Origin of the sequence: Jeotgalibaca porci, from assembly GCF_011299095.1 — a bacterium.
Classification (GTDB): Bacteria; Bacillota; Bacilli; order Lactobacillales; family Aerococcaceae; genus Jeotgalibaca; species Jeotgalibaca porci.
Genome location: NZ_CP049889.1, coordinates 637501 through 695171, shown reverse-complemented (window position 1 = coordinate 695171; position 57671 = coordinate 637501). Strand labels below are relative to the sequence as shown.

General features: G+C 40.6%; 51 protein-coding genes (1 of these 51 running past the window's edge). 41 read left to right on the top strand and 10 right to left on the bottom strand.

The window, feature by feature from the left end; translation table 11 throughout:
* The 14 genes from galE to G7058_RS03510 all read left to right on the top strand — a co-directional run.
* Window positions 1–176, top strand: partial view of a UDP-glucose 4-epimerase GalE gene (galE, locus tag G7058_RS03575; protein WP_166062266.1) — the end only. 838 nt of this gene lie to the left of the window's left edge; 176 of the gene's 1014 nt are visible here — the last part of the coding sequence; its start codon lies off the left edge, out of view; it ends in the stop codon at window positions 174–176.
* Between the two features lie 100 nt (window positions 177–276).
* Window positions 277–1158, top strand: coding sequence for a UTP--glucose-1-phosphate uridylyltransferase GalU (gene galU / locus G7058_RS03570; protein ID WP_166062265.1), 882 nt, complete (start codon window positions 277–279; stop codon window positions 1156–1158).
* 66 nt (window positions 1159–1224) lie between these two features.
* On the top strand, window positions 1225–2391 hold the full coding sequence (locus G7058_RS03565) for a nucleotide sugar dehydrogenase (protein ID WP_166062264.1): 1167 nt from the start codon (window positions 1225–1227) through the stop codon (window positions 2389–2391).
* 110 nt (window positions 2392–2501) lie between these two features.
* Entirely contained in the window at window positions 2502–3587 is a 1086-nt protein-coding gene (locus G7058_RS03560; RefSeq protein WP_166062263.1) for a glycosyltransferase, read from the top strand.
* Window positions 3588–3598: 11 nt separating this feature from the next.
* Window positions 3599–4372 (top strand): glycosyltransferase family A protein, encoded by a 774-nt coding sequence (locus G7058_RS03555; protein ID WP_166062262.1) that lies wholly within the window; start codon window positions 3599–3601, stop codon window positions 4370–4372.
* Window positions 4369–5724: an O-antigen ligase family protein gene (locus G7058_RS03550; RefSeq protein WP_227004487.1), complete on the top strand. Its 1356-nt coding sequence runs from the start codon at window positions 4369–4371 to the stop codon at window positions 5722–5724. Before G7058_RS03555 ends, G7058_RS03550 begins: the two co-directional genes overlap by 4 nt.
* Window positions 5717–6733, top strand: a complete 1017-nt coding sequence (locus tag G7058_RS03545; RefSeq protein ID WP_166062260.1) for a hypothetical protein — start codon at window positions 5717–5719, stop codon at window positions 6731–6733. The genes G7058_RS03550 and G7058_RS03545 overlap by 8 nt, the downstream gene beginning before the upstream one ends.
* Before the next feature lie 22 nt (window positions 6734–6755).
* Window positions 6756–7742, top strand: coding sequence for a glycosyltransferase family 2 protein (locus G7058_RS03540; RefSeq protein WP_166062259.1), 987 nt, complete (start codon window positions 6756–6758; stop codon window positions 7740–7742).
* 26 nt (window positions 7743–7768) lie between these two features.
* The gene (locus G7058_RS03535; protein ID WP_166062258.1) at window positions 7769–8692 is read left to right on the top strand and encodes a glycosyltransferase; all 924 of its coding nucleotides are present in this window, start codon (window positions 7769–7771) and stop codon (window positions 8690–8692) included.
* Between the two features lie 90 nt (window positions 8693–8782).
* Window positions 8783–10204, top strand: coding sequence for a lipopolysaccharide biosynthesis protein (locus G7058_RS03530; protein ID WP_166062257.1), 1422 nt, complete (start codon window positions 8783–8785; stop codon window positions 10202–10204).
* A gap of 123 nt (window positions 10205–10327) precedes the next feature.
* Window positions 10328–13024 carry an N-acetylmuramoyl-L-alanine amidase gene (locus G7058_RS03525; RefSeq protein WP_166062256.1) on the top strand — a complete coding sequence of 899 codons (2697 nt, stop codon included), beginning with the start codon at window positions 10328–10330 and terminating at the stop codon, window positions 13022–13024.
* 65 nt (window positions 13025–13089) lie between these two features.
* Window positions 13090–15060, top strand: coding sequence for a glucosaminidase domain-containing protein (locus tag G7058_RS03520; RefSeq protein ID WP_166062255.1), 1971 nt, complete (start codon window positions 13090–13092; stop codon window positions 15058–15060).
* Window positions 15061–15176: 116 nt separating this feature from the next.
* Window positions 15177–17003, top strand: coding sequence for an LTA synthase family protein (locus G7058_RS03515; protein WP_166062254.1), 1827 nt, complete (start codon window positions 15177–15179; stop codon window positions 17001–17003).
* Window positions 17004–17140: 137 nt separating this feature from the next.
* A complete protein-coding gene (locus G7058_RS03510) occupies window positions 17141–19441 on the top strand; it encodes an Ig-like domain-containing protein (protein WP_166062253.1) in 2301 nt (766 codons plus the stop codon).
* A 57-nt stretch (window positions 19442–19498) separates the two neighbouring features.
* On the opposite strand, the gene G7058_RS03505 is transcribed toward G7058_RS03510, so the two are convergent.
* Window positions 19499–20704 carry a sunset domain-containing protein gene (locus tag G7058_RS03505; protein ID WP_166062252.1) on the bottom strand — a complete coding sequence of 402 codons (1206 nt, stop codon included), beginning with the start codon at window positions 20702–20704 and terminating at the stop codon, window positions 19499–19501.
* Between the two features lie 264 nt (window positions 20705–20968).
* On the opposite strand from G7058_RS03505, the gene G7058_RS03500 reads away from it, so the two are divergent.
* The 9 genes from G7058_RS03500 to G7058_RS03460 all read left to right on the top strand — a co-directional run bounded on the left by G7058_RS03500 (window position 20969) and on the right by G7058_RS03460 (window position 29484).
* Window positions 20969–21871 carry a glycosyltransferase family 2 protein gene (locus G7058_RS03500; RefSeq protein WP_264372329.1) on the top strand — a complete coding sequence of 301 codons (903 nt, stop codon included), beginning with the start codon at window positions 20969–20971 and terminating at the stop codon, window positions 21869–21871.
* The gene (locus tag G7058_RS03495; RefSeq protein ID WP_166062250.1) at window positions 21864–22247 is read left to right on the top strand and encodes a GtrA family protein; all 384 of its coding nucleotides are present in this window, start codon (window positions 21864–21866) and stop codon (window positions 22245–22247) included. The genes G7058_RS03500 and G7058_RS03495 overlap by 8 nt, the downstream gene beginning before the upstream one ends.
* Before the next feature lie 70 nt (window positions 22248–22317).
* A complete protein-coding gene (locus G7058_RS03490; RefSeq protein ID WP_166062249.1) occupies window positions 22318–23187 on the top strand; it encodes a GtrA family protein in 870 nt (289 codons plus the stop codon).
* Window positions 23188–23262: 75 nt separating this feature from the next.
* Window positions 23263–24402, top strand: a complete 1140-nt coding sequence (locus G7058_RS03485) for an acyltransferase family protein (protein WP_166062248.1) — start codon at window positions 23263–23265, stop codon at window positions 24400–24402.
* 72 nt (window positions 24403–24474) lie between these two features.
* Window positions 24475–25323, top strand: coding sequence for a nuclease-related domain-containing protein (locus G7058_RS03480; RefSeq protein ID WP_166062247.1), 849 nt, complete (start codon window positions 24475–24477; stop codon window positions 25321–25323).
* Window positions 25324–25555: 232 nt separating this feature from the next.
* Window positions 25556–27352, top strand: a complete 1797-nt coding sequence (locus tag G7058_RS03475; RefSeq protein WP_166062246.1) for a glycoside hydrolase family 13 protein — start codon at window positions 25556–25558, stop codon at window positions 27350–27352.
* Between the two features lie 67 nt (window positions 27353–27419).
* Window positions 27420–28613, top strand: a complete 1194-nt coding sequence (locus tag G7058_RS03470; RefSeq protein WP_166062245.1) for an AAA family ATPase — start codon at window positions 27420–27422, stop codon at window positions 28611–28613.
* A complete protein-coding gene (locus tag G7058_RS03465) occupies window positions 28600–29211 on the top strand; it encodes an RloB family protein (protein ID WP_166062243.1) in 612 nt (203 codons plus the stop codon). Before G7058_RS03470 ends, G7058_RS03465 begins: the two co-directional genes overlap by 14 nt.
* A 21-nt stretch (window positions 29212–29232) precedes the next feature.
* Window positions 29233–29484 carry a hypothetical protein gene (locus G7058_RS03460; protein WP_166062242.1) on the top strand — a complete coding sequence of 84 codons (252 nt, stop codon included), beginning with the start codon at window positions 29233–29235 and terminating at the stop codon, window positions 29482–29484.
* A gap of 62 nt (window positions 29485–29546) precedes the next feature.
* Here the strand turns inward: G7058_RS03460 and G7058_RS03455 are convergent, their stop codons facing one another.
* The 5 genes from G7058_RS03455 to G7058_RS03435 form a co-directional block, all read right to left on the bottom strand.
* Window positions 29547–29720 carry a hypothetical protein gene (locus tag G7058_RS03455; RefSeq protein ID WP_166062241.1) on the bottom strand — a complete coding sequence of 58 codons (174 nt, stop codon included), beginning with the start codon at window positions 29718–29720 and terminating at the stop codon, window positions 29547–29549.
* Between the two features lie 90 nt (window positions 29721–29810).
* Window positions 29811–30461, bottom strand: coding sequence for a LysM peptidoglycan-binding domain-containing protein (locus G7058_RS03450; protein ID WP_166062240.1), 651 nt, complete (start codon window positions 30459–30461; stop codon window positions 29811–29813).
* A 66-nt stretch (window positions 30462–30527) separates the two neighbouring features.
* Entirely contained in the window at window positions 30528–30749 is a 222-nt protein-coding gene (locus G7058_RS03445; protein WP_166062239.1) for a DUF2922 domain-containing protein, read from the bottom strand.
* A gap of 23 nt (window positions 30750–30772) precedes the next feature.
* Window positions 30773–30973, bottom strand: coding sequence for a DUF1659 domain-containing protein (locus G7058_RS03440; protein WP_166062238.1), 201 nt, complete (start codon window positions 30971–30973; stop codon window positions 30773–30775).
* Window positions 30974–31042: 69 nt separating this feature from the next.
* The gene (locus G7058_RS03435; protein ID WP_166062237.1) at window positions 31043–31549 is read right to left on the bottom strand and encodes a sigma-70 family RNA polymerase sigma factor; all 507 of its coding nucleotides are present in this window, start codon (window positions 31547–31549) and stop codon (window positions 31043–31045) included.
* A 242-nt stretch (window positions 31550–31791) separates the two neighbouring features.
* On the opposite strand from G7058_RS03435, the gene G7058_RS03430 reads away from it, so the two are divergent.
* The 5 genes from G7058_RS03430 to ntdP all read left to right on the top strand — a co-directional run bounded on the left by G7058_RS03430 (window position 31792) and on the right by ntdP (window position 36114).
* Entirely contained in the window at window positions 31792–32682 is an 891-nt protein-coding gene (locus tag G7058_RS03430) for a competence protein ComK (protein ID WP_166062236.1), read from the top strand.
* A gap of 75 nt (window positions 32683–32757) precedes the next feature.
* Window positions 32758–33522, top strand: a complete 765-nt coding sequence (locus G7058_RS03425) for a general stress protein (RefSeq protein WP_166062235.1) — start codon at window positions 32758–32760, stop codon at window positions 33520–33522.
* Window positions 33523–33594: 72 nt separating this feature from the next.
* Window positions 33595–34398: a recombination regulator RecX gene (gene recX / locus G7058_RS03420; protein ID WP_166062234.1), complete on the top strand. Its 804-nt coding sequence runs from the start codon at window positions 33595–33597 to the stop codon at window positions 34396–34398.
* Entirely contained in the window at window positions 34388–35452 is a 1065-nt protein-coding gene (gene mutY / locus G7058_RS03415; RefSeq protein ID WP_227004486.1) for an A/G-specific adenine glycosylase, read from the top strand. The genes recX and mutY overlap by 11 nt, the downstream gene beginning before the upstream one ends.
* A 116-nt stretch (window positions 35453–35568) precedes the next feature.
* Window positions 35569–36114: a nucleoside tri-diphosphate phosphatase gene (gene ntdP, locus G7058_RS03410; protein ID WP_166062233.1), complete on the top strand. Its 546-nt coding sequence runs from the start codon at window positions 35569–35571 to the stop codon at window positions 36112–36114.
* Between the two features lie 219 nt (window positions 36115–36333).
* Here ntdP and G7058_RS03405 read toward each other — a convergent pair whose 3' ends face one another.
* Window positions 36334–37206, bottom strand: a complete 873-nt coding sequence (locus G7058_RS03405; RefSeq protein WP_166062232.1) for a nuclease-related domain-containing protein — start codon at window positions 37204–37206, stop codon at window positions 36334–36336.
* Window positions 37207–37353: 147 nt separating this feature from the next.
* Between G7058_RS03405 and G7058_RS03400 the strand changes: the two genes are divergently transcribed.
* The 4 genes from G7058_RS03400 (at window position 37354) to G7058_RS03385 (ending at window position 43175) form a co-directional block, all read left to right on the top strand.
* Entirely contained in the window at window positions 37354–38625 is a 1272-nt protein-coding gene (locus tag G7058_RS03400) for a hypothetical protein (protein WP_166062231.1), read from the top strand.
* A gap of 203 nt (window positions 38626–38828) precedes the next feature.
* A complete protein-coding gene (gene pulA / locus G7058_RS03395; protein ID WP_166062230.1) occupies window positions 38829–40784 on the top strand; it encodes a type I pullulanase in 1956 nt (651 codons plus the stop codon).
* A 20-nt stretch (window positions 40785–40804) separates the two neighbouring features.
* Window positions 40805–41653 carry a Cof-type HAD-IIB family hydrolase gene (locus G7058_RS03390; protein WP_227004485.1) on the top strand — a complete coding sequence of 283 codons (849 nt, stop codon included), beginning with the start codon at window positions 40805–40807 and terminating at the stop codon, window positions 41651–41653.
* A gap of 160 nt (window positions 41654–41813) precedes the next feature.
* Window positions 41814–43175 carry an ISL3 family transposase gene (locus tag G7058_RS03385; protein WP_166062228.1) on the top strand — a complete coding sequence of 454 codons (1362 nt, stop codon included), beginning with the start codon at window positions 41814–41816 and terminating at the stop codon, window positions 43173–43175.
* 187 nt (window positions 43176–43362) lie between these two features.
* On the opposite strand, the gene G7058_RS03380 is transcribed toward G7058_RS03385, so the two are convergent.
* Window positions 43363–44445 (bottom strand): FUSC family protein, encoded by a 1083-nt coding sequence (locus G7058_RS03380; protein ID WP_166062227.1) that lies wholly within the window; start codon window positions 44443–44445, stop codon window positions 43363–43365.
* A gap of 166 nt (window positions 44446–44611) precedes the next feature.
* On the opposite strand from G7058_RS03380, the gene G7058_RS03375 reads away from it, so the two are divergent.
* Together G7058_RS03375 and G7058_RS03370 are read left to right on the top strand one after the other, a co-directional pair.
* Window positions 44612–45046, top strand: a complete 435-nt coding sequence (locus G7058_RS03375; protein ID WP_166063695.1) for a Fur family transcriptional regulator — start codon at window positions 44612–44614, stop codon at window positions 45044–45046.
* A 73-nt stretch (window positions 45047–45119) separates the two neighbouring features.
* On the top strand, window positions 45120–46067 hold the full coding sequence (locus tag G7058_RS03370; RefSeq protein ID WP_166062226.1) for a LacI family DNA-binding transcriptional regulator: 948 nt from the start codon (window positions 45120–45122) through the stop codon (window positions 46065–46067).
* Here G7058_RS03370 and G7058_RS03365 read toward each other — a convergent pair.
* Window positions 45999–46637, bottom strand: a complete 639-nt coding sequence (locus G7058_RS03365) for a GNAT family N-acetyltransferase (RefSeq protein ID WP_166062225.1) — start codon at window positions 46635–46637, stop codon at window positions 45999–46001. The genes G7058_RS03370 and G7058_RS03365 overlap by 69 nt on opposite strands.
* A 102-nt stretch (window positions 46638–46739) precedes the next feature.
* Entirely contained in the window at window positions 46740–47546 is an 807-nt protein-coding gene (gene proC, locus G7058_RS03360) for a pyrroline-5-carboxylate reductase (protein WP_166062224.1), read from the bottom strand.
* Window positions 47547–47695: 149 nt separating this feature from the next.
* Between proC and G7058_RS03355 the strand changes: the two genes are divergently transcribed.
* From G7058_RS03355 to G7058_RS03325, 7 genes are all read left to right on the top strand, one after another.
* Entirely contained in the window at window positions 47696–49402 is a 1707-nt protein-coding gene (locus G7058_RS03355) for a glycoside hydrolase family 13 protein (protein WP_166062223.1), read from the top strand.
* 14 nt (window positions 49403–49416) lie between these two features.
* Window positions 49417–50727, top strand: a complete 1311-nt coding sequence (locus tag G7058_RS03350; RefSeq protein WP_166062222.1) for an alpha-amylase family glycosyl hydrolase — start codon at window positions 49417–49419, stop codon at window positions 50725–50727.
* Between the two features lie 114 nt (window positions 50728–50841).
* Window positions 50842–52146 (top strand): extracellular solute-binding protein, encoded by a 1305-nt coding sequence (locus tag G7058_RS03345; RefSeq protein WP_166062221.1) that lies wholly within the window; start codon window positions 50842–50844, stop codon window positions 52144–52146.
* Window positions 52147–52255: 109 nt separating this feature from the next.
* Complete coding sequence (locus G7058_RS03340) at window positions 52256–53587, top strand: sugar ABC transporter permease (protein WP_166062220.1); 1332 nt, start codon at window positions 52256–52258, stop codon at window positions 53585–53587.
* Window positions 53588–53590: 3 nt separating this feature from the next.
* Entirely contained in the window at window positions 53591–54454 is an 864-nt protein-coding gene (locus G7058_RS03335; protein WP_166062219.1) for a sugar ABC transporter permease, read from the top strand.
* Between the two features lie 81 nt (window positions 54455–54535).
* Window positions 54536–55327: a DUF1189 family protein gene (locus G7058_RS03330; RefSeq protein WP_166062218.1), complete on the top strand. Its 792-nt coding sequence runs from the start codon at window positions 54536–54538 to the stop codon at window positions 55325–55327.
* Window positions 55328–55360: 33 nt separating this feature from the next.
* Window positions 55361–57634 carry a glycoside hydrolase family 65 protein gene (locus G7058_RS03325; protein WP_166062217.1) on the top strand — a complete coding sequence of 758 codons (2274 nt, stop codon included), beginning with the start codon at window positions 55361–55363 and terminating at the stop codon, window positions 57632–57634.
* The last annotated feature ends 37 nt before the right edge of the window (window positions 57635–57671 follow it).

Sequence of the window (57671 nt, the reverse complement as noted above, 5' to 3'; positions counted from 1 at the left end):
ATATCGTCATTCCACATAAAATCGTCGATCGTCGTCCTGGAGACGTTGCAACGTGCTATTCAGACGCAACGAAAGCAAAAGAAATTCTAGGCTGGACGGCAGAGAAAGATTTAAAAGACATGTGCCGTGACTCTTGGAAATGGCAAAGTAATAATCCAAAAGGATATGACATCTAAAGATATGCACTAAGAAGCGAATTCGTTGCTTCTTAGTGCGTTTTTATTTGTATGAATGTTTGTTATAATAGATAAAAATGTGTTCGGAAGGAAGGGTCACATGCAGAAAGTTAGAAAGGCTGTCATTCCGGCTGCAGGTCTTGGAACAAGGTTCCTACCGGCGACGAAAGCAATGCCAAAAGAAATGATGCCCGTAGTAGATACACCAAGTATCCAATTTGTTGTTGAAGAAGCAATTAAAAGTGGCATTGAAGAGATTTTGATTATTACTGGAAAAGGTAAGAATGCCATTGAGGATCATTTTGATGCGAATATCACACTGGAAAATAACTTACTTGAAAAAGGTAAAGATGCTTTATTAGATACAGTGAAAGCTACTAATATTCCTACTATCCATTATGTGCGTCAAGCCTATCCACAAGGACTGGGAGATGCAATTCTTCAAGCCGCACCTTTTGTAGGGAACGAACCATTTGTGGTTTTGCTAGGTGATGATATTATGCCAAACGATGTACCATTGACTAAACAGCTGATTGATATTTATGAAAAGTATGACAAATGTTCTGTTGCGACGATTCGTATTCCAAAAGAACAAACCAATCGATTTGGAGTCATTGATGTTGATGGTGAGTTGGAAGAGAATCTTCATGTGATCAAACATTTAGTAGAAAAGCCTGCAGCTGATGAAGCTCCTAGCAATTTGGGGATTGTAGGCCGTTATTTATTACCCCCAGAAATATTTGATGTTTTACGGAATCAAGCACCTGATGCCGGAAGTGAAGTTCAGTTAACAGATGCTTTAGAAACACTAAACCAAACAGCGCCTTTAATCGCCTACGAATACACTGGCAAGCGTTATGATGTTGGCGACAAATATGGAATGTTGTTAGCTAATATCGAGTTCGGATTAAAGCACAGCGACACCTCTGGAAAAATGAAAGAATATATTCTTAAATTAGCACAAAATCTTAAAGAAATATAAAAACTTCACAAGGTTATATTATGATAAAATAGACCTAATAAAAAAAGAGAGCGAGTTGGCAAATACATGAACATTACAGTAGTAGGAACAGGTTATGTAGGGCTATCAAATGCAGTACTATTGGCGCAACATAACACAGTAATGGCTTTAGAAATTATTGAAGAAAAAGTAGAGTTAATTAATAAGAAAGTTTCACCAATCGCTGATAATGAAATTGAAGATTTCTTAGCGAATAAGGAACTAAACTTAACAGCAACAACTGATAAGGATGCAGCATATAAAGATGCTGAATTTGTGGTTATTGCCACACCAACGAACTATGACGATAAGTTAAACTTTTTCGATACATCTAGCGTGGAGTCTGTTATTGAAGATGTGATTAAGTTCCGTCCAGAAGCAACTATGATTATTAAATCAACAGTACCAGTCGGCTATACAGCAGAAATTCGTGCGAAGTATGGCGTTGATAACATTATCTTCTCACCAGAGTTTCTGCGTGAAGGCAAAGCGTTGTATGATAACTTGTACCCATCCCGTATTATCTTGGGTGAAGAGTCTGACCGCGCCACAACTTTTGCGAACCTTCTAGTGGAGGGTGCCGAAAAAGAAGATATCCCAGTCTTATTTATGGCATCGACTGAAGCTGAAGCAGTTAAGTTATTTGCGAATACCTATCTAGCAGTACGTGTGGCTTACTTTAATGAGTTGGATACATATGCGGAAGTTCGCGGCTTGGATACGAAATCAATTATTGAAGGTGTCGGTCTAGATCCACGTATTGGATCTCACTATAACAACCCGTCATTTGGTTACGGTGGGTACTGCTTGCCAAAAGATACAAAGCAACTCTTGGCAAATTATGACGATGTTCCAAATAACTTGATTCAAGCAGTTGTAGAATCAAACCGTACACGTAAAGATCATGTTTCAGATATGGTTCTAAAGAAAAATCCAAAAGTGGTTGGTATTTATCGTCTAACGATGAAATCGGGTTCGGATAATTTCCGTTCATCATCTATTCAAGGGATTATGAAACGGATTAAGGCTAAAGGAATCGAAGTTGTTGTATACGAACCTGTACTAGAAGATGAAACATTCTACAATTCACGTGTCATTCGTGATTTAGAAGAATTCAAACAAACTTCCGATGTAATTGTTTCCAACCGAAATGCGGAAGAATTAGAAGATGTTCAAGAAAAAATCTATACACGCGATTTATTCAACGAAAATTAAATATTTTAAAGGAGCTGTCTTGAGAAGGCGGCTCCTTCTCTGTTATAAAAGTGTAAATATAAGCGATATTTTGCTATAATTGCAAGGAAGTAAATATGCGAGGTATAAAAATGAAAATACTACATTATATTCCTGGTTTCAACACTGGTGGAATTGAATCAGTTTTTTTGAATTGGTATAAAAATTTAGAAAATTCTGATATAACATTTGAATTGTTGGTCAGAAATTATAATCCTGACTCACCTATGCTGAAAGAATACTTAAATATGGGCGGAATTTTGCACACATTAGATACACCAGCATTAAACCCAAAGACAATGTTTGCATTTAGAAAAAAAGTATCTCTTTTTTTTAAGACACATCGGGATTATGATTTTGTTCATATGCATGTTGCGGATGATCCTTTCATACTTAACAGTGCTCGAAAGAATGGGATTAAAGAAATAGGAGTCCATGCGCATACCACTGGATATAACGAAAGTTATAAACAGCAAGGGCTCAAAAAAATGATTAGAGATCATAACGTCAATAAAGCCAATCACTATTTCTCGTGTTCTCATGAAGCAGCGGAGTGGATGTTTCCACAGTACTTGAATCGTGTTCAAATCATTCATAATGGTATTGATACTGTCGAATATGAATTTGACCTTGAAAAACGGAATCAATACCGTGATATACTAAAAATTGGAAATGCACTCGTATTAGTACATGTGGGCAGATTTTCGGAAGTTAAAAATCATATCTTTCTGTTAGAAGTATTTGAAGAATTAAAGAAAAATATACCTAACGTAAAACTATTACTAGTAGGCGACGGAGACTTACTCCCAGAAATCGCTAGTAAATTTAATGATGAGAATATCCACTACTTAGGTGCACGACTGGATGTGCCAGAAATCCTACAGGCAGCCGATATATTTTTACTGCCTTCTAAATTTGAGGGCTTGGGGATGTCAGCAATCGAATCACAAGGAGCAGGGTTGCCCACACTCGTTTCAAACCGAGTACCACTAGAAGTAAAAGTAACGGATCTGGTTGAATTTATTTCTATTGACAATGGTGTAGAGCCTTGGGTAAATCAGATTATGGAATGTCAGAATTCGCTAGTAAGAGAAAGCACAACCCATGAGCTACTAACAGCTCATTATGATATTAAACAAACTACAAGAGACCTCTGCCAGTATTATAAAGACATTTAGGAAGTGATGAATTGAGCGTACAAGTATTGGTTGCAACGATGAATCAGCAGGACACAAAGCTAATTGAACGTATGAAATTACATTCTGATGCAATCATTATCAACCAGTGTGACAAAAATGAATACGAAGAAGTGAATAAAGATGGTAATAGCTATCAAATCTATTCATTTAATGAAAGAGGCGTCGGGCTAAGTCGGAATACTGCTTTAATGCGTTCCAAATCGGACTATGCGTTATTAGCGGACGATGACATGGTTTATTCCGATAACTACGCGAATACAGTTGAAGAACAATTCAGCCAACACGCTGACGCGGATTTAATTATATTTAACTTAGAAGAAGATAATCCTTCCCGCTACATTATTAAAGACACTTTTAAAGTATCAAAACTCAATTACATGCGATTTGGTGCGGCAAGGATAGCATTTAAACCAAGTAGTATTAAAGAAAAAGGGATTTCGTTTCACCTCTTGTTTGGTGGGGGGACACCGCATAGCAATGGCGAAGACACTATATTCTTGAGAGATTGTTTAGATAAAGGTTTGAAAATTGTCGCGGTTCCTGTGACGATTGCGAAATTAACAGAAGAAAGAGAGTCTACTTGGTTTAGTGGCTTCAATAAAAAATACTATCAGGATAGAGGCGCATTGTTCAAGGTGTTATCGCCAAAACTATACCCATTCCTAATCTTACAATTTGTAATTCGTAAGTTCAAAAAAGGGGCAGGGATGCCCAAACGGTTAGAACAAATTCAATATATGTTTGAAGGAGCAAGAAACCTTTGAGTGAAGGAGGAACTATGAAGAAACTTGTTTATTTAATGATATTAGCGGTCTTCTTTGGAACTCAAATATTAGCAATAAATGTGGGCTTTAAGCTATCCCTTTATCGCGTACTATTTTTGACGATTAGCTTTATCTTCTTGACTTTGGTCATAAACAATGATGAGCGTGTTCGTTTCTATCCAAATAAAATATCGAATCAGTACACGTTATTTTATTGTTGGTGGGTTGTATCTTCCTTACTCTCCGTGATTTGGGTAGAAAATATAGGAGGCTGGATAAGAGCAAATCTATTTATTACGATAGGTATTCTATCAATTATCTATATTCAATTATTTATTAAAGAGAAAAAAGACTTGATGAGTGTTTTCAAAATAATTGCATTGGGAACTAACATCCACATTCTTTTAGGTCTAACAGAATTAATAACGGGAAGATATCAATGGGCGTCTCAACACTTTATGACTAAGTATAGGCCAGGGAGCAACGGATTCTTTTCACGGATTCCTATCTCTATTTATCCAAATGAGAATGATTATGCGACGATGTTACTAATGGGATCGTTCTTTATACTTTTATTATTTAAATTATCAGACAAATTATACAAAAAAGCATTCCTGCTATTATCATGGCTGCTGGCAATTTTTTTAATGAACCAAACGAGTTCGCGTGCGAACGTCTTAGCATTACTCATGGGATTAGGAGTAATGTTCATGGCATATATAGCACCAATCATTAGTCGCCGCTTTGTTCAGGTTGTTACGGGTATTACTGGCGGTGCAGTGATTGCTTTATTGATCGGTATGCCAGCAATGAGGAGTAAAGTCTCAGCATTACTGTATTTATTTTCACCTGAAAAGGAATTCGCTGGAACATCAAACGAAATCAGAATAAATCTTCTTCGAAATGGCTTGACCTTTGTAAGAGAAACTTTTGGATTTGGTGTAGGTGCTGGGAACGTGGAGTATTGGATGGCTAACAAAGCAGCCTATCAGACTGGTGGCATGACAAACATGCACAACTGGTGGATGGAAATAATCACCGCATATGGATTGATAACATTCATTCTTTATTTATTTGTTTATTTTGGGATGATTTTAAAGTCTTATCATTATTATAGATACAGTAATGATTATTTTGTGCGACAGGTTTCACTAATAAATCTGGGCTATCTTGTGGCATTTACGATGTCATCCATATCGTCTGCAACAAACATTGTTAATGAATGGCAATGGCTCGTATTTGGTATAATGCTTGCTTTTTATTCATATTGCGAACGAATAAGTGTTAGAAATCAACTGAGCATACCCAAAGATAATTATAACTTTACATTTCTAGGAGGAAATCATGGATAGTCACACATTATTTTATGAGCTGAAACGCTTATTGAAAAGTAATAAAAAACAATATATGAGCTTTTTTATTGGAGTATTTGTTTTATTAGCAGGGATATTATTGTTGCCGAGTTTGTTAACGGACAATATGGAAAATACGAATCATAAGAACAATTCTAAACATCCGAAAGGAAACCCAGCGGTATTTGAACTATATATTGAATATGATACGGGAAATACCTTTACGAATACGCTCTTGTTAGAACAAGCCATGAAGACGGATGAACTCATCCAAAATGCTGAGGAACAAACGGGAGTAGAAATTAGTGAACTACTTGATTATGAAGAACAAACAGACTACCTGAAAACGGCAAAGGATCGTGGCGTTTTAGGAGCATCACGTGATTCGGACTCCAACATTTGGATTTTTAGTAGTGCGGTTGGAACTGAAAAAGAGAATCTGGCAGTTATAAATTATTACTATGAATTAATAGAAAATAATGAAATAGAATTACTTGAGAATAAATATCTGTACATGATGTCTAAACCACGTATCTTATCAGATGAAGATTTATCTTCACCTACAACACTTGTGGAACAATCTGCATCACAAGGATTCACGCTAAAAAACATTTTAATTTCTGTGGTACTTTCCTTTGTAGGGGCATTGGTCATTAGTTTTGTATTACTCATAATTAAGACGTTTTTCACAAAAAAAATCCAGTATGCTTTTAACTACAGTTGGAGTGAAGAGGATATTTTTACGATTTCTACAGAAACCAACCGTAAAACGGTACAACAAATGTTAAATCATAGACATTATGATAAAGTTCTCTATTTATCTCAAGAACCAAAGTTGCTTCCATTTGATGAATTAGAAGCTGTCGATACACTAGCAAAAGCTGAGAGTATCGAAGAGGTCGTATTGTTTGTACAACCACAAATTACGGATAAACAATGGTACAACCAACAAAAAGAACTATTAAAATTATTCCGTCTGCCAATTAAGATTGTTCAAATAAATAATTAAAGATTTATAGGAAGAGGCTTATATGAACGCAAAAATATCGATCATTATACCGGTATATAATGCTGCAGAATACTTGGATAAAAATATTCAGTCCATTTTGGGACAGAGTTATACCAACTTAGAACTGATTTTAGTAGATGATGGTTCGAAAGATACTTCTGCAGAAATTATGAGAAAGTATCAAGACTTAGATTCTCGTGTTATTGCATTATTTCAAAAGAACAGTGGCGCTCCTACCGCTCGCAACTATGGGCTGTCTATCGCAACAGGCGATTACATTCAGTTTGTAGACTCAGATGACTACATGGCTGAAGATGCTCTCATAAATATGGCTACAGCATTAAATAACAGTGATTGCGATGTTGTTATTAGCGCATATGATACAGTAGATGAAAATGAAAAAGCGATTAAGAAGATTGCAATGCCGCTTGAAGCCAATCATTATAGTGTTTCGGATCATAGAATGACACTTTCTTTGCTCCCACCTATGCCTGGTAACAAACTTTTTCGGGCAAGCGTTATTAGCGATAATGAATTAGAATTTGAGCCATCCTTAAGGCAAGCGCAAGATCTGAATTTTTATTTGAAAGTTCTACTCTTTAGTGAAAAAGTTGTCATTCTGGATACGATTACTTATCACTACCGCGTAAGAGCTGGTAGTATCAGCCATACATATACATTAGTTATTCTAGAAGTAATTAAGAGCATTCGAAACGTAAAAGATTTCTATCTTCAAAATGGGATGATTAATGAAAAGTTATTTTCTAATATCAAGTTCCATCACTATAACTTTCAAATTCAAAAAATTCCACAGATTCTAAATCTAGAAGATAGAAAAATAGCGATGCAAGCATTTAAGAAAGAATTTGAAACGATTAATCACAATGACTTGCTCCCAAATTATCGTGGAAAAAAATACTTCATTAATCGGTTGAAAATGTTTCTACAACCCGTTTACACAAGTAAAGTCTACACACGTTATCAAAATACGAAAGAACAAAGAAAATAATGAAGGTTAGAAAAAGGAAGAAAACTATGGAAATTGGGATAGTAATTCTGAATTACTTAAATTGGTTTGACACTGTAGAGTGCATTGATTCACTAGAGAAACAAACAAATCAATCTTTTAAGATTGTCATTGTCGACAATGCGTCGAATAATGAATCATTTGAAAAATTATCCGAACGCTATGGATATGAAGATGCTATCCACTTGCTACAAACTGAAGAAAACTTAGGTTTTGCTAAAGGGAATAATACGGGCATTATGTATTGTAAGAAGGAATTAGGACTGGAGAACATTTTAGTCATTAATAATGATGTGATTTTCACAGATGAGAACTATATTGAGAAATTAACGCATATGGAAATAGCGAAGGATATTGGTGTCATTGGTACGAAGATAATAGGAGCAGACGGCGAGAATCAGAATCCTGTTTATTTTACGCCTTCTAAAAAAGCTGTTTTTCGAGAATTTAGTATCCCTCTTTTAAGAAAATATCATTTAGCAGGTATTTTAGATATAGGTCGAATTTTGAAGAAAATGATTAAAAAGAATACTCAACCAAGCAGTACCACGTCAACTGGTAACAGACCCTACATCTTACATGGCTCAGTTATCTTCCTAACTCAGAACTACCTTTCGCAAGCGAACGGCTTGTATCCGGAGACGTTCTTGTATTATGAAGAAGAAATACTTGGACTCGTGTGTAAAAAGCTTCACCTTAAGATGATTTATTCAGACGAAATAGAAATTTATCATAAAGAGGATCAATCATCTAAATTGAGTTTTCAAAATCTCGAAGGAATCAAACAGAAATTCGCACGAAGAAGTGTACGGATAGGTTTGAAAGTAAGTGGAATGTCAGTGGGAAAAATATTAAAGGTTATGAATAACCAAACGTATAAATTTATTCGATTCAAACAAGGTAACGAAGTTGTATATACCTATCAAGCTTAGGCTTGGTAGGTATTTTAACGATTACTTAATGCCCAGAAGTCTTTTGGGATGTTAGAATGTACGTATTGATAAAAAGAACGAGGTGTAAAGATGGCAACCAATGAATTTAAGACGGGAATGTTTTTCAGTGCGCTAGGGAAATATTCTAACGTTATTATCCAACTATTAGTTAATGCGATATTATCTCGAATCTTAACACCAGCTGATTATGGTGTTGTCTCGATTGTACAAATTTTCATTGAATTTTTTAACTTGCTGGCAGACATGGGATTTGGACCTGCAATTATCCAAAATAAAACACTAACAGATGAAGATATCGGAAGTATTTTCAAGTTTTCAGTTTACTTAGCTATCGTATTATCAGTGGTGTTTATGGTACTTGGATACCCCGTAAGCATATTCTATGATAATCCAACTTATATTCCAATATTTGTAATCTTGGGATTTTCAGTGTTATTTTTTGCATTATTGGTGGTTCCTAAAGCTGTTATCCAAAAAAGAAAAGATTTTAAAACAGTAAATCAAATATTAGTTTTAACAGGGGTTATCAAAGGGATTGTATCAATAATCTTTGCTTTACTTGGATTCAAGTATTATGCAATTGTAATCGGAAGTCTCGTCCAAGCGATTATTAACTTTCTGTTTTATTATCGTAAAACAAAAATTTCAACAAGAATTAAAATGGACTTGGAACCAATTAAGAAAATATGGGCTTTTTCGAGAAATCAGTTTAGTTTTAACTTTATCAACTACTTCTCGCGGAATTTTGATAGTATCTTAATTGGTCGTGTCTTCAGTGCAGGAGCACTTGGATACTATAACAAGTCCTATCAATTATCACTCTATCCCAATCAAATTTTGGCTGGAATAATTACACCCGTTATTCAACCAATCATGTCAGAATTTGAAAATAATATTCAAGTTATTAAAAATACGTATTTAAAAATTACACGTATATTAGCGAATATTGGTGTTCCATTATCTGTCTTCTGTGTCTTTGTAGGACATGATATTATCATTTTTATTTTCGGAACTCAGTGGGAAGCAAGTGTGCTGTCCTTTCAAATTCTATCTGTTTCAATTTGGCTTCAAATGATTGCGAGCAGCACGGGAGCATTTTATCAATCGTCAAACCGCACGGATTTGTTGCTGTTTTCAGGCATACAGTCTATGATTTTAAATGTTTCCTCTATTGCAATTGGTGTTTATCTTGGTGGCATTGAAACAGTAGCGATGATGGTTACCATCTCTTTTTCGATTAACTTTTTGGTGAATAATTATTTGCTAATGTATCGTATATTCGAATCTGGTTATCTAGAATTGATAAAAGAACTTATAAAGCCATTTATCGCTGGAAGTTTGCAATTAATCGTATTCTTTTTATTGCCGGATATGCCGTTTAATGTCTTTTATAACTTGTTGATTAAAGGGATAATATTCGTATTTGTATTCATAATTGGACTGATAGTGACGGGCCAATTAAAAGAAACGATTAAAGTACTCAAGAAATAAGTGAACAAAATATTACAAAAGTCTACCTAATAAGTAGGCTTTTTTTGGAAATGCAACAAAAAATTGGGTATTTATGTTAAAGTGGCAATGACTATATTTAATCTATTGGAGGTACCCGTAAGAATGAAGATAAAGAAAGTTGCTACTCTTGTCAGTACAATGTTGTTGGTTTTTAGTGCTACTTTGCCTACATCTGTAGCCTTAGCAAGTGAATTGGATATGCAAACGGAGTATGTTGGGGAAATACAGAATACAGAAATTATTCCATATATGTCGCTACAATATGATGGTTCAGAACAAGTCGTTCACTTGTCAGAAGAAACAGAACTTCATTTATTAGGTTGGAAAGATGAAACCAAAAGTCAAATTATCGGTAAAGTCAAAATTATAGATGCGAATAGTCAGATGTTAGAAACAGAAATGTATATAGATGTAAATAACGAACGGAAAGAATACGTTATTAATGAAGAGCAATCTATATACTTATCAGCAAACCAAGCGGAAGTATTCGCATTTCAAGAATACGTTCCAACTGAAAATCCTATAGAAGAATATAAAACAATTGAAACAGATGAAAAAGGAAAAATGCGGCTACAACTTGTACTCGTTGATGAATTTGGAACAATTATTGAATGGCAAAATCATTACAAGTTTCTTGATGCGAGTGGCGAGGAAATTACTGAAGAACAGTATCTTCTGGTGGATGAAGAAATTGAGCAAGTAGAGATTATAGAGGAGACACCAGAAGTATTACAAGAAGATGAAGTTTCTGAAGAAATTATTGAAGAAGAAAAAACAGAAGAAGTGTCTGCCGAAGTAATAGAAGAAGTTGAAACATTTTCTATGGCCAGACAAGCAACACAGCAGCCATCCGTTGTCTATAGTACACATGTTCAATCTAAAGGCTGGTTACCGGATGTCAAGAATGGTTTAACCACGGGAACATCTGGAGAAAGCAAGCGAATTGAAGCTCTTAAAGTTCGTATAGATGGAATAAAAGATTTAGGAGTCAGTTATTCAACACACGTTCAATCATACGGATGGCTATCACCAGTATCCAATTATACTATGAGCGGAGTTGAAGGCGAATCGAAGCGAATCGAAGCCATTAAAATTAATTTAACAGGCGCACAAGCAAAGAATTACGATATTTACTACCGCGTTCATGCTGAAAAATTTGGTTGGCTTGATTGGGCTAAAAATGGCCAGTCGGCTGGAACAGAAGGTATGGCAAGACGGGTAGAAGCAATAGAAATTAAAGTGGTAGGAAAAGGTGGCGGAGCACCCACAAATACACAAAATCATTTTGTGGAAACCCCACATGTTGCTTACACTTCCTACGTCGGAAATACTGGTTGGCAGAATAATGTAACTAACGGAGCAATTAGTGGAACAGAGGGTGTCCAAAAAAGAATTGAAGCTATTAAATTGGGTATTACTACTAACTCGGGACTGTCAGTACGTTATTCCGCTCATTTACAAAAGAATGGCTGGATGAATTGGTCGCCTAATAATGTCATTAATGGATTGCCAGGTGAAGGGAAGCGTCTCGAAGCCTTGAAGCTAGAGCTGACAGGTGTAAATGCTGGATACTTCGATATTTATTACCGCGTTCATGCCCAAAAGTTCGGCTGGTTAGGATGGGCAAGAAATGGTGAACCAGCAGGAACTGAAGGTTATGGTTATAGACTGGAAGCCTATCAAGTAAAGGTTGTGCCAAAGGGTACTTGGTTTAACCGCGGAGATAAAGCTTTTGCGAAAAAAGATAAAACATCCGTTGTTTATAGTACGCATGTACAAAAATTAGGTTGGTTGGAACCATCAAAAGACGGTGCGATTAATGGGACACAGGAACGTTCATTGCGATTAGAAGCATTAACGATTGCATTAAATCATGATCGCTATAGTGGAGATATTACCTATTCGACTCATGTCCAAAAAAATGGTTGGATTAATCCAGTTTCTAATGGTGCAGTCAGTGGAACGACAGGAGAAGCAAAACGTTTAGAGGCACTAAAAATTAATCTCGATGGTGAGATTGCTCAATATTATGATGTCTATTATCGTACGTACGTTCAAACGTTTGGTTGGCTTGGATGGGCTAAAAACGGAATGCCTGCAGGATCTGAAGGCTTAGGTAAACGACTCGAAAGTGTCGAGATTAAACTGATTGAAAAAGGACATCCTGCTCCTAAAGTTTCTGCAGAAGAGTCATTTAAACATAGAAAAACTGTTTTTTTAGACATTGGACATGGTGGGGCTGATCCAGGTGCTCAGTACTATGGAACCAAAGAGAAGGATTTGAATTTACAAATCGGTCGTAGGATTCAAAGAGATTTAGAAAAAGCTGGATTTGCAGTTATTATGTCCAGAACGGCGGATACATATATGGATTTCAAAACAGAACGTTCACGCGTTGCTAATAACTCCGGAGCAGATATCTTTATAAGTCTGCACAATAATGCAATGCCAGGAAATGGTTATGTGAATGGGATTGAAACTTTCTATTATGAATACGACCCAGATTATGAACCAAAAATTAACAAAGAGATGCATAATGACCCAATGCGTATAGTTAAGAGTGGCGTTCTTGCGAAGGCAATTCATAATAATTTAATAGATTACACCGGGGCATACGATCGTGGTGTACGTCGCGAAACGTTTGCTGTTCTTAGAGAAACAGCTTTACCAGCTGTTCTTTTAGAGTTTGGTTTTATGAGTAACTTGAATGAGTTACAGAAGCTAAAAAGTGAAGCATATCAAAATAAATTGTCTCACGCTGTATCTAATGGTGTAAAGAGTTATTTCACAACATACTAATACAGAGTCTCCCTTTGATTGTTGAAGGGAGATTTTTATACAAAAATAAGGAGCATTACGTGTATATGTTAAATAAGAGAAAGTTATTTTTGTCGTCGAGTACCGTTTTCATTACTTGTAATTTATTACTATCTTCAATAGTACCCATTTTTGCAACAGAAGTTACTGAATCTGAGAGTATTCAAAGTTCCCAGGATGCGGAACTTCCTGAGGTTGTAAATGAAAGTGAGGAATTAGAGGCTGTAAGTGAGGATATCACTAATAGTGAATCTACTGAAACACAAGATGAATCATTGGAAGTAAGCGAAGAGACTGATACAGTTGAGTCAGTTGAAGAAATTGAGCCGGTTGAAGTGGCTGAGACAGATGAGAGTGAACCAGTGGTTAAAGCTGAGGAACTACCTGAAGTAGTAGAAGGTATGAATGGCTTCATCAATGACCCAGACATGACTGAAGAAACAGTTGGATTTGAAGGAGAATTCGGTACATTAGAAGAACACAATCGTGAAGACACCTATGATTTGGCGATGCAACTCATGTATATGGACCTAGAAGAAAAGGATATAGAACCAAAATTAGTTGCTTCAACATCGTATACAACTTCGAAATCGTCTTCAGGTATAACTTACGTAGATGATTTTATTAATACCATTGTTCCATACGCAATTGAAGATAGTATTCGATCAGGTATTTTACCATCCATTACAATTGCGCAAGGGGCACTCGAATCTGCATGGGGACTAAGTGGATTAACCAAGCAGGCCAATAACCTATTTGGGATAAAAGATTCTAATGATTGGACTGGAGCAATTTATAATGTTGTAACCGCTGAGTACGCGGATCCTCAAAAAGATTCCACCGGAAAAGTTATTAAAGAAGGCTATTGGTATGAAATCGTAGCATCTTTTCGAAAATATAGCTCTTGGCTAGGCAGCATTCGTGATCATGGTGATTTCTTTACGAGTACAGAGTGGCGAAAAAACAATTATCGCTTTGTAGTTGGTGAAAAAAATTATAAGAAAGCAGCGCAAGCACTACAAGATGCCGGATATGCAACTGATCCAACATATGCTAGAAAATTAATCTCAATCATTGAGAACTATGACTTATCTAAGTACGATCAAGTTCCAGTCCTGAGCGCTGATTACCATGTACAAAAATATGGCTGGCTAACAAAAGTAGGAACAGAATTATCATTGGGTCATGCTGGGGATGATTTACGTATTGAAGATTTTAACTTTACATTCCCTAATAATGCCAATATAGGAATTAATTACTCCGCCCATATTCAAAAACGTGGATGGATAAATAATATAACAACTGGAAATAATGCTGGTAATATTGGTAAATCAATGCGAATGGAAGCAGTAAAATTAAATCTAACCGGTGAAGCTTCAAAAAGTTTTGATATTTATTACCGTGTCTATTCTGATACAGTTGGTTGGTCAGGATGGGCTAAAAATGGTTCTCCAGCGGGAACAGAGGGCTATGCTAAAAAAATCCGTTCACTTGAAATAAAAATAGCATGGAAAGACGAGCCACCAGTATCGGTTGGTAATAATTCTTTTAAAATTTATAGTAAACCCAATGTCAATTATACATCTCATGTTCAATCTGTCGGATGGATGGACTGGGTTGATAATGGGAAACGATCAGGAACAATGGGAAGATCACTTCGATTAGAAGGACTAAAAGTTTATCTTTCGTCTCAACCTTATAGTGGTTCAATTACATATCAGACGCATGTACAAACATACGGATGGCTACCGAATGTTTCTGACGGTAGTCTAACAGGTACAGTGGGTGAAAAGAAGAGATTAGAAGCTGTCAAAATTAATTTAACAGGCACAATGGCTGAAGAGTTTGATGTCTATTACCGTACACATATCCAGACGTATGGGTGGACAGGTTGGGCCAAGAACGGTCAACCATCTGGTTCAGAGGGCTTAGCACGTCGACTTGAAGCAATGGAAATTAAACTCGTTGAAAAAGGTGGCAAGGCACCGGGGACTACAAATAGAAGTTTTTATAAATAGTAAATGAGCTCTCTCAATCATGGGAGAGCTTCTTTAGTGTCTTGGGGCGATTGACTTCGCTTCCAAGATGTGTAAAAATGTTTAACAGCATACCTTATGAAGGGTTTTGAAATAAGATGGAATTACAAAAAACATTAAAAAATAGTGCCATTACGATTATAGTAGGTGCTATTATTTCGATTTTATCAGTTTTTATCTTACAGTTTATCTATTTTGGTTATGACTTTGAAAGAACGATTGTATTTTTTGACTATCAAACACGTTTGAATTTACTACAATCAGCCGTAGTATTTGTCCTGTTTCTTTGGTTCTACTTCCTCACAACATCAAAATTAATTACTTCAGTACTAATTCTAATTACCTCGATAATAATTGGAATTGCGAATGAACAGAAGATATTATTTCGATCAGAACCTGTTTATCCATCAGATGTACATTTTATTAAAGATATACCTTTTTTATTTGAAATGGTAGATGTCAAAATAGGTGTGATATTTATCGGTCTGGCCTTCTTTATACTTAGTGTATTTATTGTTTACCTTAAAAAACGTAAAAAGAAATCACGAAATAAATTTCATTACATCTTCCGTATATCCGGCTTGGCATTAACTTCATTAGCATTGCTTTACGTGAACCAATTTAATCAGCCTGGAAATAAGGTAAAAGACATATTTAGTTCACACGCTCATTGGATATCCTATAGCCAACATAATAATTATCGTGATAACGGTGTAGTTTCGGGATTATTGTATAACCTAAAATCACCAGCTGTTGATAAACCAGTTACGTACAATAGAGAAACCATCGAAGAAATTTATGAAAAGTATGCCAAAGTCGCTGATTCAATTAACGAAGAACGAAGTGGCTTGCTCGAAGATTACAATCTGATTTTTGTAATGAATGAAACTTTTTCAGATCCGTTATTAATAGACGGAATCGAAATTTCGGAAGATCCTATTCCATTTTTTAGAGAAATGTCTGAACAACACTTAACCGGAATGTCATTATCGCAGGGGTATGGCGGAGGAACGGCCAATATCGAGTTTGAAGCATTAACAAGTATTTCACTTGAACCTTTAACCCCGACAATTACGACTCCTTTTATCCAATTAAGTAATCAGATATCTGAATTCCCTAAAATAACGGACGTAGCAAAGAAAAGTGGACATTTTTTGACTGCTATTCATCCTTATAACTCTTCCATGTATAAGAGAAAGGATAATTATAAAGCACTAGGATTTGAAAAGATAATATTCGAAGAAGATTTGAAAGCGATTGAACGCATTGATCAAAATAATTTTATTTCGGATAAAACTGCCTATACTGAAGTTTTAGAAACATTAACAGAAAGTAATCAAAAAGACTTTATACATGTAGTTACAATGAACAATCATAAGCCACATGTAAATAAATATGATCAGGTAGAATTTAAAGTAGAAGGAGCACCCTATAACCTAGAAGTTGCCCACTATGCAAAAGGTATTCAGCATAGTGACAAGGAATTTGCTGATTTTACAAAGGAATTAGATAAACATGATGAAAAAACAATCGTTGTATTTTGGGGGGATCACTTACCATCATTTTATGGAGAATATTTATTTAATCTGAACGGTCATTTAACGATGCATGAAACACCATTGCTTTTTTATACAAATTTTGAAGGAAATAAAAGCGATATTGGTACGATAAGTCCTATTTTCTTCATTAATCATATTCTTGAAATGACTAACTCCAAGGTTACGCCGTTTACAGCATTGTTAGGTCAACTTGAAAAAGTCTTGCCGGCATTTGAAAAAGGTATCTATCTAGAGAGGGAAACCTATCAAAAAACACTGCGTGAGGAACTCAGACCAAGTGTCCAACTGACACTTAAGGATTATGAGACAATCCTATACGATATTACAACTGGAAAAAACTATAGTAAAGAATTGGGCTTCTATTAAGGAGTCCTTTTTTTGTTCACATTACTATGTTGTAGCGCATAAATTAACGAATTAGATATGGACATTAAGCTATTGAATGTTAAACTTATTATAGTTTATAAAGTTATTCATGTTGATATATTTACAAGGAGGACACTATGAATAGAATAGGTAAGTATGTAGGTATTGCATTATTGTTATTCAATCATGTTTCACCATTGGCCGTTTGGGCATCAGAAACGGAGGATGAAGTGCAATCATCTACAAGTGAGGCTGTTGAAAGTTCAGTAGATACGGTTGAGGTTTTGTCTGAAAGTAGTGAAGAGATAAGTGCTGAAGTTGAATCGGAAATTGTAAGTATAGAAATTACGAATACTACTTCGCCCTTAAGCATTGGTGAGAAGTTCAAACTAGAATACACAGTTGAAACACAAGGTACGCCTGAAATGACATATGACTGGATTTCTAGCAATCCGGAGATTGTTTCCGTCGATAAAGAAGGTAATATTGAAGCGCTTGGGTCTGGGAAAGCGACAATTACTTTGAGTGTTGGCGATAAAGAGGCTAGTGTCTTACTTGTTGTTCAACCTGAAATAACTACTATTCAAATTAACGAGATAGATTTACAATTAAATGTAGCAGAGACTGGTCAACTCAGCTATGTGGTTTCCCCATCTACTGCTGCTGAAACAAAAGAGGCAGTATGGAGCAGTAGTCAATCAGACGTTGTATCAGTTGATGCAAATGGTTTGATTACAGCAGTAAAAGAAGGAGTCGCAACAGTAACCGTTACAATCGGAGCGTTTACTGATTCTGTTACGGTAACTGTTAATAACCCTTTACCTGTATTCGAAATACAAATGAATAAAGAAAAAGTTTTACTTGGAGCTAGTGAAACTGAGAAAGTTCACTTAGTTTATTCAAATCTAGATGAGCGTGTAAAAAGTTTACCGATTAGTTGGAGCAGCAGCGACAATAACGTTGCTACAATAGGTTCAGACGGAACAATTCGTGCACAATCAGTTGGAGAAACAACAATTATTGCAAAAGTTGAAGGTAAAACAGCAACAGTAAATGTAGTGGTGTCGGATCCGAGTGTCATCTATTCCACACATATTCAAAGTGTCGGATGGCAGGGTGAGAAAAAAGATGGCGAGTTAAGCGGAACTGAGGGTGAAGCCAAGCGACTAGAGGCCATCAAAGTTTCAATCGAGAATTTACCATTTAAAGGCGGAGTAGAGTATCAAACGCATGTCCAAAGCTTTGGCTGGATGAATTGGGAACAAAATGGACAGCTAAGTGGAACGGAAGGCCTGGCTAAACGTTTAGAAGGAATTCGAATTAAACTCACTGGAGAAGTATCTGAATACTATGATATTTACTACCGTGTACATGCACAAAGCTATGGGTGGTTAGATTGGGCCAAAAATGGTGAAGCTGCGGGAACAGAAGGTTTAGCGAAACGTCTTGAAGCAATTGAAATTCAGTTGGTTAAAAAGGGTGAAGTAGCTCCTGGAAGTACCGCTACGCCTTATGTTTACAGTAACCCGGTTGTAAGCTATACGACTCACGTTCAGAAACAAGGCTGGAAAAACTATGTAACCAATGGTGAAATGAGTGGTACAAGCGGAGAAGCCTTAAGATTAGAAGCAGTGAAATTGAATGTTTCTGATTTAGCTTATACAGGTGGGATTGAATATCGTACAAATATTCAATCGCAAGGATGGCAAGATTGGAAATCAAATAATGAATTGAGCGGAACAGAAGGTTTAGGATTGCGCTTAGAAGCAATAGGTATTCGATTAACGGGTAAACTTGCAGAAAACTATGATGTTTACTATCGTGTTCACTCACAAAAGTTTGGTTGGTTAGACTGGGCTAAAAACGGAGAATCTGCTGGTACGGTTGGATTAGATTTACGTTTAGAAAGCCTGGAAGTACTAGTTGTTAAAAAAGGAGATAAAGCCCCTGGGAATACGAAACGACCATATGTGTTTAGTAATCCGAGTGTGAACTATACAACCCATGTACAAAAAGTTGGTTGGCAACGAACAGTTTCCAATGGGCAAATGAGTGGTACCTCAGGACAAAGCTTGCGTCTGGAAGGAATTTTGATTAATACCTTCACTCAATCCCTGACTGGGAGTATTCAATACCGTACGCACGTCCAAAAAGAAGGTTGGCAAGATTGGAAAGAGAATTGGGAAATCAGTGGTACTCAAGGAAAAGCGCGACGCTTAGAAGCGGTAGAAATCCGTCTCACTGATGAAATGGCTCAGTTCTACGATGTTTACTACCGAGTTCACGCACAAAGCTATGGTTGGTTAGATTGGGCTAAGAATGGTGAATCTGCAGGGACTGAAGGCTTAGCCAAACGTCTAGAAGGTATCGAAATTAAACTAGTAAGAAAAGGTGAAAAAGCACCTGGAAGTACTATTAGAAGCTATGTGAAAAAATAGGATGTATAAAATGTAAGAAGCTCCAAACCAAAATGTGGTTTGGAGCTTCTTTTGCGTTTATTGTGGTGCTCGGTAGCCAGCTTTTATAGCTTCATCTACAGTCTTGAACCAGTATTGTACGTTCGTTGTTACGTTATAGTATTTGCTTTCAGGTACATGGTAGATATAGTTAACAGAGCCCTTAATCAAACCGTTACCATTTCCATCAACGTAAGTATTACCAGGACTTGGAGCAGGTGTGCTTGGTTTAGTATAAATTTGATATGCATTAGCGGTTGATCCAGGAGCAGCATTGCCTTTTGGAACAAGCTGGATATTGATGCCTTCTAAACGATAAGCGAATCCAGAAGTACCAGCCGGATCACCGTTTTTAGCCCATCCCATCCAACCAAATGATTGTGCATGAACGCGGTAGTAGACGTCAAAGTAGTTAGCTAATTCACCCGTCAAACGAATTCTTATAGCCTCTAGTCTTTTTGCTTGTCCAGAAGTTCCACTCATTACATTGCTAGATTTCCAGTCTTGCCAACCAATGCTTTGAATATGCGTTTGATATTCAATTCCACCGGAGTAGATTTGGTTAGCTAGATTAATTTTAATACCTTCTAATCTTTTTGCTTGTCCATAGGTACCGGATAGTTGACCATCACTTACGTAACTTTGCCATCCGTAACTTTGAATATGTGTGGAGTAATTTACTTTCATAGGTAATTGGGGTTTTGTATATTGAACGAAAGGTCTTGCAGTCGGACCAGGAGCAGCACTGCCCTTGGGTAAAACTTGAATCTCAATACCTTCTAATCTGTAAGCAAATCCAGCTGTTCCAGCAGATTGTCCGTTCTTAGCCCAATCTAACCATCCAAACTTTTGAGCATGAACACGATAGTAAATATCATGTGTTTGTTCAAGACTACCAGTTAGCTTTAATTCGATTGCTTCCAATCTTTTTGCTTCACCAGTTGTTCCACTTTCCATTCCATCGGTTACCCAATCGATCCATCCGTACGTTTGAACGTGGGTGCGATAAGTAACACCACCATTTTGAGTGTTTGGTATTGAGATGTCAATTGATTCTAATCTCCTAGCTTTCCCTTGGGTACCACTCATAGCTCCGTTAGATACGTGATTCTGCCAACCTTCTTTTTCTACATGCGTGCGATATATAACATCTAAATTTTCTGCTGCATCAACAGTTGATTGAGTGGCGAACATGAAAGTAAAAAGAAAACTGACGAATGATAGGGACCTCATTATTTTCTTCATTTTTGTATCTCCTTCGTTCTATTTAATCTATTTTGGAAAAATAAGAGATTATATAGTAATGTTAACATAGTAAAAATTAAATAATAGTATTTTTAAGAGAAAAGGGAACAGAGAGAAATTGATTTGATTACTATGCCTAATCATTGGAAATGTATCTTTTATTTTAATGTATAATAATAAGCATATAAGTTAAACGCTGAGGAGCTGATAGGCTTGCAAAAAGATTTAATTTCAATAGTCATTCCGTGTTTTAATGAACAGGAAATGATACCGATTTTCTATGCCGAGATGAAAAAAAATATGGCAGCTACTCAAATAGTAGATTTTGAACTTATTTTTGTAAATGATGGGTCTTCGGACAATACCTTGGAAAGCATGCGTACGTTAGCTCGGATGGATAACCGAGTGCGGTATCTATCCTTCTCTCGCAATTTTGGAAAAGAAGCTGCGATGTACGCCGGATTGCAAAGTGCAACAGGTGATTATGTGGCGGTGATGGATGTTGATTTACAAGATCCCCCTGAGCTACTTCCAAGCATGTATAAAACATTGAAGAAAGAAGCTTTCGATTGTGTGGGGACAAAACGTGTGGATCGTAACGGTGAACCGCGTATCCGCTCCTTTTTCGCAAAAATGTTTTATAAGTTGATTAACCGGATTTCTGATAATTATATTGTGGACGGAGCGCGGGACTATCGTTTGATGACACGTCGGATGGTGGATGCGGTTTTGCAGATGACCGAATATAATCGTTTTTCCAAAGGAATTTTTACGTGGGTTGGCTTCGAGACGAAGTATATCGAATACAGTAACGTTGAGCGACAGGCAGGCAAGACGTCTTGGTCATTTTGGGGTTTGTTTAAATATTCAATCGATGGAATTGTGGCTTTTTCGGAGGCGCCTTTAGCCATTGCGTCAGTAGTGGGCTTTATAACATTTCTGATTGCTTTAGTGATGGCCGTATTTTTTGCAATAAGAACCCTCATTTTCGGCAATCCGACTTCGGGGTGGACTTCATTGGTCGTTATTATTTTGGCTCTCGGAGGCATTCAATTGCTATCGTTAGGGATTCTGGGTAAATACATTAGTAAAACGTATCTGGAAACAAAACGTCGTCCTATATATATATTGAAAGAAACAGACAAGGATTTGAGAGACGATGAGTAAATTGATAGGGCAAATAATGAAATTTGGAGTAGTAGGGATTATTGCGACTGTAATTGACTTTGTGGTGTTGACCATTTTGACTGAAACGTTTGGTGTCTATTACCTAACCTCTGCGGCTATCGGATTTATTGTAGCAACGTTGTTTAATTATGTTGCCAGCATGCGCTATGTGTTTAACAGTCGTTTCGGGCCACACGAAAAACGGAAAGAACTTATTATTTTTATCTTATTATCAGTTGTGGGTTTGGGTTTAAATCAATTTTTCATGTGGTTGTTTGTGGAGTTTTTCAGTATCTTCTATATTTTTTCAAAAGTGCTCGCAACAGTATTAGTAATGGCATGGAATTTTGTTTCACGGAAAATATTTATTGAATGATATTTAAACTGCTTCTCTTTGGCCCGCCCTCAGTACGATGCTATACTGGCATTACAGAGGAGGCGAGCAAATGAAACGGATTTTGATAATAGTCAATAAACAGGTAGACTGGCCTGACTTGGAAGTAGTAGTGGCACCGAATGGTTTGGATTATTTTATGTCATTAGAAAATCGTGATGATTATCTTGGTATTGTTATGGTTGATGTAAACAAGGGTTATACACAAGCGGATGTTAGGAAGTTAATGGATGCTTTGCAGGCTGATTCTTCAAAAATCTATCTGGGCTATCAGCCGGATCAAAAGCTCAGCCGCCGCATGTTTAGTCTGGCATTTTGGTTCATCCACAGCCGCCGTATCCATGATGCGCGTACGGGTCTGCTGGCAATTCCTACAGCAATCCTCGAAAGCGTGTCGGAGTCTGACTCTCCGCTCCGCTTTTTAATTTCTGCAATTCAGAAGAAATATGTGGTGGAAGAAGTTCAAGTGGCGTCTGAATTACAGGGACCACGGAGCGTTTCTACGTGGTCTGACCTATGGATTTTATTTCAAACGTTTATAAAATACGTGCTGTCTTCTTTTTCATCATTTTTGGTGGATATCGTGCTGTTTCAGCTCGTTATATTTTTGTTTAGGCATCTGGACAGCGACGTACGAATATTGCTTGCTACGGTCATTTCAAGGGTATTTTCATCAGTAGTGAATTATGCCATCAACAAACGGGTCGTTTTTCAAAATGGTGGCGGTCATCGTGTACCGGCACTGAAATATTTTAGCTTAGTATTGGCAGAAATGTTTACGTCGGCGTTTTTGGTTGCGGTTGTGTATCGCTTGACCGGTTTCCCAGAAACGGCGATTAAACTCTTGGTGGACTTGGTTTTGTTTTTCACTGGGTACATGATAGAGAAAATCTTCATTTTTGAAACTACCAAAAATGATTAAATAACCGCCAATTGCGTCCAACCGGAATATTTGCAGCTGTTTGTATGACATTTTGGTTAAAACAGGGGTTTTTGTTTGAGTTTACCGGCTTCTATCATTTATCATTCTGTGATAGAAGGGTTGATTGTGATGAAAGAAAATAAGCGTATTGAAATATTTGACGGCATGCGCGGGTTGGCGGCGGTTGTGGTTTTAATTTACCACGTCTTGAATTGGTCGCCGGTAGGTTATGCAGCCGGAAAATTTGAGTTTATAAACGAAGGGTGGCGCTGGTTTACGCAGTCACCTCTAAAAATAGTGTGGGCGGGTAATGAAGCGGTCATTGTCTTTTATTTAATCGCTGGCTTTGTAATCGCCAAACCGTATATTGACGGGCGAAGTATCCGCTTTGGGGAGTTTGTCGAAAAACGCTTCACGCGGTTGGTGCTCCCATATTGGGTCATTTTACTGGTCACATTTGGACTTATTATTCTGTTCGGTGAAATGAAAGAAACGGTCAGATTGAGCGGCTCCTTTAATGTGAAATGGGCGGCGGTGCCGGAAGTTGGCCGTCAGTTATTGATGATGCATCATGATTTAGATACGTCAGGCGGGGCATTTTGGAGTATTGTTTTGGAATGGTGGATCGCGTTGTTCATGCCGTTTATCGGTGTGGCGTTGCGAAAGTTCCCGACCGGAGATGTCGTGGCTGCCAGCTTGGCTGTTGCCTGGGTCTTTATGAATTTTTCGGGAACAGTAGGGCGTGTAGCGTTTTATTTTATATTCTTCTTAGTCGGGGCGGTATTGGCGAAGCACTTAGACGAAGTCCGAGCTTTTTATCGGAAGCGAAAATGGTTGCTCGCAAGCGCATTGATCCTGGTTCCGTTTCAATGGATTGTTGGCCCTGCTTTGGAAAGACGGATGGCCCTGCTGTTTACTTGTGCCGGTTTGGTGTTGGTCCTGGTTGGAATTATCGAGTCGCCATTTTGGACGCGGATTTTTAAGTCGCCGTTTCTATTGTTCTTGGGCAGGATTTCCTTTAGTTTGTATTTGACGCATACGACAGCGATTGTGTTGTTCGTCACGGTATTGGGACAAGCCATGGATCCGCGTGTGGCATTGGCATTGTCACCGGCGTTCGCAATCGGGGTAGCAGTGGTTTGGTACCGGTACGTTGAACAGGGAATATTGAAAAATATATCATTACGGAATGTGGAAGTGAGAACTCAAAAATGAGTTTCTCGCTTTTTTTTTACAAAAAAAATGGTTTTCGCGATTTTTTGCTTATATATGTATGAGGTGATGAGCATGCAGATAAAAAGCAGAAATATTCCTGCAGAGTTGAGAGTATTGGAAAGTTTGAATGGGAGGATGGCATTTTTGCCGGAAGTCGACCGCCAACTGCGAAACATGCGCGATGGACTTGCTGGGGAATGTCGCTTGGATCTAGCATTGGAAAGTGTGTCGGACTGTGTGATTCAAATCAGCGATTTTACGCTGGCAAGGAATCAGCTGTGTCAGATTGATGCGGTGTTGGTGAGTGCAAATGGGATTTATTTGTTGGATGCAAAGAATTGGAGCGGCCGGCATACGGTCGGTGACAAGGGATTCGAGCGATTGACGAATGATCCGCTCGATCAATTGAAACGTGCCGAGAAATTGTTTTGTCGGATGTTGGAATATGAACGGATTCCGCTGCAGGTTTTGTCACGATTGGTATTCGTGAATCCCGAGATGACGCTGTATGGTGTGCAGCCGGAGATGCCGATTGTGTTGCCGCAGCAGCTTCCGGAATTTGTTTCAGAAATAAAACGGCATGCTGGCGTGCTGACGGAATGGGAGATGCGTGTAGCACAGCGGATTTTGGCGAAGCATAGTGAGGATAATCCGTATCGGCTGAAGGTTGATTACACCTGGGAGACGGTTGGAAAGGGAATGCTGTGTACGTCGTGTCGGCGGTTGTTGGTTGAGAAGAGCCATAAATATATGTGGTGCCCCGTTTGTCAGGTTGTTGAGTCGAAAGGTGCGGCTCTGCTCCGGACGAAGGCTGAGATGGATGTGCTGTTTCCCGGGTGCAAGCCGGAAGTGGACCGGCTGTATCGGTTTTGCGGGGGGATGGTGTCGAAAAGAGGAATCTTCAAAGCAACTCGGAACTAGATGTTAATTATAGCTGTTCTAGTTCCGAGTTCGATCAAAAAGTCGGAACTAGGAACAGAAAATCAGCAGTCTAGTTCCGAGGATAGTTATTTAGTCGGAACTAGAACTGACAAATCCCAAATCTAGTTCCGAGACTCCCCCTGTTACCGCTACCAAATAGACACAAAACACTTGTGCAAATCACCCAATTTGATAGACTAAACGGGGAGAGTAATGAAAGGGGTTTAATCACATGGAAACAGCAGCATTTTATCACCGTCCTGAGAGTGAATATTGCTACATTTACGCGCCAGGCCACGTACACGTTCGGCTGCGGACGAAAAAAGGGGATGTCGCGAAAGTTGGCTTCATCAAGGGTGACCCGTTTATTTTACATTTGAACAAATGGTACGAAGAAGAACTGCAAATGGAGAAAATTGCGTCTACGGACTTGCATGACTACTGGATGATCGATACAGACGAATATGTCAAACGGATGGCGTATGCATTCCACATTTATGGTGAGGACGGATCGGACGTTATTTATAACGACCGTGGTGTGTACCCGTACATCAAGGAATCGCTGGAAAACTCTGGTCTGTATTTCCGCTTGCCGTATTTCCACGAGAGCGACCGTTTCAAGGCGCCGGAGTGGGTAAAGGAAACGGTTTGGTACCAAATTTTCCCTGAGCGTTTCAGCAATGGGGATAAGAAAAATGACCCGGAAAACGTATTGGAGTGGGACAGCCGTGACGTATTAACGCGGACGGATTTCTACGGCGGGGACATCCAAGGTATCATGGATAAATTGGATTACTTGCAAGATTTGGGAATCAACGGTTTGTATTTGACACCGATTTTCCGTGCGCCGAGTAACCATAAATATGATACAACGGATTACTATGAAGTGGATCCGGATTTCGGCGACAAGGCCTTGTTCCGCTCGTTCGTCGAAGAAGCGCACAAACGCGGGATGCGTGTGATGCTGGATGCGGTGTTTAACCACATCGGTGCGGAGTCCACGCAATGGCGCGATGTCGCGGAATATCAAGAAGAATCCCGTTACAAAGATTGGTTCTTTATTAAAGAACATCCGGTACCGAGTGCGGAAGAAATTCGTAACCGTCCACCGGAAACGATTGAACACGTGGAAAACTTGCCGTACGAAACGTATGCATATGTGCCGATGATGCCGAAAATCAACACACACAATCCGGAAGTGCAAGAGTATTTGTTGAACATCGCGACTTACTGGATTAAAGAATTCGATATCGATGGCTGGCGTTTGGACGTAGCGAACGAAGTCGACCACGCATTCTGGCGTAAATTTAACGAAGCGTGTCTTGCTGTGAAACCGGACCTTTATATTCTCGGTGAAATTTGGACGTCTTCCCGTTCATGGTTGGACGGTGAGCAATTCCACGGCGTTATGAACTATTCGTTAGTGGGGAATATCATTGACTACTTCGTTGAAAAGCAAATCCCAACGCGTAAAATGGCCAACGTATTGAACGAGCAATTGATGCAATACCGGAAGCAAACGCAGGAAACGATGTTTAATATGTTGGATTCGCATGACGTGCCGCGTATTTTAACGATGGCAAATGGCGACATTGATTTGGTAAAAGCAACGTTGACATTCATGTTCATGATGCACGGAACGCCGTGTATTTATTACGGAACGGAAGTCGGCATGATGGGGGGAGCGGATCCGCAAAACCGTCGTTGCATGGTGTGGGAAGAAGAGCGTCAAGACCGTGCTATGTATGAGTTTACCAAGGAATTGATTGCTTTCCGTAAAGAGTTCCAACCGCTCTTATCTTACGGCTTCTTGAAATGGGACATCGTTTTAGATGAAGAGAAAGTTGTCGGCGTGAAACGTCACATCGGCGATGAAGCGTTGATTGCTTACTTCAACCAAGGGGAAGAAGATTTTACAATCGAAAAAGATCCAAACGCGAAAGTTGTCTTCGGGCGTCGGAATACTGAAACGGAAACGGGTTCAGTATTGGAGCCAAACGGATTCAGCATTCACTTGGTTCGTCAATAAAAGTAGGTGGTCGAGACTTAGTTCTCGGCCATTTTTTGGTATAATCATCATGAGAGGGGGCTTTTTGATGCTAGTTGAGTTAGTAGTTGAGAACTTTTATTCTTTTCGTGACGAAGAAACATTTTCAATGATGGGCACACGGATTGCGGAACACCCCGGGACTGTGGCGGAAACGGATATTTTCCCGATAAATAAAGTGAGTACGCTTTACGGAGCCAATGCGAGTGGGAAGAGTAACTTATTGCGAGCGATGGCACTGATTCGTGAGGGTCTTTTTGTGAAAGTAGGGCAGGAGGCGCGGTGGTTCCAGAAAATTAAACCGTTCCATCTGGATGCGGCTTCTGAAGAAAAAGAGACCTTACTTGAGACGAGTTTTTTAATTAATGAAAAACTTTATCGCTATGGTTTCTTTGTAAATCGTACGGAGATTACCGAAGAGTATTTATTTATGGAGAAAAATGGTGATGAACAGGCGCTCATTTTTCACCGGACGGAAGCGGGAGTAGAAGGAACGTGGTGTGTGGATGAGCGGTTTCCACAGCGTTTGATGTTGGCGGACTGTATTGAAAATCACCCTGAAATGGCCGAGTGGTTTCAGGATATGCGTATTATTATGCGTTCCTTGGACGGCAGTTTATCGGTATCGATGGCTAAAATGCACCTGAAGAAATACAAACATAATTTACTGACATTGATTCAAGTCGCGGACCCGTCAATTCAAGATATTGAAATCCGTGAAGTGGCAGACAAAGATGGGCGCCATCATGACGAGTTTTTCGTCATTAAAGAAAAGAAACGGTTGGACGGGACGTTTGAACCGTACAGTGAAGGGTTTGTCTTTCAAGATGTGGAATCGGCTGGGACTGTTAAATTACTGGCGTTGGCGGGGCCGATTATCGAGGCACTAGAAAATGGCAGCTTACTCATGATTGATGAAATGGATCAAAGCTTTCATACGTTGATGACGCGGTATGTGCTGGAATTGTTTCGCGGTGAGTTTAATGCGAATGGCGCACAATTGGTCTTTTCGACACATGATATTTCGAATTTGCGGAGTGAACTGTTCCGACGCGATCAGATTTGGTTTGTAGAAAAACGCCAGGAAGGAAATAGCGCATTGGTTTCGTTGGTTGAATTTAAGTTTGATGAACGGGAACGGAAGAATAGTTTTGAATTCTATCAGAATTATTTGAATGGGAAATATGGCGCGGTGCCGTTTTTACCACCAGCAGATTGGTGGGTGGACAATGGCGAAGCATAGACGCGGCAAAAAACGGTATGAGCGGGAAGTCGAAACGCGGTTGCCGGAGAAGACCTTTTTGATTGTATGTGAAGGAACCAAAACGGAGCCGAATTATTTCCGGAGTTTTCCGGTTTTGTCGGCACAGGTCGAAATCAGGGGGACCGGGCGAAATACAATGTCTCTCGTCCATTATGCGGAAAAAATGATGGCAGGGCGTGAAGAAGAGTTCGATGAAATGTGGTTTGTGTTCGATAAGGATTCATTCTCGGCAGTCACGTTTAATAATGCCGTTGGATATATTGAAGCGCGCCATTCGGAAGGGTATCGGGTCGCATACAGCAATGAAGCCTTTGAATTGTGGTATTTGTTGCATTTCGAGTTAATCGAAAAGCCGGTGAGTCGTTTTCAATACGGTGACATGTTGGCGAGGCGGATGAAGCAGCATTACAAGAAGAATTTACCAAATATGTATGGGAAGTTGTTGTCACGGCAGGATGCGGCAATCGCCAATGCGAAATTGCTGTATCAAAAGCGGTCGCGTTCGCCTGCGAAAGATAATCCCTCGACAACAGTTTTTCACCTGGTGGAAGAATTAAATAAACATTTAAAAAAATGAATGTTTGTATGAGGTGGAAATATGTACATGAATGCGTTTATGGGGATGGAATTCGTAGAAGGAAACGTTGTGGTTCTGCATTTCCTGCACAGCCTGGATTTGGCTGAGGAGTATGTATTTGAAACCGAGCGTGATGCAACGCGGTTTTATATGTCGTGTTTAGGATTTTGTGAGGAGTTGGCAGAGTATCCGCCTCTGATTCAAACCCGCCAGTTTCGGAAGTTTTTGAAGAATGAATGCGGGCATTTGAAGTATCGAGTGAATGTATATTAAAAGTGAGTGTGAAAAAAACGTTTAGATCTGAATCTTCTAACCCATACCGTATCCGTAAGCTACTAAATTAGCAACAACCATGACAAAGTGGGCAATGAATCGGGTATCATTCCCCAGTTATGTCCGAAAGTGGGTAATGAATCGGGCATCATTCCCCAGTCATGTCCGAAAGTGGGCAATGAATCAGACATCATTCCCCAGTCATGTCCGAAAGTGGGCAATGAATCGGGCATCATTCCCCAGTTATGTCCGAAAGTGGGCAATGAATCGGGTATCATTCGTTAATAGAGAGGGGCCGGGAGTTATATACCGGCCCCTTTCGCATTCTATCCCACTTTCAAAACTTGTCCCACAATAATCAAATCTGACTTTAGTCCATTCAACACTTTTAACTGCGCAACAGTTGTCCGGTACCGACGACTGAGGCTCCACAACGTATCGCCACGAACGACGAGATGCAATTTGTGAAGTTGACTTTCGATATCATTCTTAAACTGGGCCATCGTCACACCCCATTGTTTCAAATAACCGTCCGGATCCACGTGATTTGTCCCGCCTAAATTTTCAGAAACCCAACGGTGGGTTTTGATTCCTTTTCCGGAACCGTTCAAAACAATCGGTAAGCCAGCCATTTCCGCTAAGTGCCGAAGCAGCCAGACAAAGGCAGCGTAGTCTTTTTCAAATGTGGCGCGGTTGTTCGTTCGGGCCAACTCCACTTGAGCAAAACTGAAAGGATTGGCGCGGGGACCGGCACCCCATTGAACAAGTCCCGTTTTAGCGATCTGGACAATCCGTCCGCCGCCCCCAACCCAATGAGAAACAAAAGCATTTTCCCAATTCCGTTTCATATAAGCAAGTTCATTTTCTAAACTGTGTGGTCCCGTATTATTCGGATTCCCTGATTCATGCGCGACAATATACCGTGCCTCCGCCAAACGCAGTTGCGGCATCCCGATGAGTTGTTGTTCGATTTTCATTTGTTGTTTCCTCCTTTTTTCTACAAAAATAGCCGGGGGAAATCCCCGGCCAGTCTTCCCAATATTCTATAAAATATCGGTAATAATGCGTTCCACATAACGTGCGGAGTCCGCGATGCTGTATGGATTTACGCCTTCAATATCAAAGACATCCAAACCAACAATGGTTTCCATTACGGGTTTGATTGCACTAGCTGTGAGTTCCGCAGCTGGGTTACGCAAGGTTAAATTTTTATTTTTACCTTCCGATGTCTTAAATTTCAATTCGAGTGTTAATGTCTTTTCCATGGGTTTTTCCTCCTAATTTTTAATTAAACGATGCGATGTTTCTCAGTAACAACTGCGTATGTTGCTGGAAATACGATCAAACCTGCGACTGCTTCTTGGAACGCACCGATACTATCTGCGGTCACATCTTTTTTCAAATTACCAAAATTCTGTTTCACTTCTTTGTCATTTTCGAAGTCGTTGAAATACAACTCCACACTTGCCTCTTGCCATTCCTTGTTCATGTCGTTTCCTCCTGCATTTTTTATTTTGTAGCGGCTACACTCATAACAACGAAACACCTCTTGAAAGTGTTACCCCCTCTTCAAAAATTGTGCCTTTTTCTGAATGCCATTTCGCCAAGCATGTACCGTTTTCCGCGATACTCCGCACTTAATTGCGATTTCAGACATATTCAAACCATTGATAAAACGCTCCTGTAGAAAATTTTTTTCTTTAGCAGTCAACAGTTCCATCAAGGTTAAGAGTTGCTCCTTAAAGAAAATGTTCTCTTCGAATCCGTATGATAGGCATATTTCAAAGTCATCGTCTTGTTCTTCGTGGTCAATCAAATAACGATCACGCCGTTTTTGGTCGAGAAATGCCCATCGGATTTTCTGACCCGCATATTTTACAAATTGATAGCGGTACCTTTCACTAAAGGCATCCACCCCACATGTCGTGAAGGATTCAAATAATTTCATGCAGCCGAGTTGGTAATAGTCCTCATAATCTTGGGACGAGCGATACATCCCGATTCGTTTCAGTTCGTTATAAATAACCCCTTCATATTGAATAAGTAAATGTGTAAGTTGTTCCATATTCGTAATACCTCCCGGATGAATGTGGTGAACTTACCAAGGCCTTAGTTCTGTTCAAAGTGACTATAGCGAACAGAGAAAGGGTCTGACAAACAGCGATTTGATACCGGTACAGTCGTTAATTTGTCTTTTTGAACACTTTTGGGGCTAAAAATAGATATTTTAGGAAAAAATGAATATCATGTTGATTATCTTGTTTTGCTTAGGGTATAATACTCCTTAATATAGAGAGGGGTAGGTAAATGGTAGTTGATTTTTATTTTCATCAGTATTTCGGAAAAAAAGGCTTAGAATTCATCGATAATTATGAAAGCCCTTACTATTGTTCTGATCCAAATGTTACGGAGAAAACAGTAGGAAGTGAATACGTGTATGATTCCAATAATATTCGCATAAACACCCGAACAGATATGATGCAGTATGCAGCTACCGCAATCAAGGCGATTGATGCCCCTATTCAACTGGAAAAAATAATTTTTGTTATTCATCATAGTGAATTTAATCACAATTGTCCGAATGAAACGTTAGTTTTTTACGAGGATGGTTGCGTGGTAAAAACGACCGAACGCACGCGTGATTTTATGGACCGGATTTTTAAGCATGCGGGGCCTTCCTATAGTAAGATGCGCGAAATCGCCAAACAGGTAAATGGACATTCTGGTCACAGCTGTCCGTATGTACAAGGCAAAATAGCCTTTATGCCGATTGCTGGTCCGATGAAAAAAGATGTCTCTTGGATCAGCCTGAGCCATTTACTCGAATACCGCGAGCACCCCAACGATAACGGCTATACACGGTTGGAATTTTTCAGTCGGAATTTTTTGGATTTACAAGTACGTGTCAAGACATTTGAAAAGCGGATGGCGCCTGCCGTTCAACTTTATGCCGCGCAACATCGTCGGTTGATGGACGCGACGCATCAATTTGATGTAGATATTGTCCGTCGTGATACGCGTTCGACCAAAACAGTGCTGCACAAGCAGATGTTGGAGATGCCGAAAAAACCGTTGTTAAATGAACTAGCTTTAGCTGAAAAGCTGGTGCGCGTAACCTACAAGGAATGGAAGAATGATAATCCGCAACTAAAAGATTGCCCTTATTTAGAAGAGTTGGACAAACTCTTTTTCACTTAAAAGAGTTATTATTTGTTAAATTGCCATCCCTCACATAGAATAAAGATAAAGATATCGCTTGGAGGGATGACTGCAATGAATAGAAGAATCGAAGGTGCTTTTAGAGAGTATGGCCATTTGTTGGAAGCAATTAATGACTTACATGAAAGTGGGTACGAGTCTAAACAATTACTAGTTGTAACCCGTAATGATAGTGACTCCGGTCTGACAGAAAAAACAGGGGTTGAAGTTGTCGTAACACGCGGGGAGTCATTATGGGACAAAATTGTTTCCTTTTTCACTGTCGAATTAGACGGTGATGATGACGAAAATGAACCAGAAGACGAAGAGGATATTTTTGAGAAATTTGGAATTGATGAAGAAACGTATGAGCGCTTTGAAGAAAGTCTCGAAAATGGTGAATACTTGTTATTAGTGGATACGGCACCGCCTGCTGATCCGGAACATGCCGATTTTATGGTGCGTGACGGGATTATCAAAGAAGAGGAAGATGCGAAATTAGCAGCTCGTCCGGATTGGACAGATGCTGATGTTGCTGATGGCGATGTGCCAAAACATTCTAGAAGTGCAGAAACGGAAGGAGTAGCTGAAATGACAGAGGAATTCAAACACGGTGAAATTGAACCGGATAAAACAGAAGTAACACAAAGTGAACAACCTGCTTTGGAAGATGAAATTACCGGTGAGCCGATTGAAGCAGATACGCAAGCCGGTGATGTGACAGAGGGCGACGAAGAAGTTGTTCTGGATGAATTGCAACATGACGAGGTGGCGTTCCCGGACGTGGACAAAGTTTCGACAGATCCATTCGGTGGCGAAACTGAAACGAAAGAAGAATAAGTGGGATAAGACGGAAATCCGGAAACGGATTTCCTTTTTTGATATAATCATTTATGCGAGGAGAGTCGGTAAATGGAAATTACAAAAATTACAGTTCAGAAAAAACGGAAGGACCGCTTTAACATATTTGTGGACGGCGCGTATGCATTCCCTGTTTCAGAAGCTGTTTTGATTAAATTAGGTCTGAATAAAGGCATGCAGCTGACGCCGGAGCGGATGGAAGAAATCGAGAGTGAAAATAGCGCGTATCTAGCTTATACGACTGCGGTCGATTATTTATCTTACGGTCTCCGAAGTGAAAAAGAAGTGCGGACGAAGCTGCGTGAACAGGAGATTCCCGAGGCTTATATCGAACCGGCTTTACAACGTTTGCGTGATCAAAAGTATATCGATGACCTCATTTACGGGGAAAGTTATACCCGGACGATGATGACGATTAACCGAAAAGGGCCACGTGTGATTGCTCAAGAACTGAAGCAGAAGGGGTTGGATGAGCCGACCATTATGACGGCGTTAGACCAGTATCCCGAGAACGTACAGTTGGAGAATGCCTTGGCGTTGGCGGAAAAGACATTGCGGAAACAAAGCCGGGTGTCGTCACGCGAAGGCGGCCAGAAAACGCGCCTTTATTTACAACAAAAAGGGTTTGATAAGGAAATCATCCAACAGGTGTTTGAAGAGGTAGAGACGGAGAAGTCGACGGAAGACGAATTGGATGCGTTGCGGGTACAGGGGGATAAGGCCTGGATCCGTTATGCGCGGAAGGCTGAAGGCCGCGCTTTGATTCAAAAAGTACGGGCAAGTTTGTACCAAAAGGGCTTCGCAAACGAATTGATAAATACATATATAGAGGAAAAGGAATTAAATGACGAATAAAGAACTCTTATTAGAAAAATATGGTGTTGAGATGTGGTCGGACGAAACGATTGTGGCGTTCCGAAAGGCCTTGTTAGATTGGTATGATGCGAAAGGGCGCGACCATTTACCATGGCGAATGAATCAGGATCCGTACCGCATTTGGGTGTCGGAAATCATGTTGCAACAGACGCAGGTGAATACGGTCATTCCGTATTTTAACCGCTTCGTGATGTTGTTTCCGTCGATTCGCGATTTGGCGGAGGCGGATGAAGAAGTGTTATTGAAAGCATGGGAAGGGCTCGGCTATTACTCGCGCGTTCGGAATATGCAGGTAGCTGCCCAACAAGTAATGACGGATTATGACGGTGTGTTTCCTTCTGACCCGGCGGAAATTATTAAGCTGAAAGGGATTGGGCCGTATACGTGCGGTGCAATTTCTTCAATGGCGTTCGGCTTGCCCGAGCCGGCAGTCGATGGAAATGTGATGCGTGTGTTCAGTCGGTTGTTTGAAATCGGTGACGATATTGCGAAACCTGCGACGCGTAAGTTGTTTGAATTGCTGGTGCGTATTGTAATTGACCCGGATCGCCCGGGAGATTTTAATCAGGCGATAATGGATTTGGGATCGGATATTTGTGGACCGGTAAATCCGCGTCCGGAAGAGAGTCCTTTACGTGAATTTAATGCGGCTTATAAAAATGGGACGATGCATTTATATCCGTTTAAATCGAAGGCGAAGAAGCCGGTTGTGATGGATTTGCATGGGGTTGTTGTGCGTCGCGGGAATGCGTATTTAATGGAGAAACGGCCAAGTGGCGGCTTGTTGGGCGATTTCTGGACATTTCCGCTGGTGGAAGAGGGGCCGGAAGATGAGCCGATTGGTTCGTTTACCCATGTGTTCAGTCACCGCAAGTGGCGTGTTCAGGTTCATGTGCAGGAAGCAGACTCAAAGCGTGAGTTGGCGGATAATATGAAGTGGGTTTTGGAAGAAGATTTCCCGGAGTATGCGTTTGCAGTTCCGCAGCAGAAAATGTGGGAAATCGTGAAAAAGCACGAACGAAAATTATTTTAATCGTGGTGAAAGTATGCCACAACTTTTGATATTATGATATACTGTCTTGTGTATTGTAATTTGGTTAGAAGGTCCCGCCTTTTGACCCACATAGATATAGAAAGTTGGGCACCGTGATGCATCATCCGAAAGAAGGAGAATTCATCACTATCAAGAGTTATAAGCATGACGGCAGCCTGCATCGTACCTGGCGTGACACCATGGTATTAAAAACCAGTGATCAATCCATCATTGGCTGCAATGATCATACCCTTGTGACGGAGGCTGATGGCCGTCGTTGGGTAACGCGTGAACCGGCGCTCTTGTATTATCATAAGCATTATTGGTTCAACATTGTAACCATGATTCGTCAAAAAGGTGTGTCGTATTACTGTAATCTTGCTTCACCTTATGCAATTGATGATGAAGCTTTGAAGTATATCGACTATGATCTGGATATCAAGGTTTTTCCTGATGGTGAAAAACGCTTATTGGATGTAGATGAATACGAATTGCACCGCGCTCGTATGCAATATCCAAAAGAAATCGACCATATCTTGAAAGAAAACGTCAAAATTTTGGTGAATTGGATTAACGAAGAAAAAGGTCCATTTTCCAAAGAGTACGTTGAATTATGGTATGAAAGATATCGTCAGCTGTCGTATCATAAGCATAACAAGTGATGGATACGCAATAAAAACAACCACCTGTGAGAGCGGGTGGTTGTTTTTTTGAGTGATTGGGTTATTTTACCGGCGTACAGGAAATATTCATGCTCTGAAAGCCGGTAAAAGTGTCATTATACCGGCTTTCAGCATTTTTGAAATTACTGTACGCCGGTAAATGGAGCCAAATACCGGCATACAGAAATATTTATCTTGTTGAAAGCCGGTAAAGGGCGGTTATAGCAAATTTGAATGGTCATTTTTATTTAAAAATTGAAGTGAACGTTCGATGCCTCTTAGATTCATTTGATTCCCCGTCCATTCCCTTATCAGTCTGCCGCCAGCTCTCTGTGAGATACCCAGAATTCGCAACTCTTCTAATGATTTTTGGACGACTTGTCTTTTAGTTATTAAAGATCCACATGCCTCGCATAAAAAAGAACGCCGAGAGACCAAAGACATCTCCGCCTCACATTTGGAACAAAACACGCCTTGTTTCAACTCAGGAAAATCAAAAGGCATCAACTGTTCATAACGATTCTGAGTTTGATGCGACTCGCGGAGGTAGCGCGCTAGTTCGTAGTGAGAACTGGTCAGGATTCGGCGGTCATTTGCCACAAAACGAACAAATGACTCAAGTTGGCCGTAAGGAACAAGCGGCATGTCCACTGTCGAACCATGGAGTTGAAAAGCAGCATTCATTGTCAATATTCGAGAATAGATGGGCAAATCAAAAGCTTTCGTAAACATTCGAAGTTGCTGTTCTGTTCTTTCAAGTTGGAGAAAGGGATTATCGCGCTCCTCCATTTTACGATTGAAAAATTGCTTGTTGTCATAAATAAACGTTCCACCGTAATTCTTAATCTCGAGCAGATAAATAGTGGAAGGGGCGATAATAAGTTTGTCGATTTGGCAAAAGCGATTGGCTTGGAGACAGAGGTCGTTGATGATGATACAATTATCCAGAAATGCGTCCATCTGATTGTCCGCGGCACATTCACCGTCGAACCCCTTCTTAGCATCAGTAAAGATTTTTTCTTGTTGACTGTTGAAAGGCATGCGTGGGTGTAGAATTTCCATTAAATGCAGATTTTTAGGTTTATTTCTCATTTCGATTCCTCCTTATACATATATATAAGCAAAAAAATCGAAAAAGCTTTATTTTCCTTAAATTTTAATGCAAAAAGAGTTTATTTGTATTACTATAAGAAAGGTACACATATATTATAAAATTGTAGAACTTAGGAGCGAGACTGATTGAAAAAGAAAGATACGCTTATCGTTGTGGTTCTTGGCATTATAACTGTTGCTGTTATTTTATTCGGCTTCCGTTATCGTCAAGCAAATCAAAAAGAACTGATTAATAAGAGCAACTATGAAACAATTAACCAAACGGAGTCATTTGAGGCTCGTCAGAAGAAAAAAGAAGAAGAAAAACGGGCTAAATTTTTAGCGGCCTTTGATAAAAAGCGTGAGACTAACACTGTTGCAGATTTTTTACAGTATGTAAAATATGCAAAAGGTGATACAAATGTTGCTTTTTACGGTGAGATTGAAGACAAGGCGCAATGGGCTGTGGATAATATGACGCAATTGGCAACTGAACGTGCATTTACTGAAATGAAGACAAGTTTTGTCAGCACTCTGGAAAATGAAACGATTAGCGAGCGAGTTGAAGATTTGATCGCGCTTAACCCAGATGTTGTATTTTTCCATACACCAATGCCTGTTCAAGGTGTAGTCGGTTGGGACGAGTACGGCGATCCGGTTGAGAAAGATAATATTACCGAAGTGTTGGCTGCTTACGACGAAATGAAAGATGCTTTACCAGAAGCATTGATCGTTTTAGTGACGCCAGCACCAAAAGAAGTTGATCCGGATAAAGAGGAAGAGATTTCTTGGCACCAAGTTGAAATTGATTCACTTGTCAGTCAAAGTGAAACCTATGCAATTCCAGTTTTCAATATTCATAATCAAGTAATGGACCATTTAACTACAAATACGCTAGAGATTGCGAGTCTTTATAACGAAGAGGGTGCATTTACCCCAGAAGCAGCAGAAACATTGAAGACGATGTTTGCTGAAAACTTAAAAACACTTGAAATCGACACAACAACTGCATATGTATTAGATGGAAAACCAGCTGCAGTTGATATCGTGATTGAGGTTTACGAAGAAGAAGAAGAAGAATATTCAGAGGAAGAACCTGTGAGTGAAGTATTTGAGGAAGAATGGATAGAAGAAGAAACGGAAGTTGACGAATGGATTGGCGACGCAGAGGAAGAGGATACGTATGTGCCGCCGGTGGAAACACCTGTTCAACCGACCAATCCAATTATTCCAACGATTCCGGAAACACCAGAAACACCAAGCGTTCCAGAAAGCCCAGTTGTACCTGAAAGTCCTGTTGCACCAGAGCCACCAGCTCCAGCACCAACTCCTGAGCCGGAGCCAGTTCCAGAATCATCAGTACCCGCAGCCCCGGTAGAACCTGAAGAACCGGGTTGGGATGAAGTTGAATCCGAATAAAACCGTACCCCGCGAAACCATTTCGCGGGGTAATTTTTTCGTATTTATTTCTAATTAGTTATATTTCTGTGAGAATTAATCCTCAACGCTATCAATGAAAACGCTTTTTCGTTATAATTAAGTTGAAATTAATGCAGAGTTCCGTTAAGATCGCGGTTCTTGAAACTAACTAATCAATAGTAATTTACAAAGGAATGAATAATATGGAAATAAACAGCCTAGTATTCACAGGCCAGCTTCTGAAAGATCCCCCTTATAACGTAGATACTGGTTTGTTGAATGTAACAGAAAATTTTGATTCACAATATGCAACGGATAAAAAGCTTGGATTTATTTATGCGCCGGAAAGAACGCTTTTCCGCTTGTGGGCTCCGGTGGCTTCTCGAATTGAACTTATTTTATTTAATCATTTATATGAAGATGAAGCGGAACACATCGTGATGAAACAAACGGCTCCGGGAACATTTGAGGTTGAAGTATTACGCGACTTGGACAATACGGCTTACAAATTTGGCGTTTTTTATCCGGATGGTAATTATGTAGAAACAACGGATCCTTATGCGATAGCCGCTACGAGCAATGGGGAGCGGTCTGTTGTCGTGGACTTAAGCAAAACGAATCCCAAAAAGTGGAACCAACGCATGCCGGCATTTACCGCATCAACTGATGCCGTTATTTACGAAGCCAGCGTTCGTGATTTTACTATGGCGGAGTCAAGTGGTGCAACGAACCGTGGGAAATTCCTGGGCGTTATTGAAGAAGGAACGACATCACCGGCAGGTTTAACGACGGGTCTGGATTATTTAAAAGAAATGGGTATCACGCATTTACAGCTGATGCCGATGTACGATTTTGAAACTGTGAATGAAGAAAATCAAACGGAAAAATATAACTGGGGCTATGATCCGCAGAACTATAATGTTCCAGAAGGATCGTATGCAACGGATGCACGTGACCCAAAAACACGAATTCGGGAAATGAAACAAATGATTCAAGGGCTGCATGATGCAGGTATTCGTGTAATCATGGATGTGGTTTACAATCACGTTTATGATCCGGATTCCCATCCCTTTGAATTGGTTGCGCCGGGGTACTATTTCCGCCGTAACGCAGTTGGCAGCTTATCGAATGGAACCGGTGTGGGCAATGACACTGCTTCCGAACGCGAAATGATGAAAAAATACATTCTAAACAGTGTGAAATATTGGACGAAAGAATATCATATTGACGGTTTCCGTTTTGATTTAATGGGAATTCACGATGTTGATACGATGAACGCTGTTAGAGATACGTTGGATGAGATTGACCCTTCGATTATCGTGTTGGGTGAGGGTTGGAATTTAAACACGAGTTTGGCAGAAGAGAGACGGGCGACGAGTATTAATGCACGTCAAATGCCGCGTATTGCGCATTTTAATGATGCCATGCGTACGGCTATCAAAGGTTCGGACATGGACGGCGCGTTTGATACAGGCTTCATTTCGGGAAAGCCGTTTATGGAACAATGGATTGCGATTAACCAACAAGGTGGCTTATTCTACCCGCAGGATATCGCGGGGTATCAACAACCGGATCAAATGGTTCAGTATGTGGAGGCGCATGACAACCATACTTTATATGATAAATTAGTGATTAATATGGCGCATGATGATGAACGGACACGTACACGTCGCCATTTATTGGCGTCGACTTTGGGATTATTAGCCCAAGGAATTCCATTCGTTCATGCAGGGCAGGAGTTCTTACGTACGAAACAAGGACACGAAAACACCTATAACCAAAGTGATGAAATCAACAAAATGGATTGGGACCGCCGGGATACGAAAAGGAAAGAAGTGGCGTACATGCAAGGGTTAATTCGTTTGCGTCATTCCGAGCCGCTTTTCCGTATGCGTAGCTCTGAGGAAATCGCCAAACATATGGAAGTTTTGCAGGCTGATTACTATCAAATTGTCTGGCAGCTGGAAAACGAAACGGATCTGTATTATGTTTTCTTTAATGGAAATGGCGATCCGCGTTACTTCCGTATTGAAGAGGACAATTTCGAGTTGTTGGTTCACGATTGTCAGGTGACTTTGGACAATCCGCGTGTCTGGATTGATACCGATGAAATTAAGGTCGAAGGCTTTTCGACGACGGTTCTCCATAAAAAGAAGTAATTTTGGTACAATAGATTCAAATGAGTAAATGGGGTGTTGCAGTGATTAAACTTGTGGCGATAGATATCGATGGAACACTTGTTAATGAAGAGAAGATTATGACAGCTAAAGTGAAGCAGACGATTCATAAAGCAATGGATCAAGGTGTGAAAATTGTTCTGTGTACCGGCCGTCCCATTGCGGGAATCATGCCTTATTTGGAAGAACTTGAGATGTTTAAGGAAGATGATTTCGTCATTTCACAAAATGGGGCTGTGATTACACGGACTGATACGCGCGAAATCATCGAGGTTTGGCCGTTCGAAAAAGAAATGATTGAAACATTATATGCGTTTGGTAAAGATTTTTCTGCCGAATTTCTGCTTATGAACGAGGAACATTTCTACATGATTACCCCGGATGAAGAAGCGGCTGAGATTCGTCCTGAGTTGCAAGGCGAAGGGGAGACGGTTCGCATGCCTGTTGAATTGACTTCACTGGCTACACTAGAAGGCGATTATGTAAAGACAATGTTCTTTGGTAATACAGCCGAGATTGATGAGGTGGAAGCCGCTTTGCCGGCTGAATTCTACGAAGCCTTTTCCATCGCACGCAGCCAGAACTATCTGTTAGAAATAGGTGCCAAAAACGTTAACAAAGGTACCGCCTTATTAAAATTAGCGGAAGATTTGGGAATTGCACGTGATGAAGTAATGGCAATCGGCGACGGCAATAATGATTATGACATGATTCAAGCTGCAGGTCTGGGCGTGGTAATGGAAAACGGAACCGAGCGTCTGAAAGGCATCGCAAAAGAAATGACGTTGTCGAATGAAAACGATGGTGTCGCACATGCACTTGAGAAGTTTGTTTTGAAAAATAAACAATAATAAGAAACCTGGAGCAAATATGCTTCAGGTTTTTGTGGCTCTATAATATTTGGTGTTGGTGAATCATTTTGATTCACTGGCACCATTTTTGTTTTTAAATGCAAAAAGGCCAGTGAACCCCTATAATTTAGTTACCACACAAAACAATAGGAGGACTCACATGGCCCATACTCATTGTATTAAAAAAATGCTCGGAATAGAAGACCCAAATATATATTTAGATGACATGCCCGTTGTATTCGAAGAAAACAAGCAAGTTAAAAACATCGTTGTCCAAGGGAAATTATCTTACACCCCGCGGTGTTGTAAGAAATGCGGCATCACAAACGATTCCCACCAAGATATCATCAAGAACGGGACGAAGCTGTCCACAATAAAGCTGACCCACATCAATTTCCAGCCGGTTCTCCTGCGTCTGAAGAAACAACGTTTCTTGTGTAAACACTGTGCTCAAACCTTCATCGCTGAAACAAAACTCGTTGAACGACACTGCTTCATCTCCAACATCATCAAACGGACAATCGCGATGGAACTGCGGGAAATCCAGTCCATGAGGTTGGTGGCGCAACACCTTTCCGTTTCCAACAGCACGGTCATCCGAGTCCTTGAAAAAGTGGCGGAGCCATTGGAGGCCAATCATATCTATCTCCCGCAACACCTTTCCATCGATGAATTCAAGTCGGTCAAAAATGTGTCCGGCGCCATGAGCTTCCTGTTTCTTGATGCCCAAAACCACCGGTTGATCGATGTCGTCGAGGACAGACGGCAGAATCAGCTGATTGACTACTTCATGCGCTATCCCAAGGAATCGCGTTATAGCGTGAAGACTGTCACGATGGACATGTATTCCCCGTATCTGGCGGTCGTAAAAGACTGTTTTCCTAAAGCGCAAATCGTTATCGATCGGTTCCATATTGTCCAACACCTGAATCGGGCACTCAATTCGTTCCGTATCCGCGTCATGAATGAAGCCAAGAAAAAAAGCGAGACGGACTACCGTAAGCTGAAGAAACAATGGAAATTGCTTTTGAAAAATGAGTGGGAATTAGACGTCACCGATTATCGGACGCACCGGCTTTACGAGGGACTGGTGACCGAGAAGATGATGGTGGACTATTTATTGCATATCAACCCGCGCTTGCGCCAGGTTTATACCTTGGTGAATGACCTACGTTTCGCCCTCCAAAGGCATGACTTTGACCAATTCAAAACCATTTTAGAAGAATCCAGGAAATATGTACTGCCAAAAAAAGTCCGTACCACCGTGCAGACTTTGTTCAAGTATCAGGAAGGCATCCGGAATGCTTGTCTGTATACCTTGTCCAACGGGGCCATCGAAGGGGTCAACAATAAAATAAAAAACATCAAGCGTTCCGGATTCGGTTATCGAAATTATAGCCACCTGCGTGCACGCATCCTCATCAGTTACCGCCTGACGGCGAGCCAATTTGAGCCGAAGGCACTCCATTACAAGGAGGAAAAGCGCCGACAAGAAGAAAAAGAAAAAGCCAAAGCGAATTAGTTTTCGCTTTGACTTTCAGTTGGTCCACCAACACTATTTGACATAGAACCGTTTTTGTATGTTGTGGATAAATCGGACATGTGCGGGTAATCATGTCCGACTTTCCATACAGATCCAGATCGGATTCGTAATCCATGCCTATTCCTCAAAAAAAAGCCGGGCATTTTACGCCTCGGCTTTCTCGCTCTTAAAAGTCATCAATTTGTGAAATATGGTAATGTTTATTTCCTTGGCGGAAGTTAGAAACGGCTTTGTTAAATTTAATCAGCTCGTCTTCGTACTCCAGAATGGCACTCATCAAGTGGATACCGCTGTACCCTTTTTGATGGACAAAGTCTTGGACGTTACTTTCTTCGCGTGCGTGTTTGAAAAAGTTATCGAGCAGTAGTTTTCGCTCTTCTTTATTTGCTTCGAAGAAATGGACTTGTTCGGGTGCGATTCGGCCACTGAATTTCAACATAATTTGTTCGTGCCCCGTCATCAGCGTTTCCATACGCTCACGAATCGTAATTCGCATGGACTGTGGGAAATTAAAGAAGCTATTTTCATAATCGTGCAATACGAGCAGAACGCCATAAGCCGCACGTGTCGTTCTAATCATACGTCGGTAAATAACTAATTGTTTTTGTTCATCTAATTTATACTTGGTGAAGGGTAATTTACTTTCTTGCAAGAGTTCAAAGAAATAATCCATCCGAGCGAGTTGAACGCGCGCCCATTTTAAGTCTTTGTTCATAATCGCAAAATCAGTGTTTTTCCGCAAACTGGAACTGATCCAGACGAGAAATTCGCTCGTTGCATAGTCGATAATATGGTAAAGTTTCTCACCGTATCGCGGTGGATGAATAAATGTGTTGACCAGAAAGGCAATGATGACACCAATAAAGGTTTCGGCTACACGAATGGCTGCGACATTGTAGAGCGATCCGCTGTCATTTAGCATAATCACAATCATGGTAATCGCTGCCAAGCTAATCACATCACTCAATTTTAAATAATTTAAGATGGCAATGAGAAGGACAGTAGCTAGTCCGATGACGATGACATTGATGTCAATACTGGTTCCAATGATGGCGGCTAGAAAACCACCGATTGTGTTGGCGATGAGTCGGTTCCGCATGGTCGAATACGATTTAGCCACAGAGGGCTGCGTTGAGGGGACAGCAGAGATTCCAGCAATGACGCCTGCATCCACTGAAATCAACTGGGCGAGTATTATTGATAAGGTCACAGCTAGTCCGGTCTTGAACGCACGCGCACCTAATTTCATATTTATTCAGCTCCGGAAAAATATTTTTATCGAGTCATTATATCCTATTTTTACCTTAATTGTAAATCACTAACTGGTTAAAGGCAAAGATTGTGGAAATTGATTGAAAATTTGTTATAATTATGTCGAGTAAAGAAGCCTACCCATCAGAAAGAGGGTCATAATGATGGCACATCCTATGGTAACAGATTCTTTGAACAAGTTAAGAAATGAAAATATCCGGATTACGCCACAACGGGAAGCAATTCTCGAATTTATGGTGGAAACGGACAATCATCCCACTGCGGATGAAATATATCAGGCACTATCAGCGGCCTTTCCGAGTATGAGTGCAGCAACTGTTTATAATAACCTGCATTTATTTACAAAGGTTGGTTTTGTTAAAGAGCTGACATACGGAGACGGCGCGAGCCGGTTTGATTTTACGAATACACAACATTACCACGCGATTTGTGAAAAGTGTGGTGCGGTGCTGGATTTATATTATCCGGTTTTGGATGATTTAGAAGATATTACGGAAAGTCTAATCGGATTCGAGGTCACGCATCACCGGATGGAAGTGTACGGCGTATGTGCGGATTGTCTTGTTCTCCCAAAGTAGTCTTTTCCTTATAGGGGAAAGGCTACTTTTGTTGTATAATAGAAGAAATAAGTTTATATGAAGGGGTAACCGAATGCCAACTTTAAATGATGTTGCCAAACTGGCGAATGTTTCAAAAATGACAGTTTCGCGCGTGATTAATCATCCCGAACAAGTGACTGAGGAACTCCGTGACTTGGTTCACAGAGCGATGGTAGAGCTGGATTACCGCCCGAATAAAGTGGCGAAAGCTCTCGCGCAAAACAGAACATTGATTGTAAAGGTAATGATTTTGGAGGAAATGGATACAACGGATCCGTATTTTATGAATTTGCTTATTGGGATTGCGAGTGAATTGGATAAAAATCATTATGCCTTGCAGTTGATTACGCAGGATAGTATAAATAAAACGGAGTGCGACGGTTATATTATAATGGGCATGCGCGAGAATGATTATGAATGGATTAAGGAGATGCCGAAGCCGGTCGTGTTGTTTGGGGAAAATGACTACGGCGTGACATATGTCGATTCTGATAATGTCGGCGGCACGGTAAAAGCGACGAACTTTGCAATCGAAAGAGGCTATGACAAAATTACATTTGTCGGAATTGACGTGACAGACCGGTTCGAACGTTCGCGTGAAAAAGGGTATTTGGATGCGATGGCTGCCGCCGGGATGGAACCGGAGATTCTGCGTTTTGATAATCATTCGACTCCGACGATGGAATACTTCCGGGAAAATCTGCATATGTATCCGGAAAATACATGCTTCGTTTGTGGATCGGACCGCTTAGCGTTGGGCGTTGAAAATGGGATTTATCAAGCGGGTAAGTCAGTTCCTGGAGACTACGGGGTCATCGGCTTCGACGGCGTCTTGTTGGATCAGATTGCCGTTCCCAAACTGACAACTGTTAAGCAGGACGTCCGCCGAATGGGTGAGTTATGTGCGCAATTGGTATTGAATAAGATTGAGTTACCGAATGAGGAAGTTGAAAGTATCGAGTTTGATACACAACTGGTGATGAGAGAAAGTACAAAATAAACAGGAGCTCGGAAATTGTAAAATTTCCGGCTCCTGTTTTATTTTATAGAAAGAGTTTTCTAATGATGGGATGTAAGTAAGACTTAAACAATAAGTCATAATCCTGTCTGGCAACGGGTCCCCCGGTGTATAAAATTTCATAGGTGACCGCGTCTGTTTCGACTTCAAAATCGGCATTTTGGAAGCCGTTCTGCTGATAGAATTTTTACGTTTCACACGCTGCGCAAAGTTATCTGACATTTCATCGATTTTTTCAATATTGAGAAAAATACGTTTGTCCGGATAGTTCTCCTTCAAAAGGTGAAGGATTTTACTGCCGTATCCGTGTGAACGGAGAGTAGGGTCAATCGCCAAATAAAAAAGATACACAATATCTTGGTAATACGCCACATTTGTCAGACCCACAAACTGGTCGCCGTTGTAAATAGCGGATAGTTTACTGTCACTCTTTTTGGCTTTGTAGAGCAACACCCAAAAAGGCAGACGTTCGAAACCTGGAAATGCATCCAGATACAAGCGCCGCACTTTTAAGAGTGTTTTTAAGTTAGTTACTGATTTTAATTGAAGCATAAGAGATGTTCCTTTCTGAAATGAGCACCTCGCTAGCTTAGTGAAAGTTGAAAATAAAGTCAACTTATTTTTCACACCATAAAACACCAACTGACTTAGAACTTATCCATTCATCTCGATCGATTTAGCCACCGCTGCTTCGACTGCCTGTATAACGGCGTTGCGCAGACCGGCTTCTTCGGCTTTAACAACCATTTCAATGGTCGTGCCACCGGGCGAGCACACGGCATCTTTCAAAGCACCGGGATGCGCGCCGGATTCCAACACCATTTTAGCTGAGCCGAGCATCGCTTGGGCAGCAAACTGATAGGCTTGCGCACGGGGCATACCGGCTTTGACGACCGCATCTGCCATCGCTTCGATAACCATGAACAACAGTGCCGGCGATGAACCGCTCACGCCGATGACGGCATCAAATAGCCGTTCCTCGACAATTTCCGCTTTACCTAAACTCCCGAACAAGGCGACCATTTCCTCTTGCTCATCCTTCGATAACCCTTCGCTAAAGCACAACGCAACCATTCCTTCACCGACTGCGGCTGGGGTATTGGGCATAGCGCGCACGACTTTCACAGGTTTGCCAAATGACTCCGCGATATCGGAAAGTGAAACACCGGCTGCAATATTCACAATGATCGCCTCTGCCTTCACCACATCACGGACTTCTTTAATCACGCTGTCATATAAATGCGGCTTAACCGCTAAAAATAAAATATCGGCTTCGCGTGCAACTTCTTTGTTGTCACCCGTTACCCGAATACCAAAATCAGCATGTAACTCCTGAAGCAAATCAACATTTCGTCTGGAAGCAATCACATTTTCGGCCGTCGTAAAGCCCGCCTCTAAGATGCCTTTCACTATCGCCTGTCCCATATTTCCCATGCCAATAAAACCAATCATTTTCTCCATTCACGCACCATCCGTTCATCTATTTATCTTCTATTATAACAAGAACTTGAACGCATCCAAAACGTAATTTTGGTAACGGTAACAATTTGCTTTCGGAATCGTTTTCAGCGAAACTAGGAGTAAGAGGATTTCTAAGAGGAGGCAGGAACATGGATCCACATACGCCCTGGTGGCATAAAACGATTTTATACCAAGTGTACCCAATGAGTTTCCAGGACACCAACCATGACGGGATTGGCGATATCCCGGGAATTACACGTCGATTGGACTATATCCAGAGTCTCGGTGTGAACATGCTATGGATTAACCCGATTTTTGCTTCACCGAAAGTTGATAACGGTTACGACGTCTCGGACTATATGCAAATCGACCCTCAATTTGGGACGATGGAAGACGTAGAGGAACTGATTCACGAAGCACATGCCCGAGGAATTAAAATTATTTTTGACATGATTTTAAATCATACGTCTGACCAACATCCTTGGTTCCAAGAGGCATTGAAGGGACCGGATAATAAATACCGCAATTATTATATTTGGCGTGATGGGAAAGAAGAAGGTGCGAAAGCACCCAATAACTGGGAAGGTTTCTTCGGGACTTCAGTTTGGGAGAAAGGTCCGCGTGATGATGATCAGTATTATTTCCACTTGTTTGCCAAAGAAATGCCAGACTTAAACTGGGAAAACCCGGATGTACGGCGCGATCTTACGGATATTGCATTGTTCTGGCTGGATAAAGGGATTGACGGATTCCGTCTCGATGCCTTTATCCACATTGTGAAAGAAGCGGGCTATCCGGATCTGGATTTGCCAGAAGGGGAAATTGCCCTGGCGGAACAATACTATGCGAACTTGCCGATGGTGAATCAATACATGCGCATCTACACCACAACCTTGCGCGAGCATTTCCCAGACATTTATATGTTGGGTGAAGCGGCCTCTGCGGATGTTGAATTGGCGCGTTCGTATTGCGATCCCAACCAAGGCGGCTGTAACTCCGTCATTACATTCCGTTACTTTACGATGGATGAAGAGTCGAAAGACCCGCGTTTGAACGGAAATATGCAGGCAACAAACTTACTGTATCAACCTTTTAAAGAAAATATGGATCAGTGGCAACATGCGATGAATGATGTCGGCGGGCCGACGCTTTATTGGAGTAACCACGACATGGCCCGGACTGTTTCCCGAATCGGAAATGACCACGTTTACCGCGACAACTCCGCGAAGATGTTGGCAACGTTGATGTATCTTCAAAAAGGAATTCCGGTTATTTACAACGGTGAAGAAATCGGTATGAAGAATTTGTTCATCGATGCGATTGAGGATTTCGACTCGCCCGAAGCGCAAAAATTCTATGAAAAAGCGTTAGACCTGGGTTATACCCGGGAATGGGCGTTGCACAATTTACGGGAAACGTCTAAAGACTCGGCGCGTGGTGGTATGCAATGGCATGACGGTGATCAAGCCGGTTTCTCAACGGTTGAGCCGTGGAGCGGTGTCAATGTCGAGAAGAAATACAACGTGAAAGAACAGATGATGGATTCCAACAGTATTTTGATTCATTACAAAAAAGTATTGGACTTGAAACGTACAGAATTATTTAACAGTGGCGCCTATCGTTTATTGCTTACGGATGACCATTTCTACGCATACGAACGCGAGCTCGACAACAAAGTCGCAACGATTATCTGTAACGTTACCGAAGATATGCACTATTACGATTTAGAACCTGTTCCTGATAACGGATATCGTCGTCCGATTCTATCCAATGAAGGCGTTCGCCTCATTAAAGGTGGAAATACGGTTCGCTTAGGTGCCTACGGAGCAGTTGTGTTATTGACGGATTATGAATAAGTAGGAGGATGTTTATGGCTTACGATACAAATACAGAACTACGCAACCAAATGATGTACAGTATTTATGTTCGCAATCATACGAAAGAAGGAACATTTAAGGCAATCATTCCGGATTTGCCACGTATTAAAGCATTGGGAACGGATATCATCTGGTTAATGCCGATTCATCCCATTGGAGAATTAATGCGTAAAGGGGAGGCGGGTAGTCCGTATGCAATCAAGGACTACCGCGGCATCAACCCTGCTTATGGAACGCTGGAAGATTTCAAAATGTTGGTGGATGCGATTCATGCGAATGATATGAAATGTATCATTGATGTCGTTTACAATCACACTTCTCCGGACTCGGTTCTCGTAGAAGAACATCCGGAGTGGTTCTACCGCCGTCCGAATGGCAAAATGGGAAATAAAGTCGGCGAGTGGTATGACATCGTAGATTTGGATTATTCACATCAGGATTTATGGGACTATCAAATTGAAACATTGAAGATGTGGTCGGAGATAGTCGATGGCTACCGCTGTGACGTGGCCAGTCTTGTTCCACAAGAATTCTGGTTACGTGCTCGTAAGGAAGTCGCAGAAGTAAACCCGGATACGCTTTGGTTGGCGGAATCGGTTCACCCTCATTTTCTGCGTGAACACCGCGACCGTGGTAACGTTGGTTTATCAGATAACGAAGTATTCGAAGCCTTTGACATCACTTACGATTATGATGTGGAAGATTTCTATACCGCTTATTTAAATAAAGAAATTTCTTTAAAGACGTATTTGAAAATTTTGATGTTCCAAGACGGTATCTATGCGAAGAACTATGTGAAATTACGCTTCTTGGAAAACCACGACCACCCGCGATTCCGTTCACGTGTAGCAGATCCGCGGGCGGTTCGGAACTGGACGGCGTTCTTATTTTTCCAAAAAGGAACAACGTTGGTATTTGGCGGGCAAGAAAAAGGAATCGCGCATTTACCTGATTTATTCAATGTCGATCCCATTGCGTGGGATGAAGCCGATATGGAATTAACCATGTTGATGCAACGCTTGCGCCATCTAAAAGTGGATGCGGCAGTGCGTGAAGGTGCCTATCACTTGGAAGCAGAAGAGGGTGTCGATGTCGTAAACGGTTCTTATGTCTATGAAGGCCGGACGGTTCATGGTCTTTTCAGTTTGGATGGCAAACGTCATGATGTTTCGGTGGAAGTGCCGGATGGTGAGTACCGCAATTTAATAGATACAGAAACAATCGTGGTCAAAGATGGTCTAATCGCTTCAAAAGGCGAGCCGATGATCTTTACACATTTCCACGAAAAACAACCGGTATTTTAATTATTACTATATTGTTACCGATAACATTAAGGAAACGCTTGCAAAAAAGGGTTTTCAAGCTGATAATGGATATGTAATAAAAAAATATGTATAGACATCTAGGAGGATGGAAATATGTTAACAAATTGGAAAAAAAGTAAATTAGGTCTTTTGGCAGCTTCATCTGCTTTATTATTGGCAGCGTGTGGCGGAGGAGAAGAAACAGAATCAGAAGTTGTCAGCTCAACGGATCCTGGTACTGAAGAAACTGCAAGCGGCGATTTCGCTGGCCAAACTTTAAACGTATCAGTCGAAGACGGCTACTCAGCGTTTGTTGAAGAAATTATTCCGGCTTTTGAGGAAGAGTATGGCGTAACGGTTGAAATAACAGAACGTGACATGTTCGAAAACCTTGAAGCACTGCCATTGGATGGTCCAGCAATGCTAGGTCCAGACGTAATGATCGCGCCTTATGACCGCGTTGGTGGTTTAGGACAACAAGGACACTTGCTAGATGTCACATTGCCAGAAGATGGTCGTTACGATGAAACGGATAACTTACAAGTTACAGCGAACGATACAATCTACGGTAGTCCATTCGTAATTGAAGCGTTGGTCATGTATTACAACAAAGCATTGCTGGACACTGCGCCAACAACATTTGCTGAATTAGAAGAATTAACAAAAGATGAGCGTTTTGCATTTGCTTCTGAAGCAGGCAAATCAACTGCTTTCTTATCTAACTGGATTGACTTCTACAACTCATACGGACTATTGGCTGGTTACGGCGGATACGTATTTGGAGCAGATGGAACAGACACAACGGATGTTGGTTTAAATTCAGAGGGCGCAATTGAAGCGATTGAATACGGATCTAAGTGGTTCCAAGAATACTGGCCACAAGGAATGTTAGACAAAACAACTTCTGGGAACTTCATTGATGATCAATTCATCGGCGGAACAGCAGCAGCAATCATCAACGGACCTTGGGGAGCAGCGAACTACCGTGACTCAGGCGTTGATTACGGTGTTGCACCCGTTCCAACACTTCCAAATGGCGATCCATATGCACCGTTTGCTGGTGGTAAAGCATGGGTTATCTCTTCTTACTCAGAAGTCGGCGAATTGGCACAAGAATGGTTAAACTTTGTAACAAACGAAGAAAATCAAACATTGCTATTCGAAGAATTTACAGCTGAAATCCCAGCTAACAACGCTTCACGTAAAGTGATTGCGGATGCTGGTGAAGACGAATTGGCTGTTGCCGTTATCGAGCAATACAACTCTGCAATTCCAATGCCAAACATCCCAGAAATGGCTGAAGTTTGGACAGGCGCAGAAACAATGATGTTCGACGCAGCTTCAGGAAACAAAACGGCTGAAGAATCTGCAAACGATGCAACAGAATTAATTAAACAAAACATCGAGCAAAAATATTAATAAAATCAGTGTAATCTAAAAGCATTTTAGAGCACGTTTATGAAATACCGTTCGGCAGAGACATGCCCTGTCTCTGCCTTTGGTTTTTTTGAAAAAAGGGGGAATTACCGTGGGACAATCAAATGGACGGAAAAAAGTTGTATTTTCCACCGAAGATCAACAACGGATTAAAAAAGCAACACTTCTATCTATCATTCCAGGTCTGGGGCAGCTCTATAATAAACAAACGGCCAAAGCGCTTTTATTCTTTGTCTTTTTAGGCTTTGTTATCATTGAAATGGTAGTATTTGGTGCAGATGCGATTAGTGGTTTAGTAACTTTAGGAACAACACCGCGTGAGGATCACTCGCTCTTTATGATGATCGAAGGGGCCTTGCAAATACTCGTTATGCTTATCTTTGCTTTAATTTGGGTGATTAATATTTACGATGCCAATCGTGTGGCGAAATTAAAAGCGCTGGACCCATCGAATATTAACTACTCACCTAAAGCAATGTTACTGAATGCTTATAACAACGGCTTTGCCTATTTCCTAACGATTCCGGCATATATTGTCATGATTTTCGCGATCTTATTCCCAGTTTTGGTAACGATTTTTATCTCATTCACCAACTATGACTTTTACCATATTCCACCTGGCAACTTAGTCGATTGGGTTGGATTTGATACATTTAAGAACATTGTTTCTTTAAGTACTTACCGTGATACTTTCGGTGCTGTATTCTCATGGACGGTTATCTGGACCGTTTCCGCAACAACCTTACAAGTTGCTATCGGTATTTTTACAGCCATGATTTTGAATCAACCATTTATTAAAGGAAAACGTATCTTTGGAGTTATTATGCTTCTTCCATGGGCGGTTCCTGCGTTTATTACAATCATGTCATTCTCAAATATGTTTAACGATTCCGTTGGCGCAATTAACTCACAAGTTATTCCGTTTATTAATAACTTACCATTTGTCGACATTCCGTCAATTGCTTGGAAAACAGATCCGTTCTGGACGAAAATTGCGATTATTTCCATCCAAGGTTGGTTAGGATTCCCGTACATTTATGTATTGGTATCAGGTATTTTACAATCTATTCCGAGCGATTGGTATGAAGCAGCGGTTATCGACGGTGCAACGAACATTCAAAAATTCCGTTATATTACCTTGCCACAAATCTTTGCGGTAGCAGCACCAATTTTCGTAACGCAATATACGGGTAACTTTAACAACTTCTCCATGATTTACCTGTTCAACGAAGGTGGACCGGGTAGCGTGGGGTCAGGTGCAGGTGCAACGGATATCTTAATTTCTTGGATCTACAAACTGACAACAGGGCAATCACCACAATACAACATTGCTTCGGCAGTAACATTGATTATCTCAGCAGTCGTTATTACGATTTCAATGTTAATCTTCAGCCGGACTCGTGCATTTGAAATGGAGGATTAGAATATGGAAACGAATAAACCTAAAAGAATCCGGACTCAAAAAGGTGCACGCCGTCTCAATAAAATTTTGACCTATACCTACTTAGTATTTATGAGTATCATCATTATTTATCCGCTTTTGATTACGGCAACATCTGCTTTCCGGGGCGGAAACTTGATGGCGTTTGACTTGAAACTGAGCGGACCTTGGACATTAAATAACTTCCGTCGTTTATTCCAAGAAACACTATATCCACAGTGGTATATGAACACTTTGAAAGTTGCAGTTACGACGATGGTTATTCAAGTAGCAGCGATTACGTTAGCTGGTTTCGCGTATAGCCGTTACCGTTTTATTGGCCGTAAACAATCATTGAAATTTTTCTTGATTGTTCAAATGGTTCCAACGACGGCGGCTCTTACTGCATTTTACGTTATGGCGTTGCTACTGGGCGGATTGGACCAACACTGGTTCTTGATTTTCGTTTATATCGGCGGTGGTATTCCAATGAATACGTGGTTAATGAAAGGGTACTTCGATACAGTACCAATGGAGTTGGATGAATCGGCACGTTTGGATGGAGCGGGACATTTACGTACGTTCTGGCAAATTATTTTACCGCTTGTCCGTCCGATGATTGCGGTTCAAGCACTATGGGCATTCATGTCGCCATTTGGTGAGTACTTGCTTGCACGTTTCTTACTGCGTTCGCCAGCAAACTATACAGTAGCAAATGGCTTGCAAACATTTATTAACAACCCGCGTGATCAACGTGTGGCGTTGTTTGCGGCAGGTGCCATCTTGATTGCACTTCCAATCGCAACCCTGTTCTTCTTCTTACAAAAGAACTTTGTTTCTGGTTTAACAGCTGGTGGTACAAAAGGCTAAACATATTTTAGGGAGTTGCGATTGCGTGTACGGCGACCTTCAACTAGAATGAAGAAAATAAAGAAATGTAGGTGGACTCGCATGCAAAATGCAACTTTTCCGTTAAATTACTTTAACAGTATTCTAACGCCGGTGAAAATGTTTCGGGGACGAACACAATTAACGTGGTCAAAAATTATCTTTGTCATCCTGTTCTTAAATGGGCTCATGATGATTCCCATCGTATTGAATTATGCAGACGAAGGTAGTTATAACTTAAAAGGGACCTATCCAGTCCTGTATGACTTGGTAGACGAGGAAGTCGTGACGGCGTTGAACAGCAATGAGCCATTTTTCATTATCAAGGAAAATGGCGTTGTTGCTGGAGGCGAGGATGAAGCGACGGCTTTGGAAGCTGAAAATGTTATATTCTTTGGAGAAACGGAATTATTACTCCAGGAAAAGGATTTACCCTTGTCACGGGTAACGTATACGAAAGATGTAGATTGGGGCGATTCCGTTGAATCTGTCCGATCCGAGATAGGGCGGCAATGGTATTATATGAATCGTGTATTTTTTGTTGCGACCTATTCATTCATGATAGCAGGAATGCTGTTGTTAATGAATGTCTTATTAGTACTGGGTGCCTCGTTCTTTATGTTTTTAGCGGGCAAGTATTCAGAAATGGAAATTGATTCATTTAAAGAGAGTGTCAACATGATTCTAAACGCGATGGGACTGCCAGTGTTGGCGTCATTAGTAATCGGGTTATTTTTACCGGAGATTACGTCAATGATGAGCATCCAGTCAATGGGATTAGTGGTCATGATTATCTTGTTATATTTCAAAACACGTTTTTCAGAAGCATTTATTCAAGCAGAAGAAGATAAATAGAAAGCTGGCAGTATAAAGGAGTGGAGCGAACCGATGAAGCGATTATTTGATATTGATCCGTGGAAAGTGAAGACTTCAACTTTCCAACCAGAAGATAAGAGACTTCAAGAAAGTTTGACATCAATTGGTAATGGGTATATGGGAATGCGGGGGAACTTTGAAGAAGGTTATTCCGGCGATACGCATGAAGGAACTTATTTGGCAGGGGTTTGGTACCCGGATAAGACACGTGTGGGTTGGTGGAAGAATGGTTACCCGGATTATTTCGGAAAAGTAATCAATGCGATGAACATTATTCAAGTTGGTATTACGGTTGATGGGCATCAAGTGGACTTGGCGAAAGATACGTTCCGCGATTTCTATTTGGAATCGGACATGAAGACAGGCGTTTTAACACGTCGTTTTGTGTGGACGAGCGAAGATAAAGCAACTGAAATTCAGTTTGTGTTTACGCGCTTCTTGAGTATCGTGGATAAAGAAATGGCTGTTATCCAAGTAAAAGCGGAAGTTTTGAAAGGTCAGCCGGAAATCTCACTAAAACCGGGATTGGACAATCAGGTTCATAATGAAGATGCGAACTATGAAGAAATGTTCTGGGAACAAGTGAGCGAGAATGTTGCACCTGCAAGTGTGACTGTTCGTACAATTAAAAATAACTTTGGGATTGAACAATTCACGGTAACCGGCTTGATGTTGAATGACGTAACTGGTTTGGAATTGAGCGGTTCAGAAGTTGCTAATTTACAGGCATTTGAAACATATACGGGTCGCGTTTCTGAAGGCGATACAGTGGTACTAACTAAATACGTCGCAATGGTAACGAGTCGTGATGTTGAACCGGCTGAACAAGAAGCAAAAGCAACTGCACTTGCAGAAGCAGCAAAAGCGAAAGGCTTCGAAAAAATGTTGGCAGAGAACGTGGGAGCGTGGGAAGTACGTTGGCAAAAAGCCGATGTTAAAATCGTAGGTGATGACGAAGCCCAACAAGGTCTGCGTTTTAACTTATACGGTTTGTTCTCAACTTATTACGGCGAAGATGACCGCTTGAACGTCGGACCAAAAGGCTTTACCGGCGAAAAATACGGTGGTGCAACTTACTGGGATACAGAAGCATTTATCGTGCCGATGTATTTAGCAGTTGCAGATCCGGAAGTAACACGTAATTTATTGCAGTACCGTCATAATCAATTGGATAATGCGTATGTGAATGCCGGAAAGCAAGGGTTAGCAGGAGCGTTGTATCCAATGGTGACCTTTACCGGGATTGAATGCCATAATGAGTGGGAAATTACCTTTATGGAAATTCACCGGAATGCGGCGATTACACATGCCATTTATAACTATACGAAATATACGGGTGATGAATCATACCGTGTGAACGATGGTTTGGATGTATTAGTAGGAACAGCTCGTTTCTGGGCCGACCGGGTACATTACTCTAAACATGCAGGCAAATACATGATGCATGGGGTTACCGGACCGAACGAATACGAAAATAACGTAAACAACAACTTCCATACAAACCGGATGGCGGCTTGGTCATTGGCATATACATTGGAAACTCTGAAAGGAGCCGACGATTCGAAAGTTAAAGAGTTGGCGGTGACGGAAGAAGAGAAAGAAAAATGGCAAGCTGTTATTGACAATATGTACTATCCTTATGATGAAGAACTAGGTGTTTATGTTCAACACGATACGTTCTTGGATAAAGATTTGATGCCGGTGAGCGATTTGGATGCGTCTGATTTGCCATTGAATCAAAATTGGTCATGGGATAAGATTTTACGTTCGCCATTTATTAAACAAGCCGATGTTCTTCAAAGCATTTACTACTTACGTGATCAGTTTACATTGGAAGAGAAAGAAAGAAACTTTGATTTCTACGAACCAATGACTGTTCATGAGTCTTCCTTGTCACCAAGTATTCATGCAATAATTGCAGCAGAATTGGGACGTGAAGAAAAAGCAGTAGAATTGTATGCACGTACAGCGCGCTTAGACTTGGATAACTATAACAATGATACGGAAGATGGCTTGCACATTACGTCAATGAGTGGGGCATGGTTGTCAATCGTTGAAGGGTTTGCCGGTATGTATGTAACGGATGAAATGTTGACCTTCAAGCCGTTCTTACCGAAACAATGGGAAGCCTATGACTTCAAGATTAACTACCGTGGCCGTTTAGTAGACGTTCATGTAGATAAAGAAGGTGTTCGCTTAACAATTGAAGAAGGCGAATCAATGGAAGTTAAATTATTCGATGAAATCGTTATGATTTCTGATACAATAACAAAAGCGTTACAATAGAGCAATGGAGGGCTGGGAGCTTCCCAGTCCTTTTTAG

What these genes read in the sequence shown, in the direction of transcription:
- galU (WP_166062265.1), top strand. Translation starts at nt 277, where the DNA reads ATGCAGAAAGTTAGAAAGGCTGTCATTCCGGCTGCAGGTCTTGGAACA.
- G7058_RS03565 (WP_166062264.1), top strand. Translation starts at nt 1,225, where the DNA reads ATGAACATTACAGTAGTAGGAACAGGTTATGTAGGGCTATCAAATGCA.
- G7058_RS03560 (WP_166062263.1), top strand. Translation starts at nt 2,502, where the DNA reads ATGAAAATACTACATTATATTCCTGGTTTCAACACTGGTGGAATTGAA.
- G7058_RS03545 (WP_166062260.1), top strand. Translation starts at nt 5,717, where the DNA reads ATGGATAGTCACACATTATTTTATGAGCTGAAACGCTTATTGAAAAGT.
- G7058_RS03540 (WP_166062259.1), top strand. Translation starts at nt 6,756, where the DNA reads ATGAACGCAAAAATATCGATCATTATACCGGTATATAATGCTGCAGAA.
- G7058_RS03535 (WP_166062258.1), top strand. Translation starts at nt 7,769, where the DNA reads ATGGAAATTGGGATAGTAATTCTGAATTACTTAAATTGGTTTGACACT.
- G7058_RS03530 (WP_166062257.1), top strand. Translation starts at nt 8,783, where the DNA reads ATGGCAACCAATGAATTTAAGACGGGAATGTTTTTCAGTGCGCTAGGG.
- G7058_RS03525 (WP_166062256.1), top strand. Translation starts at nt 10,328, where the DNA reads ATGAAGATAAAGAAAGTTGCTACTCTTGTCAGTACAATGTTGTTGGTT.
- G7058_RS03520 (WP_166062255.1), top strand. Translation starts at nt 13,090, where the DNA reads ATGTTAAATAAGAGAAAGTTATTTTTGTCGTCGAGTACCGTTTTCATT.
- G7058_RS03515 (WP_166062254.1), top strand. Translation starts at nt 15,177, where the DNA reads ATGGAATTACAAAAAACATTAAAAAATAGTGCCATTACGATTATAGTA.
- G7058_RS03510 (WP_166062253.1), top strand. Translation starts at nt 17,141, where the DNA reads ATGAATAGAATAGGTAAGTATGTAGGTATTGCATTATTGTTATTCAAT.
- G7058_RS03505 (WP_166062252.1), bottom strand. Translation starts at nt 20,704, where the DNA reads ATGAAGAAAATAATGAGGTCCCTATCATTCGTCAGTTTTCTTTTTACT.
- G7058_RS03500 (WP_264372329.1), top strand. Translation starts at nt 20,969, where the DNA reads ATGATACCGATTTTCTATGCCGAGATGAAAAAAAATATGGCAGCTACT.
- G7058_RS03495 (WP_166062250.1), top strand. Translation starts at nt 21,864, where the DNA reads ATGAGTAAATTGATAGGGCAAATAATGAAATTTGGAGTAGTAGGGATT.
- G7058_RS03490 (WP_166062249.1), top strand. Translation starts at nt 22,318, where the DNA reads ATGAAACGGATTTTGATAATAGTCAATAAACAGGTAGACTGGCCTGAC.
- G7058_RS03480 (WP_166062247.1), top strand. Translation starts at nt 24,475, where the DNA reads ATGCAGATAAAAAGCAGAAATATTCCTGCAGAGTTGAGAGTATTGGAA.
- G7058_RS03475 (WP_166062246.1), top strand. Translation starts at nt 25,556, where the DNA reads ATGGAAACAGCAGCATTTTATCACCGTCCTGAGAGTGAATATTGCTAC.
- G7058_RS03470 (WP_166062245.1), top strand. Translation starts at nt 27,420, where the DNA reads ATGCTAGTTGAGTTAGTAGTTGAGAACTTTTATTCTTTTCGTGACGAA.
- G7058_RS03465 (WP_166062243.1), top strand. Translation starts at nt 28,600, where the DNA reads ATGGCGAAGCATAGACGCGGCAAAAAACGGTATGAGCGGGAAGTCGAA.
- G7058_RS03460 (WP_166062242.1), top strand. Translation starts at nt 29,233, where the DNA reads ATGTACATGAATGCGTTTATGGGGATGGAATTCGTAGAAGGAAACGTT.
- G7058_RS03455 (WP_166062241.1), bottom strand. Translation starts at nt 29,720, where the DNA reads ATGATGCCCGATTCATTGCCCACTTTCGGACATGACTGGGGAATGATG.
- G7058_RS03450 (WP_166062240.1), bottom strand. Translation starts at nt 30,461, where the DNA reads ATGAAAATCGAACAACAACTCATCGGGATGCCGCAACTGCGTTTGGCG.
- G7058_RS03445 (WP_166062239.1), bottom strand. Translation starts at nt 30,749, where the DNA reads ATGGAAAAGACATTAACACTCGAATTGAAATTTAAGACATCGGAAGGT.
- G7058_RS03440 (WP_166062238.1), bottom strand. Translation starts at nt 30,973, where the DNA reads ATGAACAAGGAATGGCAAGAGGCAAGTGTGGAGTTGTATTTCAACGAC.
- G7058_RS03435 (WP_166062237.1), bottom strand. Translation starts at nt 31,549, where the DNA reads ATGGAACAACTTACACATTTACTTATTCAATATGAAGGGGTTATTTAT.
- G7058_RS03430 (WP_166062236.1), top strand. Translation starts at nt 31,792, where the DNA reads ATGGTAGTTGATTTTTATTTTCATCAGTATTTCGGAAAAAAAGGCTTA.
- G7058_RS03425 (WP_166062235.1), top strand. Translation starts at nt 32,758, where the DNA reads ATGAATAGAAGAATCGAAGGTGCTTTTAGAGAGTATGGCCATTTGTTG.
- recX (WP_166062234.1), top strand. Translation starts at nt 33,595, where the DNA reads ATGGAAATTACAAAAATTACAGTTCAGAAAAAACGGAAGGACCGCTTT.
- mutY (WP_227004486.1), top strand. Translation starts at nt 34,388, where the DNA reads ATGACGAATAAAGAACTCTTATTAGAAAAATATGGTGTTGAGATGTGG.
- ntdP (WP_166062233.1), top strand. Translation starts at nt 35,569, where the DNA reads ATGCATCATCCGAAAGAAGGAGAATTCATCACTATCAAGAGTTATAAG.
- G7058_RS03405 (WP_166062232.1), bottom strand. Translation starts at nt 37,206, where the DNA reads ATGAGAAATAAACCTAAAAATCTGCATTTAATGGAAATTCTACACCCA.
- pulA (WP_166062230.1), top strand. Translation starts at nt 38,829, where the DNA reads ATGGAAATAAACAGCCTAGTATTCACAGGCCAGCTTCTGAAAGATCCC.
- G7058_RS03390 (WP_227004485.1), top strand. Translation starts at nt 40,805, where the DNA reads ATGAGTAAATGGGGTGTTGCAGTGATTAAACTTGTGGCGATAGATATC.
- G7058_RS03385 (WP_166062228.1), top strand. Translation starts at nt 41,814, where the DNA reads ATGGCCCATACTCATTGTATTAAAAAAATGCTCGGAATAGAAGACCCA.
- G7058_RS03380 (WP_166062227.1), bottom strand. Translation starts at nt 44,445, where the DNA reads ATGAAATTAGGTGCGCGTGCGTTCAAGACCGGACTAGCTGTGACCTTA.
- G7058_RS03375 (WP_166063695.1), top strand. Translation starts at nt 44,612, where the DNA reads ATGGCACATCCTATGGTAACAGATTCTTTGAACAAGTTAAGAAATGAA.
- G7058_RS03370 (WP_166062226.1), top strand. Translation starts at nt 45,120, where the DNA reads ATGCCAACTTTAAATGATGTTGCCAAACTGGCGAATGTTTCAAAAATG.
- G7058_RS03365 (WP_166062225.1), bottom strand. Translation starts at nt 46,637, where the DNA reads ATGCTTCAATTAAAATCAGTAACTAACTTAAAAACACTCTTAAAAGTG.
- proC (WP_166062224.1), bottom strand. Translation starts at nt 47,546, where the DNA reads ATGGAGAAAATGATTGGTTTTATTGGCATGGGAAATATGGGACAGGCG.
- G7058_RS03355 (WP_166062223.1), top strand. Translation starts at nt 47,696, where the DNA reads ATGGATCCACATACGCCCTGGTGGCATAAAACGATTTTATACCAAGTG.
- G7058_RS03350 (WP_166062222.1), top strand. Translation starts at nt 49,417, where the DNA reads ATGGCTTACGATACAAATACAGAACTACGCAACCAAATGATGTACAGT.
- G7058_RS03345 (WP_166062221.1), top strand. Translation starts at nt 50,842, where the DNA reads ATGTTAACAAATTGGAAAAAAAGTAAATTAGGTCTTTTGGCAGCTTCA.
- G7058_RS03335 (WP_166062219.1), top strand. Translation starts at nt 53,591, where the DNA reads ATGGAAACGAATAAACCTAAAAGAATCCGGACTCAAAAAGGTGCACGC.
- G7058_RS03330 (WP_166062218.1), top strand. Translation starts at nt 54,536, where the DNA reads ATGCAAAATGCAACTTTTCCGTTAAATTACTTTAACAGTATTCTAACG.
- G7058_RS03325 (WP_166062217.1), top strand. Translation starts at nt 55,361, where the DNA reads ATGAAGCGATTATTTGATATTGATCCGTGGAAAGTGAAGACTTCAACT.